Source organism: Citrobacter sp. wls619, assembly GCF_005281345.1.
Taxonomy (GTDB): Bacteria; Pseudomonadota; Gammaproteobacteria; order Enterobacterales; family Enterobacteriaceae; genus Citrobacter.
Window position 1 is genome coordinate 1 of the sequence record NZ_SZXJ01000027.1, and the last position, 54,954, is coordinate 54,954.

64 protein-coding genes and 4 tRNA genes (1 of these 68 only partly in view) are annotated in these 54,954 nt (G+C 50.8%); 34 read left to right on the forward strand and 34 right to left on the reverse strand.

Annotation, left to right across the window (positions count from 1 at the left end; genetic code table 11):
* Window positions 1-74: 74 nt before the first annotated feature.
* Together FDX19_RS02665 and mtfA are read right to left on the reverse strand one after the other, a co-directional pair.
* Window positions 75-150: transfer RNA gene (locus FDX19_RS02665), tRNA-Asn, on the reverse strand.
* A gap of 99 nt (window positions 151-249) precedes the next feature.
* Entirely contained in the window at window positions 250-1,047 is a 798-nt protein-coding gene (mtfA, locus tag FDX19_RS02670; protein ID WP_137381513.1) for a DgsA anti-repressor MtfA, read from the reverse strand.
* Between the two features lie 93 nt (window positions 1,048-1,140).
* Between mtfA and FDX19_RS02675 the strand changes: the two genes are divergently transcribed.
* Window positions 1,141-1,230: transfer RNA gene (locus FDX19_RS02675), tRNA-Ser, on the forward strand.
* Between the two features lie 170 nt (window positions 1,231-1,400).
* Here FDX19_RS02675 and ompC read toward each other — a convergent pair.
* Window positions 1,401-2,579: a porin OmpC gene (gene ompC, locus FDX19_RS02680; RefSeq protein ID WP_137381514.1), complete on the reverse strand. Its 1,179-nt coding sequence runs from the start codon at window positions 2,577-2,579 to the stop codon at window positions 1,401-1,403.
* Window positions 2,580-3,018: 439 nt separating this feature from the next.
* Here ompC and FDX19_RS02685 point away from each other — a divergent pair, with 439 nt between their 5' ends.
* From FDX19_RS02685 to FDX19_RS02695, 3 genes are all read left to right on the forward strand, one after another.
* The gene (locus FDX19_RS02685; protein ID WP_137381515.1) at window positions 3,019-3,714 is read left to right on the forward strand and encodes a phosphohydrolase; all 696 of its coding nucleotides are present in this window, start codon (window positions 3,019-3,021) and stop codon (window positions 3,712-3,714) included.
* Window positions 3,715-3,817: 103 nt separating this feature from the next.
* Window positions 3,818-5,218, forward strand: coding sequence for a DNA cytosine methyltransferase (locus tag FDX19_RS02690; RefSeq protein ID WP_137381516.1), 1,401 nt, complete (start codon window positions 3,818-3,820; stop codon window positions 5,216-5,218).
* Complete coding sequence (locus FDX19_RS02695) at window positions 5,199-5,666, forward strand: very short patch repair endonuclease (protein ID WP_137381517.1); 468 nt, start codon at window positions 5,199-5,201, stop codon at window positions 5,664-5,666. Before FDX19_RS02690 ends, FDX19_RS02695 begins: the two co-directional genes overlap by 20 nt.
* Here the strand turns inward: FDX19_RS02695 and yedA are convergent.
* The gene (gene yedA / locus FDX19_RS02700) at window positions 5,658-6,578 is read right to left on the reverse strand and encodes a drug/metabolite exporter YedA (protein WP_137381518.1); all 921 of its coding nucleotides are present in this window, start codon (window positions 6,576-6,578) and stop codon (window positions 5,658-5,660) included. The two genes, FDX19_RS02695 and yedA, sit on opposite strands and share 9 nt — an antisense overlap.
* A gap of 175 nt (window positions 6,579-6,753) precedes the next feature.
* Between yedA and FDX19_RS02705 the strand changes: the two genes are divergently transcribed.
* Together FDX19_RS02705 and FDX19_RS02710 are read left to right on the forward strand one after the other, a co-directional pair.
* Window positions 6,754-7,668: a DUF808 domain-containing protein gene (locus FDX19_RS02705; RefSeq protein ID WP_170974345.1), complete on the forward strand. Its 915-nt coding sequence runs from the start codon at window positions 6,754-6,756 to the stop codon at window positions 7,666-7,668.
* 77 nt (window positions 7,669-7,745) lie between these two features.
* The gene (locus FDX19_RS02710) at window positions 7,746-7,928 is read left to right on the forward strand and encodes a YodC family protein (protein ID WP_137381520.1); all 183 of its coding nucleotides are present in this window, start codon (window positions 7,746-7,748) and stop codon (window positions 7,926-7,928) included.
* A 206-nt stretch (window positions 7,929-8,134) separates the two neighbouring features.
* Here the strand turns inward: FDX19_RS02710 and yodD are convergent, their stop codons facing one another.
* A complete protein-coding gene (gene yodD, locus FDX19_RS02715; protein WP_137381521.1) occupies window positions 8,135-8,362 on the reverse strand; it encodes a YodD family peroxide/acid resistance protein in 228 nt (75 codons plus the stop codon).
* Window positions 8,363-8,524: 162 nt separating this feature from the next.
* Here yodD and dsrB point away from each other — a divergent pair, with 162 nt between their 5' ends.
* Window positions 8,525-8,713 carry a protein DsrB gene (gene dsrB / locus FDX19_RS02720; RefSeq protein WP_005127768.1) on the forward strand — a complete coding sequence of 63 codons (189 nt, stop codon included), beginning with the start codon at window positions 8,525-8,527 and terminating at the stop codon, window positions 8,711-8,713.
* 48 nt (window positions 8,714-8,761) lie between these two features.
* Here the strand turns inward: dsrB and rcsA are convergent, their stop codons facing one another.
* The 14 genes from rcsA to fliF form a co-directional block, all read right to left on the reverse strand.
* Window positions 8,762-9,385, reverse strand: a complete 624-nt coding sequence (gene rcsA / locus FDX19_RS02725; RefSeq protein ID WP_048211304.1) for a transcriptional regulator RcsA — start codon at window positions 9,383-9,385, stop codon at window positions 8,762-8,764.
* Between the two features lie 287 nt (window positions 9,386-9,672).
* Window positions 9,673-10,458 carry a flagellar biosynthetic protein FliR gene (fliR, locus tag FDX19_RS02730; protein WP_137381522.1) on the reverse strand — a complete coding sequence of 262 codons (786 nt, stop codon included), beginning with the start codon at window positions 10,456-10,458 and terminating at the stop codon, window positions 9,673-9,675.
* Between the two features lie 8 nt (window positions 10,459-10,466).
* Entirely contained in the window at window positions 10,467-10,736 is a 270-nt protein-coding gene (gene fliQ / locus FDX19_RS02735; RefSeq protein WP_003030425.1) for a flagellar biosynthesis protein FliQ, read from the reverse strand.
* A gap of 9 nt (window positions 10,737-10,745) precedes the next feature.
* Entirely contained in the window at window positions 10,746-11,483 is a 738-nt protein-coding gene (gene fliP, locus FDX19_RS02740) for a flagellar type III secretion system pore protein FliP (RefSeq protein ID WP_005127763.1), read from the reverse strand.
* Complete coding sequence (fliO, locus tag FDX19_RS02745) at window positions 11,483-11,857, reverse strand: flagellar biosynthetic protein FliO (protein WP_137381523.1); 375 nt, start codon at window positions 11,855-11,857, stop codon at window positions 11,483-11,485. The genes fliP and fliO overlap by 1 nt, the downstream gene beginning before the upstream one ends.
* Window positions 11,858-11,859: 2 nt before the next feature.
* A complete protein-coding gene (fliN, locus tag FDX19_RS02750) occupies window positions 11,860-12,273 on the reverse strand; it encodes a flagellar motor switch protein FliN (RefSeq protein ID WP_005127761.1) in 414 nt (137 codons plus the stop codon).
* Window positions 12,270-13,274, reverse strand: coding sequence for a flagellar motor switch protein FliM (gene fliM, locus FDX19_RS02755; RefSeq protein WP_003030434.1), 1,005 nt, complete (start codon window positions 13,272-13,274; stop codon window positions 12,270-12,272). Before fliM ends, fliN begins: the two co-directional genes overlap by 4 nt.
* 4 nt (window positions 13,275-13,278) lie before the next feature.
* Window positions 13,279-13,746: a flagellar basal body-associated protein FliL gene (gene fliL / locus FDX19_RS02760; RefSeq protein WP_048211308.1), complete on the reverse strand. Its 468-nt coding sequence runs from the start codon at window positions 13,744-13,746 to the stop codon at window positions 13,279-13,281.
* A gap of 104 nt (window positions 13,747-13,850) precedes the next feature.
* Window positions 13,851-15,068 (reverse strand): flagellar hook length control protein FliK, encoded by a 1,218-nt coding sequence (gene fliK, locus FDX19_RS02765; protein ID WP_137381524.1) that lies wholly within the window; start codon window positions 15,066-15,068, stop codon window positions 13,851-13,853.
* The gene (fliJ, locus tag FDX19_RS02770; protein ID WP_005127756.1) at window positions 15,065-15,508 is read right to left on the reverse strand and encodes a flagellar export protein FliJ; all 444 of its coding nucleotides are present in this window, start codon (window positions 15,506-15,508) and stop codon (window positions 15,065-15,067) included. Before fliJ ends, fliK begins: the two co-directional genes overlap by 4 nt.
* A gap of 21 nt (window positions 15,509-15,529) precedes the next feature.
* Window positions 15,530-16,900: a flagellar protein export ATPase FliI gene (gene fliI / locus FDX19_RS02775; RefSeq protein ID WP_005127755.1), complete on the reverse strand. Its 1,371-nt coding sequence runs from the start codon at window positions 16,898-16,900 to the stop codon at window positions 15,530-15,532.
* Window positions 16,900-17,607, reverse strand: coding sequence for a flagellar assembly protein FliH (gene fliH, locus FDX19_RS02780; RefSeq protein ID WP_005127753.1), 708 nt, complete (start codon window positions 17,605-17,607; stop codon window positions 16,900-16,902). Before fliH ends, fliI begins: the two co-directional genes overlap by 1 nt.
* Window positions 17,600-18,595, reverse strand: a complete 996-nt coding sequence (gene fliG, locus FDX19_RS02785; RefSeq protein WP_048211311.1) for a flagellar motor switch protein FliG — start codon at window positions 18,593-18,595, stop codon at window positions 17,600-17,602. Before fliG ends, fliH begins: the two co-directional genes overlap by 8 nt.
* A complete protein-coding gene (gene fliF / locus FDX19_RS02790; protein WP_137381525.1) occupies window positions 18,588-20,267 on the reverse strand; it encodes a flagellar basal-body MS-ring/collar protein FliF in 1,680 nt (559 codons plus the stop codon). The genes fliG and fliF overlap by 8 nt, the downstream gene beginning before the upstream one ends.
* A 216-nt stretch (window positions 20,268-20,483) precedes the next feature.
* On the opposite strand from fliF, the gene fliE reads away from it, so the two are divergent.
* On the forward strand, window positions 20,484-20,798 hold the full coding sequence (fliE, locus tag FDX19_RS02795) for a flagellar hook-basal body complex protein FliE (RefSeq protein ID WP_005127749.1): 315 nt from the start codon (window positions 20,484-20,486) through the stop codon (window positions 20,796-20,798).
* Window positions 20,799-20,887: 89 nt separating this feature from the next.
* On the opposite strand, the gene FDX19_RS02800 is transcribed toward fliE, so the two are convergent.
* From FDX19_RS02800 to yedE, 3 genes are all read right to left on the reverse strand, one after another.
* A complete protein-coding gene (locus FDX19_RS02800) occupies window positions 20,888-22,174 on the reverse strand; it encodes a hypothetical protein (RefSeq protein ID WP_137381526.1) in 1,287 nt (428 codons plus the stop codon).
* A 289-nt stretch (window positions 22,175-22,463) separates the two neighbouring features.
* Window positions 22,464-22,697, reverse strand: coding sequence for a sulfurtransferase-like selenium metabolism protein YedF (yedF, locus tag FDX19_RS02805; protein ID WP_000790504.1), 234 nt, complete (start codon window positions 22,695-22,697; stop codon window positions 22,464-22,466).
* Window positions 22,694-23,947, reverse strand: coding sequence for a selenium metabolism membrane protein YedE/FdhT (yedE, locus tag FDX19_RS02810; RefSeq protein ID WP_323604746.1), 1,254 nt, complete (start codon window positions 23,945-23,947; stop codon window positions 22,694-22,696). The genes yedF and yedE overlap by 4 nt, the downstream gene beginning before the upstream one ends.
* Before the next feature lie 137 nt (window positions 23,948-24,084).
* Here yedE and yedD point away from each other — a divergent pair, with 137 nt between their 5' ends.
* Entirely contained in the window at window positions 24,085-24,498 is a 414-nt protein-coding gene (yedD, locus tag FDX19_RS02815; RefSeq protein ID WP_137381860.1) for a lipoprotein YedD, read from the forward strand.
* A gap of 40 nt (window positions 24,499-24,538) precedes the next feature.
* Here yedD and amyA read toward each other — a convergent pair whose 3' ends face one another.
* From amyA to fliD, 4 genes are all read right to left on the reverse strand, one after another.
* Window positions 24,539-26,026, reverse strand: a complete 1,488-nt coding sequence (gene amyA, locus FDX19_RS02820; protein ID WP_137381527.1) for an alpha-amylase — start codon at window positions 26,024-26,026, stop codon at window positions 24,539-24,541.
* A gap of 68 nt (window positions 26,027-26,094) precedes the next feature.
* A complete protein-coding gene (gene fliT / locus FDX19_RS02825) occupies window positions 26,095-26,466 on the reverse strand; it encodes a flagella biosynthesis regulatory protein FliT (RefSeq protein WP_005127745.1) in 372 nt (123 codons plus the stop codon).
* Window positions 26,466-26,873 carry a flagellar export chaperone FliS gene (gene fliS, locus FDX19_RS02830; RefSeq protein WP_005127744.1) on the reverse strand — a complete coding sequence of 136 codons (408 nt, stop codon included), beginning with the start codon at window positions 26,871-26,873 and terminating at the stop codon, window positions 26,466-26,468. Before fliS ends, fliT begins: the two co-directional genes overlap by 1 nt.
* A 15-nt stretch (window positions 26,874-26,888) precedes the next feature.
* Window positions 26,889-28,292, reverse strand: coding sequence for a flagellar filament capping protein FliD (gene fliD, locus FDX19_RS02835; protein WP_137381528.1), 1,404 nt, complete (start codon window positions 28,290-28,292; stop codon window positions 26,889-26,891).
* Window positions 28,293-28,546: 254 nt separating this feature from the next.
* On the opposite strand from fliD, the gene FDX19_RS02840 reads away from it, so the two are divergent.
* The 8 genes from FDX19_RS02840 to sdiA all read left to right on the forward strand — a co-directional run bounded on the left by FDX19_RS02840 (window position 28,547) and on the right by sdiA (window position 36,078).
* Window positions 28,547-30,037 carry a FliC/FljB family flagellin gene (locus FDX19_RS02840; protein WP_137381529.1) on the forward strand — a complete coding sequence of 497 codons (1,491 nt, stop codon included), beginning with the start codon at window positions 28,547-28,549 and terminating at the stop codon, window positions 30,035-30,037.
* A gap of 162 nt (window positions 30,038-30,199) precedes the next feature.
* Window positions 30,200-30,919: an RNA polymerase sigma factor FliA gene (gene fliA / locus FDX19_RS02845; protein WP_005127740.1), complete on the forward strand. Its 720-nt coding sequence runs from the start codon at window positions 30,200-30,202 to the stop codon at window positions 30,917-30,919.
* A gap of 57 nt (window positions 30,920-30,976) precedes the next feature.
* Window positions 30,977-31,528: a flagella biosynthesis regulatory protein FliZ gene (fliZ, locus tag FDX19_RS02850; protein ID WP_040232441.1), complete on the forward strand. Its 552-nt coding sequence runs from the start codon at window positions 30,977-30,979 to the stop codon at window positions 31,526-31,528.
* Between the two features lie 214 nt (window positions 31,529-31,742).
* Window positions 31,743-32,543, forward strand: coding sequence for a cystine ABC transporter substrate-binding protein (gene tcyJ, locus FDX19_RS02855; protein ID WP_119174357.1), 801 nt, complete (start codon window positions 31,743-31,745; stop codon window positions 32,541-32,543).
* Between the two features lie 155 nt (window positions 32,544-32,698).
* Window positions 32,699-33,685: a D-cysteine desulfhydrase gene (gene dcyD, locus FDX19_RS02860; protein WP_137381530.1), complete on the forward strand. Its 987-nt coding sequence runs from the start codon at window positions 32,699-32,701 to the stop codon at window positions 33,683-33,685.
* Window positions 33,686-33,706: 21 nt separating this feature from the next.
* A complete protein-coding gene (gene tcyL, locus FDX19_RS02865; protein WP_048211320.1) occupies window positions 33,707-34,375 on the forward strand; it encodes a cystine ABC transporter permease in 669 nt (222 codons plus the stop codon).
* Entirely contained in the window at window positions 34,372-35,124 is a 753-nt protein-coding gene (tcyN, locus tag FDX19_RS02870; RefSeq protein WP_137381531.1) for an L-cystine ABC transporter ATP-binding protein TcyN, read from the forward strand. The genes tcyL and tcyN overlap by 4 nt, the downstream gene beginning before the upstream one ends.
* A 231-nt stretch (window positions 35,125-35,355) precedes the next feature.
* Entirely contained in the window at window positions 35,356-36,078 is a 723-nt protein-coding gene (gene sdiA / locus FDX19_RS02875; protein ID WP_137381532.1) for a transcriptional regulator SdiA, read from the forward strand.
* A gap of 66 nt (window positions 36,079-36,144) precedes the next feature.
* Here sdiA and FDX19_RS02880 read toward each other — a convergent pair whose 3' ends face one another.
* Together FDX19_RS02880 and FDX19_RS02885 are read right to left on the reverse strand one after the other, a co-directional pair.
* A complete protein-coding gene (locus tag FDX19_RS02880; protein WP_005127733.1) occupies window positions 36,145-36,369 on the reverse strand; it encodes a DUF2594 family protein in 225 nt (74 codons plus the stop codon).
* Window positions 36,366-36,479 carry a hypothetical protein gene (locus tag FDX19_RS02885; RefSeq protein ID WP_137378369.1) on the reverse strand — a complete coding sequence of 38 codons (114 nt, stop codon included), beginning with the start codon at window positions 36,477-36,479 and terminating at the stop codon, window positions 36,366-36,368. The genes FDX19_RS02880 and FDX19_RS02885 overlap by 4 nt, the downstream gene beginning before the upstream one ends.
* Before the next feature lie 350 nt (window positions 36,480-36,829).
* On the opposite strand from FDX19_RS02885, the gene uvrY reads away from it, so the two are divergent.
* The 5 genes from uvrY to FDX19_RS02910 all read left to right on the forward strand — a co-directional run bounded on the left by uvrY (window position 36,830) and on the right by FDX19_RS02910 (window position 40,319).
* Window positions 36,830-37,486, forward strand: coding sequence for a UvrY/SirA/GacA family response regulator transcription factor (uvrY, locus tag FDX19_RS02890; protein ID WP_137381533.1), 657 nt, complete (start codon window positions 36,830-36,832; stop codon window positions 37,484-37,486).
* Window positions 37,483-39,315, forward strand: coding sequence for an excinuclease ABC subunit UvrC (uvrC, locus tag FDX19_RS02895; RefSeq protein WP_137381534.1), 1,833 nt, complete (start codon window positions 37,483-37,485; stop codon window positions 39,313-39,315). Before uvrY ends, uvrC begins: the two co-directional genes overlap by 4 nt.
* Window positions 39,316-39,370: 55 nt before the next feature.
* Entirely contained in the window at window positions 39,371-39,919 is a 549-nt protein-coding gene (pgsA, locus tag FDX19_RS02900) for a CDP-diacylglycerol--glycerol-3-phosphate 3-phosphatidyltransferase (RefSeq protein WP_003030490.1), read from the forward strand.
* Window positions 39,920-40,146: 227 nt separating this feature from the next.
* Window positions 40,147-40,220: transfer RNA gene (locus FDX19_RS02905), tRNA-Cys, on the forward strand.
* A 12-nt stretch (window positions 40,221-40,232) separates the two neighbouring features.
* A tRNA-Leu gene (locus FDX19_RS02910) sits at window positions 40,233-40,319 on the forward strand.
* A gap of 168 nt (window positions 40,320-40,487) precedes the next feature.
* On the opposite strand, the gene FDX19_RS02915 is transcribed toward FDX19_RS02910, so the two are convergent.
* A complete protein-coding gene (locus FDX19_RS02915) occupies window positions 40,488-40,832 on the reverse strand; it encodes a hypothetical protein (RefSeq protein WP_137381535.1) in 345 nt (114 codons plus the stop codon).
* Between the two features lie 217 nt (window positions 40,833-41,049).
* Here FDX19_RS02915 and FDX19_RS02920 point away from each other — a divergent pair, with 217 nt between their 5' ends.
* From FDX19_RS02920 to FDX19_RS02945, 5 genes are all read left to right on the forward strand, one after another.
* On the forward strand, window positions 41,050-41,520 hold the full coding sequence (locus FDX19_RS02920; protein WP_137381536.1) for an SRPBCC family protein: 471 nt from the start codon (window positions 41,050-41,052) through the stop codon (window positions 41,518-41,520).
* Between the two features lie 558 nt (window positions 41,521-42,078).
* Window positions 42,079-43,221: a transglutaminase-like domain-containing protein gene (locus FDX19_RS02930; RefSeq protein ID WP_137381537.1), complete on the forward strand. Its 1,143-nt coding sequence runs from the start codon at window positions 42,079-42,081 to the stop codon at window positions 43,219-43,221.
* Window positions 43,199-43,555, forward strand: coding sequence for a mercuric transporter MerT family protein (locus FDX19_RS02935; protein WP_137381538.1), 357 nt, complete (start codon window positions 43,199-43,201; stop codon window positions 43,553-43,555). Before FDX19_RS02930 ends, FDX19_RS02935 begins: the two co-directional genes overlap by 23 nt.
* Window positions 43,552-43,833, forward strand: coding sequence for a heavy-metal-associated domain-containing protein (locus FDX19_RS02940; RefSeq protein WP_048211334.1), 282 nt, complete (start codon window positions 43,552-43,554; stop codon window positions 43,831-43,833). Before FDX19_RS02935 ends, FDX19_RS02940 begins: the two co-directional genes overlap by 4 nt.
* A 207-nt stretch (window positions 43,834-44,040) precedes the next feature.
* A complete protein-coding gene (locus FDX19_RS02945; RefSeq protein ID WP_137381539.1) occupies window positions 44,041-44,706 on the forward strand; it encodes a YecA family protein in 666 nt (221 codons plus the stop codon).
* An 81-nt stretch (window positions 44,707-44,787) separates the two neighbouring features.
* Here the strand turns inward: FDX19_RS02945 and tyrP are convergent, their stop codons facing one another.
* Complete coding sequence (gene tyrP / locus FDX19_RS02950; protein ID WP_005127721.1) at window positions 44,788-45,999, reverse strand: tyrosine transporter TyrP; 1,212 nt, start codon at window positions 45,997-45,999, stop codon at window positions 44,788-44,790.
* Window positions 46,000-46,232: 233 nt separating this feature from the next.
* On the opposite strand from tyrP, the gene FDX19_RS02955 reads away from it, so the two are divergent.
* A complete protein-coding gene (locus FDX19_RS02955) occupies window positions 46,233-46,472 on the forward strand; it encodes a YecH family metal-binding protein (RefSeq protein ID WP_005127720.1) in 240 nt (79 codons plus the stop codon).
* A gap of 45 nt (window positions 46,473-46,517) precedes the next feature.
* Here FDX19_RS02955 and ftnA read toward each other — a convergent pair whose 3' ends face one another.
* Both ftnA and yecR read right to left on the reverse strand, forming a co-directional pair.
* Window positions 46,518-47,015, reverse strand: a complete 498-nt coding sequence (gene ftnA / locus FDX19_RS02960; protein ID WP_005127719.1) for a non-heme ferritin — start codon at window positions 47,013-47,015, stop codon at window positions 46,518-46,520.
* A 192-nt stretch (window positions 47,016-47,207) separates the two neighbouring features.
* The gene (yecR, locus tag FDX19_RS02965) at window positions 47,208-47,543 is read right to left on the reverse strand and encodes a YecR family lipoprotein (RefSeq protein ID WP_137381540.1); all 336 of its coding nucleotides are present in this window, start codon (window positions 47,541-47,543) and stop codon (window positions 47,208-47,210) included.
* Window positions 47,544-47,812: 269 nt separating this feature from the next.
* On the opposite strand from yecR, the gene FDX19_RS02970 reads away from it, so the two are divergent.
* Complete coding sequence (locus tag FDX19_RS02970) at window positions 47,813-48,451, forward strand: RpiB/LacA/LacB family sugar-phosphate isomerase (RefSeq protein ID WP_137381541.1); 639 nt, start codon at window positions 47,813-47,815, stop codon at window positions 48,449-48,451.
* A gap of 33 nt (window positions 48,452-48,484) precedes the next feature.
* Here the strand turns inward: FDX19_RS02970 and FDX19_RS02975 are convergent, their stop codons facing one another.
* The gene (locus FDX19_RS02975) at window positions 48,485-49,906 is read right to left on the reverse strand and encodes an MFS transporter (protein ID WP_137381542.1); all 1,422 of its coding nucleotides are present in this window, start codon (window positions 49,904-49,906) and stop codon (window positions 48,485-48,487) included.
* A gap of 130 nt (window positions 49,907-50,036) precedes the next feature.
* Between FDX19_RS02975 and FDX19_RS02980 the strand changes: the two genes are divergently transcribed.
* A complete protein-coding gene (locus FDX19_RS02980; protein ID WP_137381543.1) occupies window positions 50,037-50,288 on the forward strand; it encodes a DUF2766 family protein in 252 nt (83 codons plus the stop codon).
* Between the two features lie 81 nt (window positions 50,289-50,369).
* Here the strand turns inward: FDX19_RS02980 and FDX19_RS02985 are convergent, their stop codons facing one another.
* On the reverse strand, window positions 50,370-50,873 hold the full coding sequence (locus FDX19_RS02985) for a non-heme ferritin-like protein (RefSeq protein ID WP_137381544.1): 504 nt from the start codon (window positions 50,871-50,873) through the stop codon (window positions 50,370-50,372).
* Between the two features lie 546 nt (window positions 50,874-51,419).
* On the opposite strand from FDX19_RS02985, the gene FDX19_RS02990 reads away from it, so the two are divergent.
* The 4 genes from FDX19_RS02990 to araH all read left to right on the forward strand — a co-directional run.
* The gene (locus FDX19_RS02990) at window positions 51,420-51,977 is read left to right on the forward strand and encodes a DJ-1/PfpI family protein (protein WP_137381545.1); all 558 of its coding nucleotides are present in this window, start codon (window positions 51,420-51,422) and stop codon (window positions 51,975-51,977) included.
* A gap of 318 nt (window positions 51,978-52,295) precedes the next feature.
* Window positions 52,296-53,285, forward strand: a complete 990-nt coding sequence (locus tag FDX19_RS02995) for an arabinose ABC transporter substrate-binding protein (RefSeq protein ID WP_137381546.1) — start codon at window positions 52,296-52,298, stop codon at window positions 53,283-53,285.
* 105 nt (window positions 53,286-53,390) lie between these two features.
* Window positions 53,391-54,905, forward strand: coding sequence for an L-arabinose ABC transporter ATP-binding protein AraG (araG, locus tag FDX19_RS03000; RefSeq protein WP_115643238.1), 1,515 nt, complete (start codon window positions 53,391-53,393; stop codon window positions 54,903-54,905).
* Between the two features lie 14 nt (window positions 54,906-54,919).
* On the forward strand, window positions 54,920-54,954 hold the 5' portion of the coding sequence (gene araH, locus FDX19_RS03005) for an arabinose ABC transporter permease AraH (protein WP_137381861.1). The gene runs 952 nt beyond the window's last position; only the first 35 of its 987 coding nucleotides appear in the window; it begins with the start codon at window positions 54,920-54,922; the stop codon falls past the right edge of the window.

The following is a 54,954-nucleotide window of genomic DNA, read 5'->3' on the forward strand; positions in this document are numbered from 1 at the left end:
GGGAAAGATTTTCACGCTAACTTATTGAAACCTAATCACATAGGTACTTTTAAGCACGCCTGAAAACAAGAATTTGGCTCCTCTGACTGGACTCGAACCAGTCACATACGGATTAACAGTCCGCCGTTCTACCGACTGAACTACAGAGGAATCGTGTGAACGAGGCGCATATTACTGACCTCACCATGACGTGTCAACAGTAAAATTAATACGTCATATCAATTGGTTAATTAATCTTCAAATTCAGTATTAATGCACATTTGATGAGCGAAAATGGTCTTCTTCCTGGCTATCGCGCAACCGAAGCATTGGGTTCTGGCGATAGAACTGGAAAAAACGTTGCCACAATGCCGGAAAACGCGGTGCAAACAACTCAGGGGCGCTGAAGAAATACTCGGATAATACCGCAAAGCATTCTGCAGGATCGGTTGCTGCATAGGCGTCTATACTGCAGGCCGTTTCACCCACCAGATCGATTTCATCCTGGATGTTGTTCATCGCGGCATGGAGATCGTGCTCCCAGTTCGCAATTTCCCTTAGCGGGATAGCCGGAACGCCGCTGGCGCGATCGCCATTACGCATATCAAGTTTATGCGCCACTTCATGAATAATCAGATTAAAACCGGAAGCATCGAAGGAATCCTGGATATCAAGCCAGTTCAGGATCACTGGACCCTGTTGCCAGCTTTGGCCTGACTGAACAATCCGTTGATTGTGCACCAGCCCAATATCATCTTCCCATTCGTCATCTACGACAAACGGGGCAGGGTAAATGAGGACTTCATGAAAACCATCGAGCCACTCGATGCCTAATTCCAGAACAGGCAAACAGAAAAGCAGAGCAATTCGTGCACTTTTCAGTGCGTCCAGTTCAAATCCTTGTAGTGCAACCAATCTTTTTTGCTGTAAAAAACGCTCGGCCAGGGCAATAAGCCTGGCTTGTTCTTGTTCAGTAAGATTCACCAGAAGAGGAATTGCCAGGGCATCATCCCAGGGCCAGTCATCATTCCGGGCTGTTTCTTGCTCTTTCCAGGGCCACTTAATCATCGTTTTGCTCGCAAACTCGTCACTTGAACGAAATTGACGGAACTGGGTCTGTTAAAATGCCAAATTACCTGGCATCATGGCAACCACCAGAACGGAGAGATGCCAGAGCGGCTGAATGGACCGGTCTCGAAAACCGGAGTAGGGGCAACTCTACCGGGGGTTCAAATCCCCCTCTCTCCGCCACTATTCAAACACTTGCACGCCTTGCTTTCAACGACAGCAGTCACGGATGTTTTTTTCTTTGAGTATCCTCACAAGTTTGTCGTTCTATTGCCTTCGCGATATAAAAATCCGCTTCAAATAAACAAAAAGCCCGCTTCATATGAAGCAGGCCTGATACGTTTTGTGCAAAATTAGAACTGGTAGACTAAACCAACGGCAACAATATCGTCGGTTGCGATGCCATTGCTTTCATAGAAGCTGTCATCTTCATCCAGCAGGTTGATTTTGTAGTCAACGTAGGTGGACATGTTTTTGTTGAAGTAATAAGTCACACCGACATCAACATATTTTACCAGGTCTTTGTCGACGTAACGCCAATTACCATGACTGACTCTCTGACCGCCTAAATCACTGCCTTTGGACTGCAGGTAAGATACGGACGGACGCAGACCGTAATCGAACTGGTACTGAGCCACAACTTCAAAGTTTTGCGTTTTGTTTGCGATACCGCCATTGCCTTCGCCATTACCGCCGCCGTAGTAGGTCATGTTGCGGGTTTCTGCATACATCGCTGCCAGATAAATATCATTGGCATCATATTTCGCACCAATGGTCCAGGCTTCAGCTTTATCACCGCCAGCATAGTTGTTACGGCTATTAATGCCATCGTTGTAACCGCGAGCGACCTGATTATCGGTACGGTCAGATGAAGAATACGCCGCGCCGAGGCTTAAACCAAAGTCGAAGTCATAGGAGGTAGACATACCAAACCCGTCGCCATTTTCGCGAGCCAGTTTACGGTCACCACCGTTGCCAGTACCTTCGCCTGAACCTGGGTTTTCATTATTACCCTGATACTGCAGAGCGAAGTTCAGACCGTCAACCAGACCAAAGAAGCCGTGGTTACGATAAGTGGCAACACCGTTGGTACGGCCTGTCATATAAACGTCGGTCTGGGTGTAGGTATCGCCACCGAATTCTGGCAGCATATCGGTCCACGCTTCTACGTCGTATACCACGCCATAGTTACGACCGTAATCGAAGGTGCCATATTCGCCAAAGCCTAAACCGGCGAAGCCCAGACGGGTCCACGCGTTTGAGCCTTCACCTTCGGTGCTGTTGGCCTGAACGTTATATTCCCACTGACCGTAACCCGTCAGCGTGTTATTGATCTGCGTTTCGCCTTTGAAGCCAACACGAACGTAAGTCTGGTCGCCATCACTGCTCGCATCATCAGAGAAATAATGCAAGCCGTCTACCTTACCGTACAGATCTAATTTATTGCCGTCCTTATTATAGATTTCAGCTGCATTTGCCGCGCTGGCCGCTAATAACGCGGGGACAATAATCGCCAATACTTTTCTTTTCATTATGTATTCCCTTTTGATAATAATTTAAATGAATATGTAGTACATCCAAAAACTACATTTTGATACTATCTGTGAAGTTCGTTTAATTTAAAATATAACATGTAACAATTATATATAAAGAATTTCAAAATATTTCAAAAGTGGTTTTGTATAATATATAAAGCATGATTGATGAAATTATATTTGAAAAATAAATGTATGTTTATCATAATCTTATTGGTTATATTTATATATTTATTGGGTGTATTAAATTAGTGTGGTTTATGTGTTTTGGTGGAGTGTTTAATTAATGGATGGTTTGATTTCCCGCACTAAAAATTGAAGGGTTATTATATGGAAAGAGATTCAAAAATTTTTAATAATGATGAATCTGAGACTGGCAGTGGCCTGTGATGAAAATTGTTGCTAAGGTGGTTTTCTTTCTGCACAGAGAGTTAGCGTGGAACTACAACACTGGCAGTCACAATTTGAATCATGGCTGCGTGAGAATCTTGCAGGGCAAGATGCCGCCCATGACATCTTTCATTTTCGCCGCGTGTGGATGACATCGCAAAAGCTGAGTACTGATGCTGATATTGACTGGCTGGTCGTACTGACCGCGTGCTATTTCCACGATCTTGTCAGCTTACCGAAAAATCATCCGGAACGTCATCGTTCATCGGTACTGGCTGCACAGGAAACCTGTCGTGTACTGTCACAGGACTTTCCTGAATTTCCTCAGGATCGGCTGCATGCGGTGAGTCACGCTATTGCCGCGCACAGTTTCAGCGCAAAAATTACGCCCACTACCCTTGAAGCCAAAATCGTTCAGGATGCCGATCGACTTGAGGCGCTCGGTGCTATCGGTCTGGCGCGCGTGTTCGCCGTTTCTGGCTCGCTGGGTGTGGCATTGTTTGATGCGGAAGATCCGTTTGCCCGCCAGCGCAACCTGGATGATAAACAGTACGCGCTTGATCATTTCCAGACCAAACTGCTGACGTTGCCGCTGACAATGCAAACTGAACAAGGGCGGCATCTGGCGCAGCATAATGCTGACTTCTTATTGACGTATATGGCGAAACTCAGCGCAGAATTAAAAGGAGAATATGAAATGTTGGATCTTGCGGCGATTCAACCCCTTAAAGCATATCAGTAGTCGTCATTGCTGAAACGTCAATTGCACCAATTTATGTTAACCTGTCGACTATCCATTTCGGCCGGTTAAACGTATGCAGGATAATTTTTCAGTAGCAGGCTCCATGAAACCGATGACAGATGATACCGGAGTTACCGTTCAGGTGATTTTGGCTAAGTTGCTTGAAATATACGATGTGAAAACGCTGGTTGCTCATCTAAATGGCGTCGGCGAAAACCACTGGAGTCCGGCCATCTTTAAGCGTGTGGTCGCCAATCAAACATGGCATCGCCTTAGCGATCGTGAGTTTGCTCACCTGTATTCTTTACTCCCGACGCCCCCTGCACATCATCCGCATTATGCCTTTCGGTTTATCGACCTTTTTGCCGGGATAGGCGGGATTCGCCGCGGTTTTGACGCGATAGGCGGGCAATGTGTGTTTACCAGTGAATGGAATAAACATGCTGTTCGCACCTATAAAGCGAACAACTATTGCTCTCCTGAGCAGCACCATTTTAATGAAGATATTCGCGATATCACCCTTAGCCATCATGAGGGGGTGAGTGACGAGCAGGCTGCGGAGCATATTCGTCATCACGTTCCCGAGCATGATGTCCTGCTGGCCGGCTTCCCTTGCCAGCCATTTTCGCTGGCGGGCGTATCAAAGAAAAACGCGTTAGGGCGCGCCCACGGTTTTGCCTGTGATACGCAAGGCACGCTTTTTTTTGACGTGGTGCGAATTATCGACGCACGGCGGCCGGCTATATTTGTGCTCGAAAACGTCAAAAATCTGAAGAGCCATGACCAGGGAAAAACCTTTCGCATCATCATGCAAACGCTGGATGAACTGGGCTATGACGTGGCGGATGCAGCAGATAATGGCCCGGATGATCCGAAGATTATCGATGGGCAACATTTTTTACCCCAGCATCGCGAACGTATCGTGCTCGTCGGTTTTCGGCGGGATCTGAACCTGAAGTCAGACTTTACGTTGCGCGATATTGTCAGCCGCTATCCTCAGCGCCGAACAACGCTCGCAGAGCTGCTTGAACCGACCGTTGATGCGAAATATGTGCTGACACCGGTCCTGTGGAAATACCTGTATCGTTATGCAAAAAAGCATCAGGCGCGGGGCAATGGGTTTGGCTACGGTATGGTCTATCCCGGCAACCCCGATAGCGTAACGCGCACATTATCCGCACGCTACTATAAGGATGGAGCAGAAATTTTGATTGACCGTGGCTGGGATATGGCGCTGGGGGAACAGGATTTCGATGATCCCGCCAATCAGCGACACCGTCCTCGTCGATTAACGCCAAGAGAGTGCGCTCGCCTCATGGGGTTTGAGTCTCCTCAGGGTTACCAGTTTCGTATTCCGGTATCCGATACCCAGGCTTACCGCCAGTTCGGTAATTCGGTGGTCGTCCCGGCATTTGCGGCGGTAGCCAAACTGCTGGAGCCGAAGATCAAACAGGCTGTTGCGCTCCGTGAGAAAGAACAGCAGCATGGCAGACGTTCACGATAAGGCGACACGCAGTAAAAATATGCGGGCGATAGGGACCCGTGATACGGCGATCGAAAAACGTCTGGCCGACATCCTGACGGAGCAGGGGGTAACGTTTCGCGCGCAGGGTGCCACGTTGCCCGGTCGCCCCGATTTTGTTGTGGATGACTATCGCTGCGTTCTCTTTACCCACGGCTGTTTCTGGCATCAGCACAACTGCTATCTCTTTAACGTCCCGGCAACCCGCACGGCGTTCTGGCTGGAGAAGATAGGAAAAAACGTGCTACGTGATAAGCGGGACTGCGAAAAATTACAGGCGTTGGGATGGCGGGTCTTGATTGTCTGGGAATGCGCCCTGCGTGGGCGTGAGAAACTGGGTAACGAGGCGCTGTCTGAACGGGTTATCGAGTGGATCTGCGGCGGCGGTGCCTCCGCGCAGATCGACACTCAGGGTATTCATTTACTGTAACGACTTTTCCGATGGGGCTGCGACCGCGTCCGCTTTGACAGGGAATAAGTATTTCCCCAGCGTCACCAATACTACGGCAAAAACAATGACCCCGAGCGCCAGCCACTCGATCAACGCCAGGCTTTCACCTCCCAGGCCCGTACCTAGCAGAACCGCCACTACCGGGTTGACGTAGGCATAGCTGGTGGCTAACGCCGGGCTTACATTACGGATAAGGAACATATAAGCGTTAATCGCAATAATTGAGCCGAACAGGGCGAGGTATGCCACCGCCATAAAACCGGAAAAGGTTGGCATCGCGGTCAGCTTTTCTCCACTGAGCAGCGATGCGCACATCAGTACAATACCCGCGGCTAACATTTCAATAGCACCGGCCATCATGCCAACGGGCAAGGTGATGCGTGAACCGTACACGGAGCCAAACGCCCAGCTCATTGAACCAATCAGGATTAGTACCGCCCCCCAGGGATTACCACTCAAGTTACCCCCGCTGTTAAGCATGATGATCCCGGCAAGTCCAATTGCGATCCCCATCCATTCCAGTTTGCGTGTTTTGATGCCAAAAAAGTGGCTAAAGCACAGGGTAAACAGCGGGACGGTAGCAACCACCACAGCGGCAATGCCGGAAGGGACGTTTTGATGTTCTGCGACGGTAACGAGGCCATTGCCTACCGCCAATAGCAGGATACCAATCAGTGCAGCATTCAGGAGCGGGCGCAGTGGTGGCAGCTTATGTCCGCGAATAAGTAAAAATGCGGTTAATAAAATGCCCGCAGAGAGAAAGCGCACACCAGCCATCATCAATGGCGGCCAACTTTCAACACCAATGCGAATAACGAAGTACGTGGAACCCCAAATGATGTACAGCGCGAAGAGCGCACTGAAAAGTGGTAACAATTGCCTGAAACGCATAATCCCTCACGGTGGAAATAAAAAGGTGCAACATAGTAAACGTCAAAACTATCATGCTGGCGAGATTTATAATTGCCTGCCGTTGTTAAATATTTGTTGACCAGAAAGGTCTGTTTCAGCATGGCGTGTTTTACTTCATACTTATGACGGCAAAAAAATAATATTGAGGGTTAAAATTTTGGCAGGAAGTAGCTTACTCACCTTACTCGATGATATCGCCACGCTGCTGGATGATATCTCAGTGATGGGAAAACTGGCCGCGAAAAAAACCGCGGGCGTGCTGGGAGACGATTTGTCGCTTAACGCGCAACAGGTATCGGGCGTGCGGGCGAACCGCGAGCTTCCGGTGGTCTGGAGTGTGGCCAAAGGATCTTTCGTCAACAAAGTTATCCTGGTGCCGCTGGCATTATTGATCAGCGCTTTTATTCCATGGGCGATCACGCCCTTATTGATGATTGGTGGGGCGTTCCTCTGTTTTGAGGGGGTGGAAAAAGTGCTTCACACCCTGGAAGCGCGAAAACACCAGGAAACGGCGGAAGAACGACAGCAACGTCTGACCTCTCTTGCTGCACAGGACCCACTGACGTTTGAGAAAGATAAAATCAAAGGGGCGGTACGTACCGACTTTATTTTGTCTGCGGAGATTGTGGCCATTACGTTGGGTATTGTGGCGGATGCGCCGTTGTTGAATCAGGTACTGGTTTTGTCGGGTATTGCTTTGGTGGTGACCGTTGGCGTGTATGGTCTGGTCGGCATTATTGTGAAGCTCGATGATATTGGCTATTGGCTGGCAGAAAAGCGTAGCGCACTTGCTCAGGCGCTGGGTAAGGGATTACTGGTGGTGGCTCCCTGGCTCATGAAATCACTTTCCGTGGTTGGCACGCTGGCGATGTTTTTAGTCGGCGGCGGCATTGTGGTGCACGGCATTGCACCGCTGCATCATGCAATTGAGCACTTTGCCCAACAGCAGAGTTCATTCATTGCTCTGATGCTTCCGACTCTGCTTAACCTGGTGCTCGGTTTTATTATTGGTGGGATCGTGGTGATGCTGGTAAACCTGGTTGCCAGGTTACGCGGAGTTTCGCACTAATTGTCGCGTGCTGGATTACGCAAAACGTCTCTTTGTCGTCTAAGGTGAAAAGGTTTCTCTTGATACAGGAGGCGGGTATGGTCTTTTCTGTCAGTGAGGAAGTCACCGCGAAAGAGGGTGGCCCACGCATGATCGTTACCGGGTATGCCAGCGGAATGGTGGAGTGCCGCTGGTATGACGGTTTTGGCGTCAAACGGGAGGCATTTCGTGAAGATGAACTGGTTCCTGGTGAACGCAGTTCGCTACGCCAGGATGCCTGAATACTGCAGGCTGGCGTAACCTGGTGATCTCTCAACCATTAGTTATATTTATCATTTTGGTGAGAATTATTTACTTGTCAGGCAAAAAAATTGCAGATAAGGTTGGTTTCGCATCAGATTTCCTGGTGTAACGAATTTTCAAGTGCTTCTTGCATAAGCAAGCTTGATCCCGACCCGATAAGGGCCGGGATTTTTTTCGCCCAAAGTCAGCGATTGATCTCCGTCACGCTAAAATCATGAATATCAAGCTCGAACGCGTCGGCCAGCTCATGCCATGTATGATAATCCCGGCCATCAACGCTGACGCGATCGGGGTCATCATGGCTGCGGTGAATTTCGCTCTCGCAGATTTCGTTGATAGCTTTCAATAACGCGTCCACATCGACGCTGACTTCACGTTTGGCCGTATCGCTGTACTCTTTCGCGGTTTTCATCCTCATACCTCTCAACCGTTAAGGATACCGGGGCACGTATCAGAATCTCTGATGCGTACAAGTTAAGTATAGACCGTCGAGAAAACCCGCAATCACGCGAGCAGGGCGCTGCCAGGAAAAGGAATTTGTTCTACACTGGCACAAAGCCACAGGAGGAAAACGATGAAGGTGAATGATCGGGTTACAGTCAAAACGGACGGTGGGCCGCGTCGGCCAGGCCGGGTACTGGCGATTGAAGAGTTTAGTGAAGGCACCATGTACCTGGTTTCTCTGGAAGACTACCCGCTCGGTATCTGGTTCTTTAATGAGTCAGGCCATCAGGATGGGATCTTTGTGGAAAAAGTGGAGTAATCCAGGCGCTGATTCTGACTGGTGGCGAACCCCACCAGTCAGAACGTCCTAACGCATATTCACAAAGATACCATTGGTGACGTTATCCGTGAGTCGTACAACGTGATAGATAACTTGCTTATTATGTGTCTTGATCTTTCGTTTTATATTCCCCTTATGGGATGAGACTGTCTTCGCCTTGATATTCATTTGATCGGATATCTGTATTGTTCCCTGACCGGCCATCCACATACGTAGCATGCTGGATTCGGTGCGACTTAATGATAGCGTTGGCAGGTTCACATCAATGACAATATCCACTTCCTTTTTCAGAATATCGCCAAGAAGTTCATCCAGTGAATCTGGTTTAATCGACTTAGAACTGATTAATAAATTTTTTCTGACTAAGAGATACTCATCAAAATGGACATTGGCAATCGCCATAAATACAATAAATAAAGTGCTGGGATGTTGATTAATGATTTGCTTAATTCGCTGGCTGTTATCCGGATCGTGAATAAAGCAGTCTTCATTAATAAACACCACAGACGGCTGCAGTGAGACACAGGCGACGCTGAGTTCATCAACGCTTGAAATATCGTTGATTTCCCTTTTCTTCACCCCCCGACTTACCAGATATCCGGTCAACCCTAGCCGGGTGTAACTGCATAAATCCATAATAATCGTTGACATGGCATACCCTCACTCAATGCGTAACGATAATTCCCCTTACCTGATTATTTCATCACAACTAAACGGAATAATAACCACCCAATATGACGCTTTCGCTGTTTTCAGGCGAATTTACTATCCCGTAAAGTTGCGTATAATTTGCCAGGAAACATCTTAAAGTAAAGTAAATGTTGCGTTATGTGAGTGAGACAAAAACAAATAAACCGCGACAGCGTTATCCTGGTGGATGTTGCCCGTATTTGAATTTAGGACAATCCTTAGTAAAACAGGATAAAAAATAAGGGTTATTATTTTGAAGGCATTTCACTGATGATGTCAGCCAGCAAATTAAAAATCTCACTGAATAAGCGCTCACAGAAGGGGGCAATTAATGGCATTAGCGCGGCCATTAATGAAATACCCACGGTCAGGGTGAGTGGGAAACCAATGACAAATATCGATAGCTGTGGCGCCATACGGTTTAACAAACCGAGTGCGAGGTTGAGTGTGAGCAGCAGCGTCATCACCGGCAGAGCCAGCATCAGGCCATTGAGGAAGATGAGTCCCCCCGCCCGCGCCAGTGCGAGAAAGGCATTGCTATTCACCGGATGGCCACCGATAGGCAGAGTATGGAAGGTATCTACCAACAGCGAGATAAGCCACAAGTGACCATTAAAGGTGAGGAACAGCAGCATCGCCAGCAAATCTATCAGACGTGCCAGAACGGGCATATTCAGGCGGCTGCCCGGGTCGAAGAAAGTTGCGAAGGAGAGACCCATTTGTAGCCCGATGATTTCCCCGGCGGTACGCACTGCGGCAAACGCAAATTGCATGGTGAACCCTAACGCGATGCCGATCAGGATTTGCTGCATCGCCTGCCATATCGCGCCGACAGAAAAGATAGGTACGTTTACCGGGGGAAGCAGCGGCGCGATAACCATGGTAATCATCAACCCCAGCCCCAGTTTTACTCGCTTGGGGATGGCGCGTTCGCTGAGTATCGGAGCCGTTGAAATGAGCGCCAGTATGCGCAGCAGGGGCCAGAAGTAAAGATTCAGCCAGTGGAGCCACTCAACGCTGGTCACCTGCAACATAGCGTCGTTTACCCGATGATGTAGGGAATATTGCTGAACAGCGTACGCACGTAGTCGAGCAGCAAGTTAAGCATCCACGGACCGGCAACGATGATGGCAATAAAGACCGCGACAATTTTCGGAATGAAGGACAGCGTCATTTCGTTAATCTGGGTTGCCGCCTGCAGGATACTGATGATAAGACCCGTGACGAGGGCAACCAGCAACAAAGGTGCGGCAAGGGCAAGGGCAACTTTCATCGCCTCAGTGCCCATCATCATGACCGATTCAGGAGTCATTTCGCGCCTCTAACTGTAAAAGCTTTGTGCCAGCGAGCCGACAAGCAACTGCCAGCCGTCAACCAGCACAAACAGCATGAGCTTGAATGGGAGTGCAATGGTAGCAGGTGGCACCATCATCATCCCGAGCGCCATCAGGACGCTGGCGATGACCAGATCGATTATCAGAAATGGAATGAAAATGGTAAAACCTATCTGGAATGCCGTTTTCAACTCACTGGTGACATAAGCCGGCAGCAAAATGCGCATCGGCACTGCTTCAGGTCCCTGTAACGGGCCGCTGTTTGCCAGGCGGGCGAACAGGGCCAGATCGGCTTCGCGGGTCTGACGCAGCATAAACTCACGCAACGGCTGTGCGCCTTTCTCCATGGCTTCCTGCATGGAGATCTTCTCTTCGCTGAAGGGTTGATACGCATCAACGTAGATTTTGTCGATCACCGGCGACATGATGAAGAAAGTCAAAAACAGCGCCAGTCCAAGTAAAACCTGGTTCGGCGGTGCTGACGGTGTTCCCAGCGCATTACGTAACAGACCAAAAACGATGATGATACGGGTGAAGCTGGTCATCATCAGCAAAATAGCCGGCAGGAACGTCAGCGAGGTGATAAACACCAGCGTTTGGACGGGCAACGTCCAGCTTTGTCCGCCACCGGGCAGCGGTTGGCTAACCAGACCCGGTAGTTGGGCCAGGGCTGCGGGGCTGAAAAGCCACAAACCCGTCAGCGTGAGGGATAACAAACGGCGCATCAGGATCTCCCAGGACGCTTCAGCAAACTCTTCATCATGGCCTGGAAATCCGCAGGGGAGGCCGCTTTTTCTTCTGCACTGGCAGGTGCCGGGGGGAGGGTATGCAGAACGTTGATCTGCGACGCTGTAACGCCCAGCACCAGACGCGCGTCTTCGACCTCAACAATCACCACCCGCTCACGTGGTCCTAATGAGGTACTGGCTGAAACTTTCAGTCCACGTGTACTGACGCTTTTCGGGGCGAATCCCAGGCGCTTAATCAGCCAGGCGGCTCCCAGGATCAACACAATGATCCCCAGCAGCGCGCCGCTGACCTGCACTAATGGTGAACCGGGTACAGCAGCGGGCTGAGCGACGGTGGCCTGGGTATTCATGGTTAACGGCTCAGACGACGCATACGTTCTGATGGGGTAATAATGTCAGTAATACGGACACCGTATTTATCTGCAACTACCACAACTTCACCCTGAGCAATCAAATAACCGTTGATCAGAATATCCAGCGGCTCGCCCGCCAGACCGTCCAGCGCGACGACCGAGCCCTGCGTCAGGCGCAGCAGTTCTTTGATGGTCATGCGGGTGCGGCCCAATTCAACGGTCAGCTTGACCGGAATATCCATGATCAGGTCGATATCCTGCAGCGCGCCGCTGACGTCGCCGCCACCTAACTGCTGGAATACCGCATCGGCCGCACTTTTGGTGGTCGTTGTTTTTTGCTCGTTTAACGCGTCAGCCCACAGATCGTCCAATGCACCAGTGTTCTCATCGGACGGATTATTCATGTCACTCATTTGGGCTGTTCCTCATTCAGCGAATTCAAAATCGGGTTTATCAAATGTTCTACGCGTAACGCGTACTGACCATTTACGGTGCCATATTGGCTGGTCAGCACAGGTACGCCGTCCACATGAGCAATAATGCGGTCGGGTTTTTCAATCGGCAGTACATCGCCGGGTTTCAGCTTCAAAATCTGGGACAGCCGCAGCGGAATGTCAGCAAAGTTTGCAACCAGTTCCAGCTCAGAATGCTGAACCTGACGCACCAGATTATTGCGCCAGTTCTGATCTTCATTACGCGAGTTTTCCAGCGGCGGGTTTACCAGCAGTTCACGTAAAGGCTCAATCATGCTGAATGGCAGACAGATGTTAAATTCACCGGTCAGGTTGCCGATTTCAACGTGGAACGGGGTGTTCACCACGATGTCGTTCGGGGAGGTGGTGATATTGGTAAACTTCACCTGCATCTCGGAACGGACATATTCCACTTCCAGCGGGTTGATAGCCTTCCACGCGTCGCTGTAGCTTTCCAGCGCCAGTTTCAGCATGCGGTTGATTACGCGTTGTTCAGTGTGCGTAAATTCACGGCCTTCGACTTTCGTCGGGAAACGACCATCACCGCCGAACAGGTTATCTACGGCGATAAACACCAGACTCGGTGAGAACACCACCAGACCTGTCCCGCGTAGCGGTTTCAGGTGGATTAAGTTCAGGTTGGTCGGAACCGGTAAGTTACGCGCAAACTCGTGGTATGGCTGGATACGGATCGCACCCACGGTAATATCCGGGCTGCGGCGTAGCAGGTTAAATAACCCCATACGGAACTGGCGCGCAAAGCGTTCGTTAATGATCTCCAGCGCCTGCAAACGCTCACGAACGACGCGGCGCTGAGTGTTGGGATCATAAGGACGAATATCGCTTTCTTTTGCGATACCGGAAATAGGTTCGTCTTTAGTTTCGCTATCGCCGTTAAGCAATGCGTCGATTTCAGCCTGAGAAAGAATACTGTCGCCCATGTCTTTACCGCAGAATAAAAGCTGTATAAAGAACGTCGGTGACAACCTGTTTCGGCTGCCCGACAACGAGCGGAGTCGCGAGCGTCTCTTTGATAGCGGCAATCAGCTGCTGTTTGCCTTCTTCTGTTGCGAGCGTGGCTGCGTTCTGGCGAGAGAACAATAACAGCAGACGGCTGCGCACTTCTGGCAGATATTCGTTAAGACGCGAGCGTGTCGCCTCGTCTTTCATGCGCAGTGTGATACCGATATACAGCACGCGATCCGCATCACCTAAATTGACGGTAAACGTATCCAGTGCAAAGAACACTGGGGCAGGCGGTGGAGCCGGTTCCGCTTTTACGCTGGCGGACGGCTGCTGCTGCATGCGCCAGTAGCTATAGCCCGCAGTAGCGAGGGCGGCGAGCGTAATTAACACCAGCAGAGGGATCCAAATAGCGCGTTTACTCTTTTTGTTAATCGCGGAGTCAGTCATCAGATACGGGCTTCCTGTTTCGGTACAGCTTATAGGCTGATTATCCCGTGTCCTGACCACGACAAAGCGTGGAAAAGACGCGGATAATCATGCTACCTCTGGCGTTAGGCGAAGATGTCTACTGCACCATCACCGCGAGCCGCGGCTTGCAGTGCAGCAGGTGTGGCCAGAACGGCATCATCTTCGGGAGCAAAAATATCTTGTCCATGCGCACGCCCAGCCTGTTGTTGCTGTGAAGACGACTGTTGCTGACCGGCGAAACTTTCGCTGCTGATACTGCTTTGCCCCAGTTGGATCCCGCTTTCAGCCAACTGTGTGCGTAGCATGGGTAATGCCGCTTCCAGCGCCGCGCGAACGTGGCTATGGGGCGAGACCATTTGCAGTTGCGCCATGTTGTCATCGAGCTTGAGGGAAATCTGCACTTGCCCCAGATCCTGCGGATGCAAGCGCAGTTCCGCACTTTGCTGGCCCTGGCGGGTGAACAGCGTGACGTGTTGACTCAGTGATTGCTGCCATTCATGGCTTCCCAGCGGGGCACTCAATACCGGTGCCGCGGCAGTCGGTAACGGCTGCGCATGTGTCTGTGTGCCAGCCAGCGGAGCTATTGTTGCGCCAACGCTGGTTGGTGACGGTGAACTTTCAATCTCCGCGCGCGTGGCTGCCGCTGCCGTTAATGGGGTTAAACCCGCATTGTTGGTCTGATCCGCGCCACTGGCATGCATCGCTGTCTCTGATTTACCTTTTTTCCCTTCGCCGGTCAGTAATTCACTGGCGCTATCGGCAGTCGTGCTGGGGGTATTACCACGTAACAGTACCGACAGCGTCGCATCCGCCGGTGCTGGAGAAGTATCAACAGCCGGAGTGGTTACCTGTTGCCCCGGTAGCATAGCGAACAGCGCACTCAGGTTGGCGAGATCGTCATCGCTCAGACGGGCTGTTTTTTCATCCTGCTGTGCGGTTTTGCCCAGTGTTGTCAGGGCATTAACCTTCAGTGACGGCGTGAGCGCAGACAGCAACTGTTGTGCATCAGTCAGGTCGGCCAGCGACGTCCCGGTTTGGACCTCTTTTTGTGCCAGCAGATCGGCTAATTTTACCGTCTGCGCGGTATCACCATTCTTTTGCAATAACCCTTTTTGCAGTTTGCTACCAGCCGCCTGTAAATCAGCCAGCGACAGCGGGGCGTCTTTACCCTGTGCATCGCCTGCACCTAATGCACCTGCCAGCAACGCTAAAAAATCCTCAGGGGAATCTACCGCTTTGCCTGACTGAAGACCTGCGGCTACGTCGGTGTCGGTGGTAATCAGTTGGGGTAACGTAATCATTCGGGTTTCCTCATAGCTGCACGCTGAGCAAATTCATCCATTTTTTTCTGATCCAGACGGTTTTCAGCCAGTAACGCGGCGGTGGTTTGCCGGTCCTGCAGAGTCTGCCATGCCTGCAGTCGCTGCTTTTTATCGCGCCAACTGCTCAACGCCTGGTCTACTTTCTGCGTCCATTGGTTGAGTTGTTGGCGATGTTGCTCAATCGCTTTTTCCAGCGTCTGAATAAATTGTTGATAGTTAATCCAGCGATTACTGGTAATACCCTGACCCATATCGCTATTCAGGTTGTTGCGATATTCATGCTGATAATCGATCAGCATCTTCAACTGCTCTTCCGCCTGCTGACATCCGCGGCGCATCTCGCCTAATAAGATAGCTGCGTCATCGACTTCTTTTTCAGCCAGGTCTTTAAGTGTTGCCAACGCACCATGTTGTGCCATGACCTATGCTCTCCTGCTTAATCACACACCAGGGAAAATCAGATCCAAAGCCTGCAGGGAGTCCTCCCAGTCGGCTCGTTCAAAGATGCCTTGCTGTAAAAATGCTTCCAGCTGTGGCCATAAGGCAATGGCTTTATCCAGCATGGGATCGCTGCCTTTGGCGTAGGCGCCTACGCTGACCAGATCGCGGTTACGCTGGAAACTGGACAATAGCTGTTTAAAGTTGCGTACCCGCGCATAATGTTTCTCGCTGATCAAAGCGGTCATTGCGCGGCTGATTGAGGCTTCAATATCAATGGCCGGATAGTGACCCGCTTCTGCCAGATGACGGGACAACACAATGTGGCCGTCGAGAATCGCGCGGGCGGAATCAGCAATGGGGTCCTGTTGGTCATCGCCTTCGGTCAGTACGGTATAAAATGCGGTCACGGAACCGCCGCCATGAATACCGTTTCCGGCCCGTTCAACCAGTGCGGGCAATTTAGCAAACACCGACGGCGGATAGCCTTTCGTTGCCGGAGGTTCGCCAATCGCCAGGGCAATTTCACGCTGCGCCATCGCATAACGGGTGAGGGAATCCATAATCAGCAGCACGTGCTGACCGCGGTCGCGAAAATCTTCGGCGATGCGCGTGGCGTAGGCTGCACCCTGCATACGCAATAGTGGTGAAACGTCCGCCGGAGCGGCAATCACCACCGAGCGCGCACGTCCCTCGGCGCCAAGAATATTTTCAATAAAATCTTTAACTTCGCGTCCACGTTCGCCAATCAGACCGACAACAATGACGTCAGCCTGGGTATAGCGTGCCATCATGCCGAGCAGGACGCTTTTACCCACACCGGAACCAGCGAAAAGCCCCATTCGCTGACCGCGACCGACGGTTAACAGCGCATTGATAGGCCGTACGCCAGTATCCAGCACGTGTTCAATCGGGGTACGTTGCAGGGGGTTAAACGGCGGGGTGATTAGCGCCCCTGTTTCCGTGGTGTCGGGTGCAGGCAGCCCATCAAGCGGCTTTCCGCTGCCATCGAGCACACGCCCCAGCAGGGCAGGACCCAGCGGTAATTGTTTCCCGCTTTGCAGCCCTTCGCCGGCGATGTTTTTCGCGTATACGCGCGCGCCCGGCAGAACGCCTTCGACCTCTTCGAGCGGCATCAGAAACAGGCGTTGACCATTAAAACCGACCACTTCGCTTTCAACTTCCTGGGTTTCGTTGCCATCCTGACGCTCAATAACACAGGTGGCACCCAGCGGTAACTGCAGTCCCGTGGCTTCCAGTACCAGCCCGGTGGCGCGGGTCAGACGCCCGTAACGACGCACCGCAGGCAGCAGCGACATTTTCTCTTCGAAGTTGTCCAGCGTGTTGAGCCAGCGAGTCAGGCGAGTGGTCATTACACGACTCCCGGCGCTGCCAGACGGCAGAGCTCTTGCCAGCGGGTGGCAACACTGGCGTCCAGATCGCCTTCGTCAGCAGAGACTTTACAGCCACCGTGATGCAGCGTTGGATCGCCACGCAGTCGCCAGCCGTGCAGGCTGAGGGTCGCCCCCAGCATCTCTTCCACTCGTTGCAGATCGTCCGGATGGACGCGCAACTGCGGTTTACCACTAAACAGCGGCTCCTGTTGCAACAGCTGTTGGATTTGCTTAATCAGCGCGGCGTTATCGACGATGGGCGTCTGACCGATAACCTGGCGCGCCGCTTCCAGTGCCATCTGCATCAGGCGCGAGGCAATGACGCTGTCCAGTGCGTCCAGCGTATTCTGAAACTCGCTCACCAGTTGCTGCATGCGGGCATGGATCGGCGCATGCTGCGCGCGAGCCTGGTTCTGACCTTGTTCCAGCCCCTGGGCCAGTCCGTCCTGATAACCTTGTTCGTGTCCTTTTTGCCGACCTTCAGCCAGGCCGGCGTTATATCCTTGCTCATGGGCCTGGAGCTGCATTTGCGCCAACTGCTGCTCAAGCTGTTGTTCAGCAGATAGCTGTGGCTCTTCTGTCTCGTCGGACGGCTGATCGTCGGTATGATCGGCCAGTACAAACTCCGCCATTGGCGGGGCGAGGTCGTCAGGCGTCCAGACTTTCCATGGCAGATCGTTAGACATAGGTATCCTCGCCGCTGCCGATCACCATCTCGCCGGTCTCGGCCAGACGACGTACGATAAGCAGAATCGCTTTCTGTTCGTTTTCTACCTGCGACAAACGTACCGGACCGCGGTTGGCAAGATCGTCGCGCAGGATATCGGCGGCACGCTGCGACATGTTGCGCAGGAACTTCTCGCGCAATGGTTGCTCGGCACCTTTCAGGGCTATCAGCAGCGATTCGGAATCCACTTCCTGCAACAGACGCTGGATGCTGCGATCGTCGACATCCACCAGATTTTCGAACAGGAACATCTCGTCGATAATTTTCTGCGCCAGCTCGCCGTCGAATTCGCGCACCGCGGTAATAACCGCTTCTTCCTGTTGCGTCTTCATCAGGTTGATAATTTCTGCTGCTGTCCTCACGCCGCCCATTTTGCTGCGCTTGAGGTTCTGGCCGTCGAGCAATCCGTTCAGCACTTCGGTCAGTTCTGCCAGCGCGGCAGGCTGTACGCCGCCGAAGGTGGCGATACGCAGCATCACGTCGTGACGTAAACGCTCGTCGAACAGCGCCAGAATATCGGCAGCCTGGCCCCGTTTCAGGTGCACCAGAATGGTGGCGATAATCTGCGGATGCTCGTCGCGGATAAGGTCGGCGGCGCTTTGCGGCTCCATAAAGTTGAGCGTTTCAATACCGCTGGTGGTATCGCGGGTTTCCAGAATATCTTCCAGCAGGCTGGAGGCGCGTTCCTCACCCAGCGCTTTCACCAGCACGGAGCGCAGGTATTCGTTGGCGTTGATATTCAGCGCGGCAAACTGTTCTGCTTCTTGCTCAAACTCGGCCAGAACCTCCGTCAACTGCTTGTTGGAGATCTGACGCACGTTGGCCATTGCCGTACTGAGGGCCTGCACTTCGCGCGTGGAAAGGTGCTTAAAGACCTCCGCCGCGCGATCTTCGCCAATGGTCATCAATAAGATGACGCTTTTATCGGTGCCGCTAAGATTACTCATGTTCGTTATTTATCCACTGGCGAATGACCAGCGCCACGACGCGCGGATCGTTATCAGACATTTCACGGATACGCTGGCTCATGACTTCAGCACCCAGACGCTGGTTGTTACGGCGCTGCTGGGTCTGCTCGTCTTTGCTGAGGCGAACTTCAACTGCTTCTTCCGTTTCCTGGCGAATACGTGTTTGTTCTTGTGCGGCTTTGACCTCTTCGCTACGACGCATCAACTGCGGACGCACCGCTTTACGCCACAGGACCCAGGCCACCAGCAGAACCAGTAACCAACGACCGGCTACCATCAGCTGTTCAATAAAGGACTGCTGCTGCCAGAACGGAAGCTCTCCGCCCGTGTCATCACTCGCGGTGAAGGGGGAATTCACGACATTCAGGGTATCGCCGCGTTTTTCAGAGAAGCCCATGGCCTCGCGGGTCAGGTCCTCAATTTGTTTCATTTGGTCAGCGGTTAAGGGCAGCGGTTTGCCATCCGGCAACGTTTTATAGTTGACCACTACAGCTACCGACAGGCGCTGCACATCACCCACATTCATCTTGGTGTGGCGAATGGTACGATCAACTTCATAGTTGCTGGTTTCGTTACGCTGCGTGCTGCGCGGGCCGGCATTGGCGTTATTCGCCGTTTGCGTGGTTTGCGCATTCTGCGCATTTTGCTGATTTGCCGGTGGCGTATTAATCGGGGCCGTATTCGCCGGGGCGGGTTGGTTAGACAGTGCGCCCGGTACGCCGCCAGGCGCTCCGCTTCCTATCTGCTCGCTGACGTTAAGCTGGCGTGAACGCAGAACAGCCTGTGAGTCGTCGCCATTTGGGCTGTACTTTTCTTCGGTTTGCTCTTTGTTGGCGAAATCCAGCTGTGCCGTAACCTGCGCGTGTACGTTGCCGTTACCGACAATTGGCGACAGGATTGATTCAATACGACGCTGTACGCGACCTTCAACATCGCTGGCATATTTCAGCTGCGCATCGTTCAGGTCGCGGCTGCTGGTGTTCGACTGGGTTAACAGATGTCCTGCCTGATCGACCAGCGTCACGTTGCCCGGCGGCAAGCCTGCGACAGCGCTGGAGACCAGATGCGTTACCGCGCTAATCTGACCTTCGTCCAGTGCCCGACCCGGTTCCAGGTTTACCGTGACGGAGGCAGAAGGGGCCTTTTGTTCACGTACGAACAGTGATGGTTTGGGCATCGCAAGATGGACACGGGCGCGTTTTACCGGTCCCAGGGTTTCAATGGTACGGGCTAATTCGCCTTCCAGCGCTCGCTGGTAATTGACCTGCTCGCTAAACTGGCTGATACCAAACTTTTCCTGGTCCAGTAACTCAAAGCCCACCGCGCCGCCTTTCGGCAGCCCTTGCTGTGCCAGACGTAAACGCAGTTCGTGAACTTTATCCGCAGGGACTTCAATGGCGCCGCTTCCCTCAGTGAAACGATAAGGAACGTTCATCTGCGTCAACTGCGTGACAATCGCGCCACCGTCCTGATCGGATAAGTTACTGAACAGTGTGCGGTAGTCAGGTGTTTTGGCCCACAGGACCATCGCAACGATGATAGCGACGGCAGCGGCACCCGCCACAATCAGAGGGATTTTGGGATTCGCGCGCAGGCGATTTAACCACTCGAGAGGTTTCAGTTGGGTTGCAGTCGATGCTGTCGCACTCATCTCGCACCTCGTGGCTTATCGTGGACGGCGTTTTTTGCAAAGTGGAACAAGACTCACTCCCGGGTCAGCAAACTCGAAAAATTGACGGTCTCATTATTTGCGGTTTCGAATTTTTCTATGCGTTAAAAACCGAGGTTTTTTATCGTTATTTAGCGCCTTTATCTTATTGACGAGCTGGTAATCTCTGCTACGTGAAAAATCATCCAGGGGATCAGAATGTCGGCAATACAGGGGATTGAAGGGGTTATCAGCCAGCTACAGGCCACGGCGATGTCAGCGAAGATGCAGGATGTGCAGCCACAATCGACCGTGAGTTTTGCCGGACAACTGCACGCGGCATTGGACAGAATCAGCGATGTGCAAACCGCCTCTCGCGTTCAGGCTGAAAAATTTACCCTGGGTGAACCAGGCATTGCGCTAAATGACGTGATGACCGATATGCAGAAAGCGTCGGTTTCGATGCAGATGGGCATTCAGGTGCGTAACAAACTGGTATCAGCCTACCAGGAAGTCATGTCGATGCAGGTGTAGGTTTTGTTGGTTTTTTCACTATTCCAGTTTGTGCCAGAATAGTGAATGCTCATGTTATGATAGTGCGGCCTTATTATCGGCCGCATTTTTTATCTCCAGTATCTGGGATAAAAATCAATATATTGACTGATACTGTACACGGATGTAATGACACAAATGATAGCAATAAGAAGAAATGCGATTTTTCCGATTTTTTCTATTCTCATTGCGGACAAGGCAATAAGAAAAGTAATAAGAAATCCAATTTTAATCCTGTCAAATGTGTATGTCGCCGCGTGTTCAAACATAGCAATATTTTCTATCAACATAAAGCAAATGATTGCGATTAAAACGGAAATTTTAATGTATTGATCTTTGCTAAAACTATTGCTTTTCTTGATAAATAATGAGGCGAATGCCAAAAGAATCGAGGAAATTAACCATGGACCATATGCCTGATATACAGATAGCCACCATTCACTCCAGCCAATATATGTTTTCTCCATTCCCCGGATGCTTGCCCGACTGGATAATTCGTTAAAGTATGGCCCAAGTCCAACCATGAACGAATAATACCAAAGCAGTGTCAAACCACCTGAAATTGCTATCAGAGTGTAAATGATTGTATTTTTATATCCGGATTTTAGCTTGAAGTCATGAATAAGAACAACGACGAATAATGCGATACACATCAGGTATGCGGTCCACTCAATCCAGCATGCAAGGGCTGATATGATGCCTAGTGCAATCACCGTCCTGCGGTTTATGCCCATAGCCACTATCAGAAATGCGGCGGCTGCAAAAATCTGGAATGTTTGATGTGCCCACATTGATAGTTGATGAGAGTGCATCGGTTCAACGGCAAATAACATCGGAATGACGGACAGGAAGGAAATTATCTCACTATGTTTTGATGTTCTGGTTATTGTTGAGATGGCAAAGTAAATAAGAATAATCGAAATAATCCAAAATAGCATATTGACCCATTGCAACATCTCCCAGGATATCGGTATCCCCGATACCAGTGAGGCCATTTTTATTACACCATAGGCAACTACCATTGAACCGGGTGGGAAGGATATATATATGGCTTCGTTATTTATTCTCGGAGAGGGCAGAACTGCTGAGCCTGGTATTGATGGGTTATCTGTAACTGTGCATGGGTTAACTAAATCAACACATGGGCGGGATATAGCAAAATAATGTTGGTTGAATGGAAGGGTATCATAGCGTTTTAATGTGTTGAAAAAATGAGCTGATGCCTCGGCGTTTTCCCATCTTTGATTCCAGTGACTTTTGTCAGACGGTGAACCATGATTATAACTATACAGGCTTATCGCTGTGACCAACCACAGAGCAGTAATGATTACGGCCCCTATGAGGGTAGACTTACGCATCAGACTTCCTTATTTTAGTGAACCTTTGTGATTTAACAAAAATTTATAAATTAATGCAGGTCAATGTTGTGTCCATATGTCTACAGGATGATTCATGAATGGTGTGGGCTGGAGTAAACAAAGGTGCACATTGGGTAGAGGCTGGCATTATACAGATTATGGTAACTATAGTGTCATTGATTTTAGGCTGCCAGTGCATTGTTGTTGTATAAAAGGCGAGAGAAAAAGCGTTGCGGCAACAACGACTCATATTGACGCTCCCGCAGCGTATCGCTGTGGGAGCGCTGGGTTATTTTTGAATCAGATAGCGAATAGTTGGCCCATCCTGCTGAATATCCAGCACCGTATACCCATGGTTACGCGCATCCAGCGGAATATTGTTGATTGACTGCGGGCAATCGCTGACCACTTCCAGAATTTCACCTTTCTTCAACTGCGGCATGGCTTCCAGCGTGGCAACAGCCGGGTAAGGACACGGTTCACCGACCATGTCGAGGCGATAATCAGGGACGATATTTTTCATGCGGATTCCTTAGCTGGCGTCAGCCCGGCACGGCGGAAGAAACGCTTTTCCCAACCGATGATGAGCATCAACGCGATAAACAACAGCAGATAAGTCACCAGTAGCCCGCCGAGCGGCCCAAAGGTGTCGAGCAGATTCACTTTATCCCAACGAGTGGCGAGGGCAGGGGCAAAGTCATCCCAGTAGTAAGCCAGAATGGTCGAACCGATAACGTTACCCAGTCCCACCCACCAGTAATGCACCTGACCCTCAACCGCACGGTACATCCAGCCAGTTTCACACCCGCCCGCCAGTACGATCCCGAAACCAAACAGTAAGCCGCCGATCACCGCATTTGGACCGGCCCACATAATCTTCGGCTCAACGCCCAGTTGCACATAGCTAAAGATACCAATGGCGCTCACCGCCATGCCGAAGATGATGGCTTTTGCCATATGGGTGCGCCCGGAAATCCACAAATCGCGGAAGGCCGAGGTAAAGCAGATTTGCGCCCGTTCAATCAGCAGGCCGAACCCAACGCCAAACAACATGGCCAGACCCAGCTTCGGCTTGTCCATTGCGGTCAGTAGCGCCCAACCGATCATGCCGATAAATACCAGCATACCGAGGCGGAAACGACGACGCGCTTGTTCCGGCTTTTGCGTCAGCGGGGAGGCGGCGGACACTTTCTGCATTTTGACCGGAATACGAAACATCGGCAGCAGGGTAAAGCGGGCGCCAAACCATGAGCCCATTGCCGTCGCCAGCGCGAAGAACCAGGCATGCAGCGAGAACTGTGGAATGCCGGTAAAAAACGCGGCCAGGTTACAGCCCATTGCCAGGCGGGCGCCGAAACCGGCGATCATCCCGCCGACCACCGCCTGCAGAATGCGGATCCGACTGCGCGGCATGCGTAATTTGACGTTGTTGGCCCACAGCGCGGCAGCGAAACAGCCGCCGAACATACCGAGGATCATCATCCCGTCGATACGGGTCAGGGGCGAGCCTTCGAGGTGGATCAGTTTATAGTATCCCCACTCTTCGGCGTGCACGCCAAACAGTTGCAGGATTTGCCCACCCCAGCGGGTAAATTCGCCGGTAACAGCCCAGAAGGTTCCCGTAATGCCGAAATAGTAGGTGGAGAGAATACCCGCTGCGATAACCGCAGGGGCAGGGGCCCAAAATTTAATTAACCAGGCCTGTTTGAAGTGTTGCCATGACATGCGTTGTGCCTCTGAACTCAGAAGGTATGTAACAAGAAGCGTGGATATTACACCTGTCAGAATTTTTGACTATGAGTAATAAGAGGTAACACCGTCTGGATCAATCTTTCTCCGGGCTGCCGAAAGGCTGGCGACATCAGGGCTTTAATGCCACAATCCCCTTTTCTTCGCATGCAGGATGAATGATGAAAAAATTAGCAATCGTTGGTGCATTGTTGGTGCTTGCCGGCTGCGCCGAGGTACAAAATTATAATGATGTGGTGAAAACACCAGCCCCTGCCGGTCTGGCAGGTTACTGGCAGTCGAAAGGTCCGCAGCGCGCGCTGGTGAGTCCGGAAGCGATCGCCAGTCTGATTGTCACCAAAGAGGGGGATACGCTGGATTGCCGTCAGTGGCAGCGAGTGATTGCCGTCCCCGGTAAATTGACCATGCTCTCCGGTGACCTCACCAACGTGACGGTGAAACGCGAGCTGTATGAAATCGATCGCGATGGCAATACGCTGGATTATGACGGTATGACGCTGCAACGGGTAGAACGCCCGACGCAGGAGTGTGCCGAGGTGTTAAAGAAAACGCCGTTAGCCACACCACTGCCATAAGCGTTGCACCCCGGTAGCCTGTCGCCACCGGGGTTAAGTGCTACAACACGTCTTCAATCACCCACACGCTGACGCTGCCGCCATCACAGAAAAACGTCGCCACGCCGTTTTCATCGGTCACTACGCTTTCTTGGCGATTCCCCAGATAATCACGCCAGGTTTTATTGCCGTAATTTGCGCCAAGCGCGATGCTCTTTTCACCGTCATCGCCATTGGACAGCACGACGACGCACCCGGGATCATCATCCGTACCGCTGCGACTGAAGGCGATACAGTTTGGATGATCAAAATAGAGCGTTTGTACGCCGTGGGCGAAGCGTTGGCGGGCCAGGATCAAGTCATCAAGTTGTTCAATAATCGGCATATCGATGGTGTAGGTTTCGCCATCACCGCCAGTATCTTCATAATGTGCGCCGTAGAGATCGGGGTAGAACACTGACGGCACACCGTTTTCGCGCAGCAGGATCAGTGCGTAGGCCAGCGGCTTAAACCATGCCTCGACCGGGGCTTCCAGCGCCTGTAACGGCTGGGTATCATGGTTCGCAACCAGCGTCACCGCATGAAAGGGATCGGCCTCCACCAGCGTATCGGTGAAAATCTGGCTCATGTCATAATCGCGCCCCTGGCGGGACGCTTCGTGAAACTTCATTTGCAAAGGGGCATCAAACAGCATGGTTTTCCCCTCGACCTGGTTAATATAGGTTTGCAGTTTATCGACCTCATGGGACCAGTATTCCGCCACGATAAACAGCGGCTTCGGGGCGACTTCCTGGACGTGCTCGATCCACTCTTTATAGAACCACGCCGGGATATGTTTGACGGCATCCAGACGAAAACCATCGCAATGGGTTTGATCCATCACCCAACGTGCCCAGTATTTGAGCTCTTCGGTCACGGCATGATTGCGAAAATCGATATTTTCGCCCATCAGGTAGTCAAAGTTGCCCAGTTCGTCATCGACCTGATCGTTCCAGCCTTCGCCGGTATAATCATTAACGATTTTAAAAATGCCGTCCTCGGCGGGATTTTCAATATGATCGATGCCGCTGAAGCATTTGTAGTCCCAAATGAATTGAGAGTACTGACCCGCACGGGCGGGGAAGGTATAGCGGGTCCAGGCCTCGCATTCGACGATCTCATCGTCAATCTGCGTGCGGTCATCGGCGTTGACGCGCTGAACCTGAATGTGTTCTTTCTCATCGGCGCCCATTTTATGGTTGACCACCACATCCAGCAGTACCGCAATATCGTTGTGCTTTAACGCGTCGATTGCCGCCAGTAACTGATTTTTATCGCCGTATTTGGTGGCAATAGTGCCTTTCTGGTCGAATTCGCCTAAATCAAACAGATCGTAGGAGTCATAGCCAACGGAGTACCCGCCGGACGCACCTTTATAGGCGGGAGGCAGCCATACCATATTGATGCCGATATCGTTTAGTCCGTCCGCGCGTGCGGCGAGCTCCGGCCAGAGCTGGCCGCCATCAGGGTAATACCAGTGGAAGTACTGCAATAAGGTGGGATTTTTCATCTTCCGTGCTCCAGAAGCCGTTTGGCCGACCTCTGGAGTATGGAAGATTATTCAGACGTAACGGGAAATTATTGTGGGGCAGTTGGGGCGTCGGGAACCAGCAACATACCGGAAAGCCGGCCGTAGGCGTTATTTAGCGTCTTCTGGCGGGTTGACTGACCGATCAGCGTGCTGAGTTCATCCAGACGCTGTTGCAGTAATGCTTTGAGCAACTGTTCGTTATCCAGCGTCTGTTTAATATACCCGGCAATCAAATCCTGAACGCTTCGCGTAATGCCAGATGGAGTTTGTTCTTCCATGACCACTTCAATACTTTGCAGATAGGTAACTTCCTGTTCCAGTAAAAGGTCCCATTCACCTCGCTGCGCCAGTTCCAGCAGCGAGTGACTGAGCAGCGCAATGCGCTGCCAACGGTTGATAAACTCCACGGCTGAGGTCATTAACGGGACTCCTGGGACGACGCGTTTGGTGAGATCTGTTTCCAGGCATCCGCGATGTTTCCGAGCAACCCTTCGACTTCTTCAATCGCCTGACAATCATTATTCAGATTTGCGTGCAATAAACGGCGAACCATATAGTCGTACAACGAAGAAAGATGGGTAGCGATCTCTCCTCCTTTTTCGTGGTCCAGGCCCGCCTTCAGACCATTATCGATGATATTGATTGCCTTGCTTAATGCTTCACCTTTGGCAACGATATCGCCTTGCTGCATAAACAGACGAGCGCGCACCAGGGCGCTATGTGCGCCATCAAACAACATTTCGATCAACTGATGCGGGTTGGCGCTCATCACGGCGCTTTCCACGCTGACCTGTGCATAGGCTTTGGTACCGCTCGCGGTATACATGCTTACCTCGTGTTATCAGGAATTATTCATCGCTGAAAATTGTTGGCCCAGATAGGTACTGGTGCTGTTCAGCTTACTCATCATGGAATCGAGTTGGGTAAACTGTGCTTTATAGCGAGCCACGACTTCATCAATGCTATTACTCACGGTCAGATACTGCTTAGTCAGCAGTTTCAGGTTGGCGTTAATATTGTCTTGCGCATTGTCGATAATACCGTCATCGGCCAGATAGCTTTTTACTTCGGTGGCAATCTTGGTGGTAATACCGGTTTCTTTGCCGTCACCCACCAACAGTTCACGGGTCGCTGCCGTGTTATCTTTCAGTGCCTTAGCCAGTTTTTCTTCATCAATTTTTAACTTGCCAGTGCCGCCATCCTGAGTAATGCCAATCTCAGACATGGTTTTAAACGGGGACTCGCTGCCGCTGTTAGCAAATGGCGCACGAATACCGTTTTGAATGGTACGGAGAACACTGTCGCCCAGTAACGCGCCGTTATCGGCACTGGCTGCTTCACCTGGTTCAACTTCTTTATATTTAGTCAGCGTACCAAAGGTATCGACCAGTGAGTTATAGGCTTCCACCCAGGCTTTAATTGCCGTTGTGGCCTTTTCATCACTTTTGGTTACCGTGATAGAGGCATCTTTTACTTCTTTGGTCAGTTGCAGCGTGATGCCCTGCGGTGCGTCAGTTACGGTATTGCTTTGACGTTCAATATCAATGCCGTTGACGGTCAGCTGCGCATTTTGCGCACCGACCAGTTGCTTCATTTTCCCGCTGCCCGCTTTGCTGTCATAGGACAGTAAATCGCTCAGTTTCGAATCATTCGAGACGGAGATGGTCATTTCGCTTTCAGTGCCGCTTTCCGCGGTTAACACCAACTGATAATCGTCTTCCTTAACCTTCACCAGACTTGCCGAAATACCGCTGTCCGCATCGTTAATGGCGTCACGAATATCCTCCAGAGAGGTTTCGCCTTTGCCTAACTTGATTTCCAGCGGTTCTTTACGACCCGGTTGTGAAATCGTTATGGTGCGTTCATCAACACTGGTATCGCCCAACTGTTCTTTGGTAGAGGTAATTTTGGACGTGGTTGATAGCGACTGTGCTTGTGCCAGTTTGGACACGCTGACGGTATATTTACCGGGAGCAGCACCGGCGGTCGTACTGACCTTTAAGTCTTCTGTGCTGCTACTTGCCGTGGTGCTTTTAAACAGATCGGCATTGTTCAGTGCGGTATTCGCCGTTTGAAATTTTTCTAATGCACTTTTCAGCGTACCGTACGCGGTCAGACGCGAGGTGTTAGCACTTTGCTGCTGGGTAATCGGCGTTAAACGCTTTTTCTCAGCAGTGGTTAAGTTTGTCAGCAATGTGTCCAGTGGTAAGTTCGAGCCAACGCCCAGTGATGTAAATGAAGGCATGCCTAATTCCTTGTGATTGCAAACAGTAGTTAACCGCTATATCGGCAATCTGCGCGCAAAGTTTAATAATAGTTTTGCAAAAATAATGCGCGGAATAGTGGTAATTAAAGCGGGTATTTCCGGGGCTAAAAAAAAATGGGCGGAAAGTGAAAATTTTCTAAAGTTCGAATTTAAGGTGCCGATACATGGGTTACGGTCAGAAACCGTGGGCAACAGCCCAATAACATCAAGTTGTAATTGATAAGGAAAAGATCATGGCACAAGTCATCAATACAAACAGCCTGTCGCTGTTGACCCAGAATAACCTGAACAAATCTCAGTCTTCTCTGAGCTCCGCTATCGAGCGTCTGTCTTCCGGTCTGCGTATCAACAGCGCGAAAGACGATGCTGCTGGTCAGGCGATTGCAAACCGTTTCACCTCTAACATCAAAGGTCTGACTCAGGCGTCCCGTAACGCCAACGATGGTATCTCCATCGCGCAGACCACTGAAGGTTCTCTGTCTGAAATCAACAACAACCTGCAGCGTGTTCGTGAGCTGGCGGTTCAGTCTTCTACCGGTACCAACTCCCAGTCTGACCTCGACTCCATCCAGGCTGAAATCACTCAGCGTCTGAACGAAATCGACCGCGTATCCGGCCAGACCCAGTTCAACGGCGTGAAAGTACTGGCGAAAGACAACACCCTGACCATCCAGGTCGGTGCTAACGATGGCGAAACCATCGATATCAACCTGAAAGAAATCAACTCCAAAACCCTGGGGCTGGATAGCCTGAGCGTGCAGGATGCTTATACAACTAAAGCAACTGCTGTAACTAAGGGTTACCAAGACGCAACGCCAACTCAGGCTATTACAGCACCGAGTGCTTCACAGTTAGAAGCAGCAACAGGTGCAGCCGCAACTAAAGGTGGTACCGGCACAATTCAGTTTAAAGATGGAAATTACTATGTAGATATCACTGGTTCCACAGGTGGTACTAGTGGTGATGGTCTTTATAAAGCGACAGTTACAAGCGCTGGTGCAATCACTATTGGTGAAAAAGAAACGACTCTTACTAAAGCAGATACGACTGTTGTAGCCAACGTACAGGTTGCAAAACCAGTTGATACCGCTGCGGCTGCAGGGCAACTGGTTACAGGTGGTGTCGCTACTGCAACAGGCGCTAACACTACACTGGTAAAAATGTCTTTTGAAGACAAAAATGGGAAAGCAATCGACGGTGGTTATGCCCTGAAAGTGGGAGAAAACTACTATGCAGCAGATTACGACGATAAAACAGGTAAAGTCACAGCTAAAACAGTTGATTACACTGATGACAAAGGCGTGGGCCAGAAAGCAGCTGTCCAATTCGGCGGTGTAAACGGCAAAACTGAAGTGGCAACTGTTGCTGGCAAACAGTACCTGGCGTCCAGCGTTAAAGGGCACGACTTCAAATCTGGTGCAGCGCTGAACGAAGTGGCAGCCAAGAAAACCGAAAGCCCGCTGGCGAAAATCGACGCGGCGCTGGCTCAGGTTGCTGACCTGCGTTCCGACCTGGGTGCGGTACAGAACCGTTTCAACTCTACCATCACCAACCTGGGTAACACCGTCAACAACCTGTCTGAAGCCCGTAGCCGTATCGAAGATGCTGACTACGCGACCGAAGTGTCCAACATGTCTCGCGCAAACATTCTGCAACAGGCGGGTACTTCTGTTCTGGCGCAGGCAAACCAGACCACGCAGAACGTCCTGTCTCTGCTGCGTTAATTTACACTTATCGCGCAAACCCCGCTTCGGCGGGGTTTTTTACATTCTGCTTTACCCGTAACCCCCAAATAACCCCCCATTTCACCCACTATTCACCCGATTAAAACCCCTGCAGAAACGGATAATCATGCCGATAACTCATTTAACGCAGGGCTGTTTATCGTGAATTCACTGTATACCGCTGAAGGTGTAATGGATAAACACTCGCTGTGGCAGCGTTATGTACCGTTGGTGCGTCACGAAGCATTGCGCCTTCAGGTGCGCTTGCCGGCGAGCGTGGAACTGGATGACCTGCTACAAGCGGGCGGCATCGGGTTATTGAATGCAGTTGACCGATATGACGCTTTGCAAGGAACGGCATTTACCACTTACGCAGTGCAGCGTATTCGTGGGGCTATGCTGGATGAACTACGCAGCCGGGACTGGGTGCCGCGTAGCGTTCGGCGTAATGCCCGCGAAGTGGCACAGGCGATGGGGCAACTGGAGCAGGAATTAGGGCGCAACGCGACGGAAACAGAAGTGGCGGAGCGTCTGGGGATCCCTGTACAAGAGTATCGTCAGATGTTGCTTGATACCAATAACAGCCAACTCTTCTCATACGACGAGTGGCGGGAAGAGCATGGCGATAGTATTGAGCTGGTGACAGAAGAGCATCAGCAAGAAAACCCGTTACAACAGCTTCTTGAGGGGAACCTCCGTCAGCGCGTGATGGATGCGATCGACGCATTGCCGGAGCGCGAGAAGCTGGTATTGACGCTGTACTATCAGGAAGAGCTGAATCTGAAAGAGATTGGTGCTGTTCTGGAAGTCGGCGAATCACGGGTCAGTCAGTTGCACAGCCAGGCTATCAAACGTCTACGCACCAAGCTGGGTAAGCTATAAGGGGTAATCTTTGCCCCTGAACAATGCCGCATAACGTATTGACTACCAGGAGTTCTCATGACGGTGCAGCAATCAAAAAGACGGCCACTAAGCCGCTACCTCAAAGATTTCAAACACAGCCAGACGCATTGCGCCCATTGCTTTAAGTTGCTCGACAGGATCACGCTGGTTCGCCGCGGACAGATTGTGAATAAGATAGCCATCTCCCGCCTGGACACGTTGCTTGATGATGCTGAATGGGCACAGGAGAAAAAAGAGTGGGTGGCGTTATGCCGTTTCTGCGGTGATTTGCATTGCAAAGAGCAAAGCGACTTCTTTGACATCATCGGCTTTAAACAATTTTTGTTTGAGCAAACCGAAATGAGTCACGGTACGGTGCGCGAATATGTTGTTCGCCTGCGTCGTCTCGGCAATCATCTGACCGAACAAAAAATTTCTCACGACCTGCTGCAGGAAGGGTTCCTCGACGAAAACCTCGCCCCGTGGCTGCCAGAAACCAGCACCAATAACTACCGCATTGCGCTACGTAAGTATGAGCAGTTTAAAGCCCATACGCATATGGGGCATATGCAGAAATCCGCCTGGACAGCCAGTTCTGATATATATTAAAAACGAATAAGGTGTAACAGAGTCGTGTTTGTGAATTACGGCGAACGTTCTACACTACGCTCATACACACGTTATCCTTCAAGCTGTCTCTGCGTTGGCGCCCCAGTCACTTACTTTAGTAAGCTCCTGGGGACTTACTCGCTTGCCGCCTTGATGCAACTCGAATGATTTTGTGGATAAATAGCAGTCACTAATGACAATATTCGGGGTAACTATGAAATTAGCACTTCTGGGACGTCAGGCGCTGATGGGTGTAATGGCTGTTGCACTTGTCGCGGGTATGAGCGCAAAAACATTTGCGGACGAAGGTCTGTTAAATAAAGTGAAAGAGCGCGGTACGCTGCTGGTGGGGCTGGAAGGGACTTATCCCCCGTTTAGTTTCCAGGGTGACGACGGCAAACTGACCGGTTTTGAAGTGGAATTTGCCGAGGAGCTGGCTAAACATCTGGGTGTGAAAGCCTCGCTCAAGCCGACCAAATGGGACGGTATGCTGGCGTCGTTAGATTCCAAACGTATCGATGTGGTGATAAACCAGGTAACCATTTCTGACGAACGTAAGAAGAAATACGATTTCTCTACCCCGTATACGGTTTCTGGTATCCAGGCGCTGGTGAAGAAAGGTAACGAAGGCGTGATTAAGACCGCCGCGGACCTGAAAGGTAAAAAAGTCGGTGTTGGTCTGGGGACCAACTACGAAGAGTGGCTGCGCCAGAACGTGCAGGGCGTAGATATCCGTACCTATGATGATGACCCGACCAAATATCAGGATCTGCGCGTAGGCCGTATCGATGCCATTCTGGTTGACCGTCTGGCCGCGTTGGATCTGGTGAAGAAAACCAAAGATACCCTGGCCGTGACCGGTGAAGCTTTCTCCCGCCAGGAATCTGGTGTGGCGCTGCGTAAAGGCAATGAAGATCTGCTGAAAGCTGTAGATGCAGCCATTGCCGAGATGCAAAAAGACGGCACGCTGAAAGCCCTGTCCGAAAAATGGTTTGGAGCGGATGTGACGAAATAATCATCATCCGGATAAAAAAGGCGCCTTTAACAGCGCCTTTTTTTATTCCATTGCGCCTGAACGTGCATAATAAAAAGAACATCACAACAACTTCTACTCTCAGGCTTTTGGGCTGCTTGCTGCCCACAAGATGATGAGTAAACACCGGAGGCTCTATGCCACTGCATAACTTAACGCGCTTTCCCCGTCTGGAATTTATTGGCGCGCCAACGCCGCTCGAATATCTCCCGCGTTTCTCTGATTATCTCGGCCGCGATATTTTTATTAAACGCGATGACGTCACGCCGATGGCGATGGGCGGCAATAAACTGCGCAAACTGGAATTTCTGGCGGCGGACGCACTGCGTGAAGGCGCAGACACACTGATCACCGCAGGGGCTATTCAGTCGAACCACGTGCGTCAGACGGCGGCGGTCGCGGCGAAGCTGGGGCTGCACTGTGTGGCGCTGTTGGAAAACCCGATAGGCACGACCGCGGAAAATTATCTCAGTAACGGTAACCGCCTGCTGCTGGATCTGTTCAATACCCAGATTGAAATGTGTGATGCGCTGACCGATCCAAATGCGCAGCTTCAGGAACTGGCGACGCGGATTGAAGCGCAGGGGTTCCGCCCGTATGTGATCCCGGTTGGCGGTTCTAACGCGTTGGGCGCATTGGGTTATGTCGAAAGCGCACTGGAAATTGCTCAGCAGTGTGAAGGTGCCGTAGAACTGTCATCCGTCGTGGTAGCGTCGGGCAGCGCAGGAACGCACGCCGGGCTGGCGGTAGGGCTGGAACAATTGATGCCGAACGTTGAGCTTATCGGTGTCACCGTTTCACGCAGCGTTGCTGACCAAAAACCAAAAGTCGTTGCGTTGCAGCAGGCGATTGCCAGTGAGCTGGAGCTGACCGCGGCGGCAGAGATTTTACTGTGGGATGATTATTTTGCGCCGGGTTACGGTACGCCAAATGAAGAAGGCATGGAGGCGGTAAAACTGTTGGCACGTCTGGAAGGCATCTTGTTGGACCCGGTGTATACCGGTAAAGCGATGGCAGGCCTGATTGACGGTATCAGCCAGAAACGCTTTAAAGATGAAGGGCCAATCCTCTTTATTCATACCGGTGGGGCACCTGCGTTGTTTGCCTACCATCCCCATGTATGACAACCAGGTAGAAAAATACGAATGCAAGAAAGTATCCAACTGGTCATTGATTCGCTGCCGTATCTGCTGAAAGGGGCGGTATTTACGCTCCAACTGAGTATCGGCGGGATGTTTTTTGGCCTGGTGCTGGGGTTCATCCTGGCGCTAATGCGTTTATCGTCACTGTTGCCTGTGCGCTGGCTGGCGCGCTTTTATATCTCGGTCTTTCGCGGTACGCCGTTAATTGCCCAGCTGTTTATGATCTACTATGGTCTGCCGCAGTTTGGGATTGAGCTGGACCCGATCCCGGCTGCAATGATCGGTCTGTCGCTGAATACCGCGGCTTACGCGGCAGAAACGCTGCGTGCGGCCATCTCCTCCATTGATAAAGGGCAGTGGGAAGCCGGGGCGAGTATCGGTATGACGCCGTGGCAGACGATGCGTAGGGCGATTCTCCCGCAGGCGGCACGCGTGGCATTGCCGCCGCTGAGCAACAGTTTTATCAGTCTGGTGAAAGACACCTCACTGGCCGCGACCATCCAGGTACCGGAACTGTTCCGCCAGGCGCAGCTGATTACTTCACGCACGCTGGAGGTGTTTACCATGTATCTGGCGGCCTCGCTGATTTACTGGGTCATGGCGACGGTGCTTTCTGCGCTGCAGAACTATTTTGAAGAACAGCTCAACCGCCAGGAGAGAGATCCGAAATGAGTGCTATTGAAGTCAGAAACCTGGTGAAAAAATTTCACGGGCAAACGGTACTGCACGGCATTGATCTGGACGTTAAGCCTGGAGAAGTCGTGGCGATTATCGGGCCGAGCGGTTCAGGCAAAACCACGCTGCTACGCAGTATTAATTTGCTGGAACAACCAGAGGCGGGCACCATCAAGGTCGGAGACATTACCATTGATACCGCACGCTCCTTAAGCCAGCAGAAAGGACTGATTCGCCAGTTGCGCCAGCATGTGGGGTTTGTGTTCCAGAACTTTAATTTATTTCCACATCGCACCGTACTGGAAAACATTATTGAAGGTCCGGTCATTGTGAAGGGAGAAGCGAAGGCGGAGGCGACAGCGCGTGCGCGTGAACTTCTGGCAAAGGTTGGGCTTGCGGGTAAAGAGAGTAGCTATCCACGGCGGTTATCCGGCGGTCAGCAGCAGCGTGTCGCCATTGCCCGGGCGCTGGCTATGCGTCCGGAAGTGATTCTTTTTGATGAACCGACCTCCGCGCTGGACCCGGAACTGGTTGGCGAAGTGCTTAATACTATTCGTCAGCTGGCGCAGGAAAAACGCACCATGGTCATTGTGACACATGAAATGAGTTTTGCGCGTGACGTTGCTGACCGGGCGATATTTATGGATCAGGGCAAGATAGTGGAGCAGGGGCCGGCAAAATCCTTATTTACGCATCCACAGCAACCGCGAACCCGTCAGTTTCTTGAAAAGTTCCTGATGCAATAAAAGGTCAGAGAGCACTCATCGAAATAGTTTTTTTGGTGAGTGTTTATTGCATAACTATTTATAATTACTGCTTTATTATTATTGCTTCATCCTGCCAGCATTGTGGGCTGTTACGTTACACTCAAGTAATTTGTTATTTGTCCGATAATTTGCATATATAAAATACATTTATGTGTTAGCTTGTTTCATACATTTGGATGATTATCAATCTCAGGGGCATTACCACTTAGTATGCAGGATCATGATTTCTTCACCTGGCGACGGAGCATGCTGTTACGCTTTCAGGAAATGGCGGCGGCAGAGGATGTCTATAACGAATTACAACATCAGACGCAGCACTTAGAGTTCGATTTTTATGCGCTCTGTGTCCGGCATCCCGTACCCTTTACCCGACCTAAAACGGTACTTCATACGACGTATCCCAAAGCCTGGGTCGCACATTATCAATCAGAAAATTATTTCGCTATCGATCCGGTACTGAAACCCGAAAACTTCAGTCAGGGCCACTTACCGTGGGATGATACCCTGTTCCGTGACGCACAACCGCTGTGGGACGCCGCGCGTAATCACGGTCTGCGCAAGGGGATGACGCAATGCTTAATGTTGCCAAACCGGGCACTAGGCTTTTTGTCCGTGTCACGCGCGAGTTTGCGTAATGGCCGCTTTGCACAGGATGAAGTCGAGCTCAGGATGCAACTGCTGGTACGAGAAAGTCTGTCAGTACTTATGCGGCTGGAAGATGACATGGTCATGGCGCCGGAGATGCGCTTTAGCAAGCGCGAAAAAGAGATTCTGAAATGGACAGCTGAGGGGAAAACCTCTTCCGAGATAGCAATGATTCTGTCGATCTCTGAAAATACCGTTAACTTTCATCAGAAGAATATGCAGAAGAAGTTTAACGCGCCAAACAAAACACAGATTGCTTGTTATGCTGCCGCAACGGGGCTTATCTGAATAAAATGTCGTTCTGAGTGTCAGACGCAAAACCGGCTGAGAGCATCGCTGTCAGCCGGTTTCTTATCACTGACGATAGGCCTGTTTAATTTGTTTAACAGTGCTGGTAAATACCGCGGCCTGTGTTTCGTCCTCAATTAGCGCGATCTGTTTTTCCATTTTAAGAATCACGCGTCCTGCATCGGCTTGTCCCATAGCCTGCAGCATCAGCGTTAACATGGCCTTCAGGCAGGTGACTTCATTAGCCAGTTCTTGATTATTCTCAGCAGTGGAAAAATCAGGCGTACTCATTTATTTTCCTCGTTATGTTTCAATGAAAAAGTGCGATGGCAAACGTCAAGGCGGCGGAGTATACCATAAGCTCGGCTAAAAATATCTGAGGTTGTTTTTTGCGCAAACAAAACCCAATGAGATTAAAATAAACAAGATGTTGCAGTGCATATATTTTCTCCACTCTTTGTTTATTCCGAGTATTTTACTCGTTAATTATTGTTACAAGCTTACCTTCCTATTTAGCATTCGACGTAAGAATATGAATTTTTTGTCACTATTCTGAAACAGCTATGCAGATATACGTGCGGGCAAACGCCCTTCACCCGTGAAAGTTTCCACAGTTCGTACAATCTAATTTCCAAAAACGAGAGCAAAATCGAAAGTCGGGTGTTTTTTAGATTTCAAAGTTGAGATAAAACCCGTTAACATAGGACCGATTAACTATCGGTAGCGTTATCCCTATTCTGGAGATATTCCTTTGATCAACGTTTTTCTTGTTGATGACCACGAACTGGTGCGCGCAGGGATACGACGCATTCTGGAAGATATAAAAGGCATTAAAGTTGTCGGCGAGGCGTGCTGCGGCGAAGATGCGGTCAAATGGTGCCGCGCTAACGCTGTCGACGTTGTGCTGATGGACATGAATATGCCCGGTATTGGCGGTCTGGAGGCAACCCGCAAAATTGCGCGTTCCTCGGCTGACATTAAAGTGATCATGTTGACTGTTCATACCGAAAACCCGTTGCCGGCAAAAGTTATGCAGGCGGGAGCCGCGGGCTATCTCAGTAAGGGAGCCGCCCCTCAGGAAGTCGTGAGCGCGATTCGTTCGGTTTTTTCCGGACAGCGCTACATTGCTTCCGATATTGCTCAACAAATGGCGCTTAGCCAGATTGAGCCAGAGAAAACGGAAACCCCGTTTGCCAGTTTGTCTGAACGTGAATTGCAGATTATGCTGATGATCACCAAAGGCCAGAAGGTCAATGAGATCTCAGAACAACTGAATCTTAGTCCCAAAACAGTGAACAGCTACCGCTATCGAATGTTCAGTAAATTAAACATTCATGGCGATGTGGAGCTGACTCACCTGGCAATTCGCCATGGCCTGTGTAATGCGGAGACATTAACAAGCCTGTGACCGAACAGTTCGATGCTAAAGCGTTTCTGAAAACTGTGACCAGCCAGCCTGGCGTCTATCGTATGTACGATACCGCCGGGACGGTTATCTATGTCGGTAAAGCGAAAGACCTGAAAAAACGGCTCTCCAGCTATTTCCGCAGCAACCTCGCGTCGCGTAAAACCGAAGCGCTGGTGGCACAAATTCAGCAGATTGATGTCACGGTGACGCACACCGAAACTGAAGCATTATTGCTTGAGCACAATTACATCAAGCTGTACCAACCGCGCTATAACGTATTGCTGCGCGATGATAAATCCTATCCCTTTATTTTCCTCAGTGGCGATACCCATCCGCGTCTGGCGACGCATCGCGGTGCGAAGCATGCTAAAGGTGAATACTTTGGACCGTTTCCTAACGGTTACGCCGTCCGTGAAACACTGGCGTTATTGCAGAAAATTTTCCCAATACGTCAATGCGAAAATAGCGTTTATCGCAACCGCTCGCGCCCGTGTTTGCAATATCAGATTGGCCGCTGTCTTGGGCCATGTGTCGCCGGTCTGGTGAGTGAAGAAGAGTACGCGCAGCAGGTCGACTATGTACGGCTGTTTTTATCCGGCAAAGACGACCAGGTGCTAACGCAACTGATCGCCCGGATGGAGAAGGCCAGCCAGAACCTTGAGTTTGAAGAGGCCGCGCGCATCCGCGACCAAATTCAGGCAGTTCGCCGCGTTACTGAAAAACAGTTTGTTTCCAATACTGGCGACGATCTGGATGTTATCGGCGTGGCATTTGATGCCGGAATGGCCTGCGTACACGTCTTGTTCATTCGTCAGGGCAAAGTGTTAGGCAGTCGCAGCTATTTTCCTAAAGTACCAGGGGGAACGGAACTGGGCGAGGTGGTTGAAACCTTCGTTGGGCAGTTCTATTTACAGGGTAGCCAGGTGCGAACCTTGCCTGGTGAGATCCTGCTTGATTTCAATCTTAGCGATAAGACGCTGTTGGCTGACTCTTTGTCTGAGCTGGCCGGGCGGAAGATTAACGTCCAGACGAAACCGCGAGGCGATCGCGCCCGATATTTGAAGCTGGCGCGTACCAATGCGGCTACGGCGTTAACCACCAAACTTTCCCAGCAGTCCACGATTACCCAACGTCTGACGGCGCTGGCATCCGTGCTGAAACTGCCTGCGGTAAAACGCATGGAGTGTTTTGACATTAGCCACACGATGGGCGAGCAGACCGTTGCCTCCTGCGTAGTTTTTGACGCTAACGGGCCGCTGCGCGCAGAGTATCGCCGCTATAACATTACGGGTATTACGCCGGGTGATGATTACGCGGCGATGAACCAGGTACTGCGCCGGCGTTACGGTAAGGCAATAGAAGAAAGCAAGATCCCGGATGTTATTTTGATCGACGGCGGTAAAGGCCAGCTAGGGCAGGCGAAAGCGGTTTTTGCTGAACTGGACGTGCCCTGGGATAAACAGCACCCTCTGTTACTGGGTGTGGCAAAAGGGGCAGATCGCAAAGCCGGCCTGGAAACCCTGTTTTTTGAACCGGAAGGCGAGGGGTTTAGCCTGCCGCCGGACTCCCCTGCGTTGCACGTGATTCAGCATATCCGCGATGAGTCTCACGATCACGCCATCAGCGGACACCGTAAAAAACGGGCGAAGGTGAAAAGCACCAGCACGCTGGAAACCATCGAAGGCGTTGGCCCTAAGCGCCGACAAATGTTGCTGAAATATATGGGGGGTTTGCAAGGGCTTCGTAACGCCAGTGTCGAAGAAATTGCAAAAGTGCCGGGTATTTCGCAAGCTCTGGCAGAAAAGATCTTCTACTCGTTGAAACATTAGGCCCTCTGTAGCAACATAGGGGTAATTTCACTGACAACAGATAGTTATCCGTCATATGCAATTTAATATCCCTACATTGCTCACGCTGTTTCGCGTCATTCTGATCCCATTCTTTGTATTGGCGTTTTATCTGCCATTCACTTGGGCTCCCTTCGTTTGTGCGCTGATTTTCTGTATCGCAGCCGTTACCGACTGGTTTGACGGTTTTCTGGCGCGCCGTTGGAACCAAAGCACGCGTTTCGGGGCGTTCCTCGATCCGGTGGCTGATAAGGTCCTGGTGGCTATCGCGATGGTGCTGGTGACGGAGCACTACCACAGCTGGTGGGTGACATTGCCTGCCGCCACGATGATCGCGCGTGAAATTATCATTTCAGCGCTGCGTGAATGGATGGCAGAACTTGGCAAGCGTAGCAGCGTGGCGGTGTCGTGGATCGGTAAAGTCAAAACAACATCGCAAATGGCGGCACTGGCATGGCTGCTGTGGCGTCCAAATATCTGGGTAGAGTATGCCGGGATTGCACTTTTCTTTGTCGCCGCGATTCTGACTTTATGGTCAATGTTCCAGTATTTGAGCGCTGCACGGGGAGATTTGCTTGATCAGTGATCGTTTCGACGCAAATTTCAGCAAACGATCGTCAGTGGTGAAAAATATCGTTGACTCATTGCGTCAGGTAAGTAGAATGCAACGCATCGAACGGCAGCACTGATTGCCAGACGATAACAAAATCAAGTGATTAACAAAGTTACTTGGTGATGCGGGAATAGCTCAGTTGGTAGAGCACGTAAAACATCGGCATTTGCGGATGTTTGGCTGTAAAGCCAGAAGATTTCGGCGCGTTAGCAAAGCGGTTATGTAGCGGATTGCAAATCCGTCTAGTCCGGTTCGACTCCGGAACGCGCCTCCAATTTCTTCCCGAGCCCGGATGGTGGAATCGGTAGACACAAGGGATTTAAAATCCCTCGGCGTTCGCGCTGTGTGGGTTCAAGTCCCACTCCGGGTACCATGGGAAAGAACAGAATAATCAAAGCAATAAGCAGTGTCGTGAAACCACCTACGGGTGGTTTTTTTGTGCCTGAAACGGACTGACAGCTTATAGCTTGCGTCGCAATACCCACCTGTAAAGCAAAACCGCCAAAACGCCCAATTCACCAACATGATTTAGCCCATTCGTTTATCGGCGAATAGGCGTGCTCAGCCTAAACCCGCCCCGGGCCGGATTGTTCATGAACCCATCACGGGCGGGGTTATCGTTGTTGTTCTGAAAACCGCTCATTATGAGGGGATCGTTAATGCCATCCTGAATCACAAAGGGTCTGTGGATCCGGTTACGGGCTCTGAGCGTAAACGCAAAATCATCCGCTCCGCCAATCACGATAACGCCATTACCGGCAGCTAACGCAGCACTCAACTCTTGCTCTCTTTGAGCCTGACTTTGCAATGTGCCGGCTGCAACAGATGAAGACGCCAACAGCAGTAGCGCAAGGACGGCGCATGAAAATACCCGTGGCAGTTTCATGATAAATACTCATAAATAATATGGCTATTAAAGTATAGCGTTTGATGTCGCTCTTATCCGGGCGGCAAACCACCATTTTCTGGCTGCTGAGGCGGTGATTCTGGGAGGCCTGGCCGTGTAATTAAGCACTATAATAAAAACAGCTCACAGGTGATTATGCCTGTTCGTAGCACAGGCAGGTGCCGCAGATTTTTCACCCCATAGGGGAGAGAAGGCGATGGCTGACTATCAGTTTTCCACAGTCTGGCGGGTTGAGGCTTCACTGCAGGATGTCTGGGATGTTTTCTCCCACCCGGATCAGTGGCCAGAATGGTGGAGAAGCCTTGAGCGTGTTGTTGAGATTAAAAAAGGCGATATACAGGGAGTCGGAGCGTTGCATCGTTACACCTGGAAGGGTGTGCTTCCGTATCGTCTAACCTTTGATATCAATGTATTAAATATTTTGCAGTACTCTCTTCTTGAAGGTGCTGCCAGCGGCGAGGTTGAAGGGCGCGGGGTATGGTCTTTTATTGATATCGGTAAGGAGACTATTGTCAGGTACGACTGGAATGTACGAACCACGATTCGCTGGATGAATATACTTGCCCCACTGGCAGCGCCGGTATTTCGCTGGAATCACGATACGGTAATGCGCGAGGGGGCGAAAGGATTAGCCCGTAAACTTGGCACCCATGTGTATATATTCTGATTCAGAGCCTATCCCATTAGGGCTATTTTGCTTGCCATTTCGCCGCTGGCAGTGCTCAAACTGTTTGCGCCAATAACGCTTGCTGGGATAGGTTCTTCGTCCCCTGTTCTCAGGGGCCGTTTTATCCCTGAAAGTTAAAAATCCCGCCGTTGCTAACCTTAATCGCCTTGGAATAGGCACACAGTGCTGGATCGTTCGCCACGATACCACCATCGACCAGGACATTCTTTTACGGCAATGGGGGAAGTGAGTAAATACGCGCTGCTTCGAAATACGTCGGTGCTGCGGAGGTACCTGCATTTAAATATAGACAGGTTTTTGGCGGTGTTTCCTTAATAAGGATGAGGGATCTTCATGCCACCATTACTGTACTTTCGCGCCGGTAAGTGGCTTAATGGCGGCCACGTAGTTTCTTATTTCATTCACAGTTAACAGGTCTGTTATTGATGAATAACCTCCATCGACTCGCCTTTTTATGTCAGCGTCTGTCTGCTGTGATGATCGCCTGCGGTTTTTTATTCAGCCGTCGCTCAACTCTCATAACATGGACAGACAGCAATGCAACGTCGACAATTTCTCAAAAATAGCGTTCTCCTTTCCGCCGCCGGTATAGTCGGCCCTTCGATTGTTAGCCGCACGGTCCAGGCTGCTGAGACTGCAACCGTGCCGGTGGCACGTCGGCGCTTTGTGCTATCGCAAACGTATAAGCTCAACCCACCAAAGGGGTCGAGTGGCGTCGTGAAGTTGTGGATACCTTTGCCGGTCGATACCGCATTCCAGCAAATGACAAATCTTGCTTTTAGCGGCAATTACAAACAAGCGTACGTCACAACCAACAATGTCTATGGCGCGAAAACGTTGTTTGCCAGTTGGCCCGACTCGCAGGGAGAACTGCTGATCAAGGTTGATCTCGACATTGAGACAGCCGATTGGGAACCGCTGCAGCATGACGCGTTAAAAAACTGGCAAGCGCCGGAACAGATTATTTATCCGCTGGATGCAAAACCGTATCTGCTGCCAACAACGCACACCCCGATTGATGGGCAGGTCCTGGAAACTGCGCGTAAAATTACCGGTAATGAACAAGACCCGCTGAAAAAAGCTCGCCTGATTTACGAGTGGGTGAGCAGTCATATGGAGCGTGATAATGACGTTATCGGCTGCGGAACCGGGGATGTAGCGGAGATTTTGAAAAGCGGGAAGCTCAAGGGAAAATGCACCGACATGAGCTCTGTTTTTGTCGCCCTGGCCCGAGCCAGCGGTATTCCTGCACGTGAGTTGTTCGGGATTCGTCTGGGGAAAGCAAACAAGCTGGAGCGCTACTCAAAAAGCGCATTTGGTAAAGCCGACAGTGCAGGTGTTGCTGATGTTAGCGGGGGGCAGCACTGCCGTGCGGAGTTCTACCTGGCGGGTTACGGCTGGTTACCGTGCGATCCGGCCGATGTGACCAAAATGCGCCTGGCGGAGAAAAAAACGCATCAGGATGCGGACGTCCAGGCGGTGAATACCTATCTGTTTGGCAACTGGGAAATGAACTGGGTTGGCTTCAACTATGGTCGTGACTTTGAACTGTACCCGGCTACAGAGCAGGGCGCGATGAACAACTTTGGTTATCCTTATGCTGAAGTGGACGGTGACCCCATCAATTTCTATGACCCGAAAGCGTTCTCTTACCGCTATGTCGCAACAGAACAACGCTAAAGGGGCGGGATTGACCCTGCTGACGGCCGCCGCGGCTGCCGTCACGGCTGGCTTATGTTGCATCGGACCACTGCTGTATCTGCTGTTTGGTATTTCGGCGGCGAGCTTCGCTGTGTTCACTCAGTTTGAGTTTCTGCGCATTCCCCTGATGTTGCTGTCCTTAGGGCTATTGTTGCGCGTTTTCTGGCGGCTCTACTTTTCTAAAAAACTATGGTGTTCCGGATGGCTGTCCCTGAAGCAAGCTCGCGTTCTCTACTGGTGTGCGTTGGCGCTGATTCTGCCGGTGTTGTTTTACCCCACGATCGTGGCCTGGTTTTATGAGGTGTTTGAGTGAAGATTATTACGTTAATCGCATGTTTGCTGCTGCCATTGTGGACTCAGGCCGCCAATCAGAAAGTGGTGCTGGATATCCAAAATATGACCTGCTCGCTCTGTGTCATTTCTGTCAATCAGGCGCTACGAGAAACGGATGGGGTGATTAAAGCCAAATCTTCGCTTAAAACCCGACAGGCAGAGGCTATCGTCCCGGAGGGATTTTCTACCGATACGCTCCTTAACGCGGTGGCGAAAACGGGGTATACCGCAACGTTGAACCGTATTGAGCCACAATAAACCACCTTAGGGTGGTTTTGTTCTGTTTTCCGCGTATGATGCCCGGCGGCTGATGCTCCCTTTTGTGCGTTAACTACCGGAATTCCCCTCGTTTCCTGTTAACCTGAATTGGCGGTACCTGTAAGCTGCTCATGCCCATTTGGATCTGTTATCCCACCAGCCATGTAAGATAATCACAGGCAAGAATTTTTACTAAGGAAAAGCGTTATGAAAACGGGACCACTAAACGAGAGCGAACTGGAATGGCTGGATGATGTACTGACTAAGTACAATACGGACAAGTCTATTCTGGATGTGTCAGAGCTGGATGGCTTACTGACGGCGGTGCTCAGCTCACCGTATGAGATCGAGCCAGAGCAGTGGCTGGTCGCTATCTGGGGCGGTGCACAGTATGTTCCGCGCTGGTCCTCCGAAAAAGAAATGGCGCGTTTCATGAATCTTGCGTTCCAGCATATGGCGGATACGGCCGATCGTCTGGATGAGTTCCCGGAGCAGTTTGAACCGCTGTTCGGCCTGCGTGAAATTGAAGAGCATGAGCTGACTATCGTAGAAGAGTGGTGCTTTGGCTATATGCGAGGCGTCGCGTTGTCGGATTGGTCAACGCTACCTGATTCACTGAAACCCGCTCTCGATGCGATTGCGCTACACGGGACAGAAGAAAACTTCGAGGTGGTAGAGAAGCTGACGCCAGAAGCATTTGAAGAGAGCGTGGATGCCATTCGTCTGGCGGCTCTGGATCTGCACGCTTACTGGATGGCGCATCCACAGGAAGCACCGGTTAACGTTCCGGTAAAAGTTGATGCCAAAGTGGGGCGCAACGACCCATGTCCATGCGGCAGTGGTAAAAAATATAAACAGTGCTGCCTGCATTAAGAGAGAGGGGCGTAAGCCCCTTTTACTTTACTGAGTCAAAAGTAGGCCTGATAAGCGAAGCACCATCAGGCAAAATCTCCGTTAACCCACTTCAGGCAGCAGCCCTGCGGCAATAGAAAACTGCACGGCTATCACCACGATGCCGCAAATAAAGACCAGCGCCAGCGCTGGCGTGCCACCTACTACACGGTAGTTTGCCTGCGGGTTGTGCTTTCTGCTCCGCCAGGCCAGCATGGAGGGGATCAACAGAGCCAAAACGGCCAGGGCAACGCCTGCATATCCCAGCGCCATGACAAAACCTCGCGGATAGAAAAGAGCAAATGCCAGCGGTGGCAGGAACGTCACGACGCCCGTTTGCATCCTGCCGGCCACAGTATTACGCCGCTGAAAGAGATCGGCCAGGTAATCAAATAACCCCAGTGCGACACCGAGGAAAGAGGTTGCCAGTGCGAGGTCGGCAAACAGATGCACGGCCAGTTCGACGTGCGGCGAAGCCACGACTTCACGTAATGCCTGTAACAAACCGTTTAAGCCAGCGTGATTGGCTAAGAGCCCCATAAACGTTGACGAGTTAATGCTACCGAGCGTGGCCAGTTGCCAGAAAATATAGGCCACTAACGGGATGGCGCTACCGCTGATAAACACCCAGCGCAGTTTACGGATGTTGCCGTTCATGTAGCTGACGATGCTGGGTACGCTACCGTGAAAACCAAATGAGGTAAAAATAACCGGGATCGCGGAGAGCGCCAGGCCTTGTTGAAGCGGCAGGGTAAGCAGGTTCACCTTATGAATATGCGGCATCAACAGCGCGAGCATTGCCACCAGGAAGATGATTTTGGCGCTGAACAACAGACGATTGAACAAATCAACCAGTGAGGTCCCGACGCACACCACGCCACCGGCAACAAAGGTGAACAGCAATACGCCTGTGGTGGGCGAGATGCTGGTTCCGGTCCAGTCGCTGATGCTGGAGGCCAATAGCTCGCCTGCACCACTGATGTAGGCGGCGGTCAGGGCATACATCAAGAACATCATGCTAAAGCCCGTTACCCACTGCCCGTATCGGCCAAGATAGCGTTTTGCCAGCGTGCCAAGCCCGGTGTCTGCCGGTACATGCTGGTACACTTCAAGCAGCAACAGCGCGGTGTAGCACATCAGGGCCCATAATCCAACCAACAACACCAGCGTGACGCTAAACCCCACGCCTGCCGCCGCCAGCGGCATTGCCAACATACCGGCACCAATCGTGGTTCCCGCCACGATAAAAATACTACCCAGGGTTCTGTTTTTCACGCTTTCCTCTGTCCCAGAGATAATCAACGGTTATATCTGCGGCGCAGGTTAAGGCATAACGCTATTTTCGTCAAATCACCGTTACAAGTGCTGTATATTAATATTTACAGATATTGGGGCTTAAGATGTATTAAAAATGACATTTATCTGCGCTCTGCCCGCATAAACCTGCGTTAGCGCAAAGCAGCGTTGTACGGTTCACATTAGGCTACGGACTTTATTGAGGAGGTAGTATGGAATCTATTCACGGTCACGAAGTGCTCAACATGATGATTGAATCTGGTGAGCAGTATTCACATGCCAGCCTTGAGGCGGCGATTACCGCGCGGTTTGGTGAGCAGGCACGTTTTCACACCTGTTCAGCAGAAGGCATGACGGCGGGCGAGCTGGTCGCGTTTTTAGCGGCGAAGGGGAAGTTTATTGCCAAAGAAGACGGCTTCTCTACGCATGAAAGCAAGATCTGCCGCCACTAAGATTCTCGAATAACGGTGGCAAACTGCCACCGTTACCCAACAACATTAATTCTGTGTATCAAGGGTTGCCAGTTCTTTATCGATGAAATAAAGACCTTCGCCACTTTTACCGGCCAGCGATAACTTATCGATGACAGATTTAAATAATTTCTCTTCTTCATGCTGCTCAGCAACATACCACTGCAGGAAATTAAAGGTCGGATAATCCTGGTGAGTCATTGCCGCATGCGCCAGTTCATTAATTTTCTGGGTGATCAATTGTTCGTGCTCATAGGTTACACGGAACAGTTCATCCAGGGACGCATATTCTGCAAACGGTGAAGAAACGGTATTAATACGCGGCAGGCTGCCGGTATCCGTCAGGTAATCGAACAGACGCTGCATATGCGTCATTTCTTCCTGGGCGTGGCGACGCAGAAACGCGGCCGCACCTTCGAAGCTGTGATAGCTGCACCACGCACTCATCTGTTGGTAGAGCAGGGACGAATATAATTCAAGATTCATTTGCTCATTCAGTTTGTCGATCATTTCTGTTTTCAGCATGGTTCTGCTCCACGAACGTTATTATATATTGACGTGGCGCCACTATAATTTGTTATTTAATTATTTGCAAAAGGTAAAATAATAAATTTATTTATTAAAAATGCGAATGGGAATAAAACGCATTAACGCTATTAAATTGATGATATAAATAAAAATAGAATAGATGACCAGCAGATGTGCTGGTCGGAATGATTAATAATGGAAAGTGGAATTTTGTGGTACGGCAACACCGTGACACTGCCAGGACTGCGTGATTTTTGTATTCAAACACAAAGACCCGGCATAAACGCTGCAGGTCGCAACCGGCTGGCCAAATCCGACAGCACTGGCATAACCCATGCGCTGACATGCTTTTGTCGCCGTACCCTGGGCGACATAGTCGTCGGTACGTGCTGTTTGTAGCATGGCCTGGTTGTAAGTCAGACGAACCACGCCGGTAATGTTGCTGGCTTCGCTGACCTGAGCCTGCTTAGTGATAGTGCATCCCGTCAGCATGAGCGGTAAGAGGGCAAGAATAAAGGTCTTCATGAAATCGCTCTGAAAAATCGGTGATACGCTATCCTGACATACATCACGGCTAATCAATGGCCTGAATAGCCAGAAGATCACCTGCGATTAATCACAACGACACCCTGTGTATGAGTCAATTCTGAAGGCTGGCGTAAAAACCGTGAGCATCTCGATATTTTATGAAACTTAATTTCATAAAATTTGAAAGCTGATTTGCTAAATAGTAATGTGACTGAAATGTCATGACTTACGGCGGGCCACCCGCGGCGCATTCAGGAGAGTACACAATGAAAATTGCATTGATGATGGAAAACAGCCAGGCAAGCAAAAACGCGATCATTCACCATGAACTTAAGTCTGTCGCGGATGAAAAAGGTTTTCCTGTGTTCAACGTCGGGATGAGCGACGAAAATGATCACCATCTGACTTACATCCATCTGGGCATCATGGCCAGCATTCTGCTCAATTCAAAAGCGGTTGATTTCGTTGTCACGGGCTGCGGTACGGGTCAGGGGGCCATGATGTCACTGAATATTCACCCCGGCGTGGTGTGCGGCTACTGCCTTGATCCCGCGGATGCGTTCCTGTTTGCGCAGATCAACAACGGTAATGCGCTCTCGCTGGCCTTTGCGAAAGGGTTTGGCTGGGGGGCTGAACTGAACGTCCGGTATATGTTTGAAAAAGCGTTTACCGGTCGTAATGGTGAAGGTTATCCGCCGGAGCGCAAAGACCCGCAGGTGCGTAATGCGGGGATTTTGAACCAGGTAAAAGCGGCAGTAGTAAAAGAAAATTATCTTGATACCCTGCGCGCTATCGATCCTGAGCTGGTGAAAACCGCCGTTTCAGGTCCACGTTTCCAGCAGTGTTTCTTTGAAAACTGCCAGGACAAAGCGATTGAAGCCTTTGTCCGTGAAGTGTTTGGCTAAACCCGGTTGGCCCGATGGCGTGAACTATCGGGCTTATCGACGCTTATTTGACACTGCGCTTCCCGCATCGCGGGTAAGCCGCAGGGTATCAACCATTCCTATCAGGCAAATTATGGCGATAGCGACGAATGCCAGCCGGAAACTGATGCCGGGTATCGCTCCCAGAGACAACCATTCACTCACTTGATCCCCGATACGGATCCCGATAGCCGCCAACGAAATCCCCAATCCAACAGCCAGTTGCGTCGCGGTACTAAACAGCGTATTGGCATAGCTCATCTGCGATGCAGGAACATCCGCAAATGCCAACGTGCTGACACCGGTAAACTGAATTGAGCGAAAAACGCCGCCCAGATACAGCACCAGTAAAATTACCCATACGGGGGTTTGCGGCGTGATCAGCGCACAGGCCAATAGCGCCAGCACATTAAGCGCGCCGTTTATCAGCAGCAGCTTTTTAAAGCCTAACCAGCGTATTAACGGCGTAGTCGCGGGTTTAATCGTCAGGTTGCCAACAAACACGGCCAATACCAGTGAACCGGCATGAAAAGCATTCATGCCAAATCCAACCTGAAACATCAGTGGCAACAGAAAGGGTACCGCGCTGATAGAGGCACGAAACAGCGAGCCTCCGTACATCGTGACACGAAATGTAGGCACGCGCATGGCATCCAGACGAATCATCGGCCACGCGGATTGGCGAAAATGGCACAAGGCATACAGGAAGGTGGCTATTCCAAGTGCCAGAAGTCCCACGGTTAACCAGCCCTGCGGCTGTTGGGTTCCCAGCAGTTCCATCGCATATACCAGACTGACCATCGCGACCGATGTGGCAATAAAGCCGGGAAAATCGAATGGGCGACGTTCGTCATCATGAATATCCGGGATAAAACGCAGCGCCAGCGCTATCGCCAGCAACCCCAGCGGCACATTAATAAAGAAGATCCAGCGCCAGTTGGCATAACTGGTAATAAATCCGCCCAAGGGGGGGCCAATAATCGGGGCCACTAAGGCAGGCCAGGTCAGGGTGGCGATCGCGGTGATCAACTGATGTTTAGGCGTGGTACGCAGAACGGCGAGGCGGCCGACCGGTACCATCAGTGCCCCCCCGACACCCTGTAAAATGCGCATTGCCACAAAGCCTTCAATGCTGGTGGCGAGTCCGCATAAGACTGAGGCGAAGGTAAAGATCGCCAGTGCCAGGGTAAACACTTTTCGGGCACCAAAACGATCGGCAATCCAGCCACTGGCAGGGATGAGAACCGCCAGCGTAATCAGATAAGCACTGATGCCGATGTTCAGATCAACGGCCTGCACGCCGAAACTTTTTGCCATATCGGGCAGGGCCGTCGCAATCACCGTGCCATCGATGAACTCCATAAAGAAGGCCCCGGCGACCAGTAGTGCAGCCGGAGAAAGACCCCGTTTATTCTCAACCGCTAAATGTTCACTCATGTTGTGCTTGCCATCTCAAACGAAATTAACTGGGTCTGTTTTTTATTTTCAGCGCGGTTGTACTGCTTGCACCGCTACCGTTTCGAGCGCTGAATGGGTACTATGACGACCTTTCTATAAGGAGCTCACTATGTCCCAAACACTGAATGCCGATCAGGAACTGCTCTCGGACGTTGTTGCCTGCCAGTTGGTTATCAAGCAAATCCTGGATGTTATTGATGTTATTGCCCCGGTAGAGGTTCGGGAAAAAATGTCCAGTCAACTGAAAAACATCGACTTTTCCAGCCATCCCGCGGGCGCTGATCCCGTTACGATGCGCGCAATTCAAAAAGCGGTTGCGTTGATCGAACTGAAATTCACCCCGCAGAATGAGTCTCACTAAAATAAACCGTTGTTTCAGGTTTTAGAAAGGTTTTTTTTGCGCCTCTCAGAACGGGAGGCGCAGATGTGTTGCGATCGGATATCAGTGATGTTGGTAGTTTACGACGTTTAGCAGATGCTTATCCGTTTGCGCCATACACAGTCCAGCACGTTTAGCGCTACGAACTTCATCAAGAATCGTTTGTAACAGCACGCCATCCTGCTGCTGTTCTTTTTCCAGATCATGAAGAAAATCAGCGGTTGACGCGTCGTTCAACGCTTCTGCTTCATCCGTCAGACGCGACAGCGTACGGGAACGCTGCTGATAATCTTCCAGCGTTTTCTGAAACAGTTCTTCAAGGGATGTTAGGTCATCACCGGGAATATCGATGGCCTTGACGATGGGGTTAGCCCCTGCGCTTTTCATAAAATTAAACATACGCATCATTTGCGTCACGTTACCCTGCGCCTGAGTGCGCAGAAACGTCGCGGTGCCTGTCAGGCTGTGTTCATAGCACCATTCACTAAGGTGGAGGTAGAGATTCGATGCGTAAAACTCAAGGTTCATTTGCGTGTTGAGTTTGTGAACAATTCCAACTGCAGCCATATCAATATCCTTATTTCCAGAAAGGAGAAGTACGTCACCAACGCCAGTGCAACGGGCTGCCGTTGCACTTCACATCTACGTACGAGTAATACTGTTAGCAGAATAAATCCGTTCCGCCGGTCCTTTAGGTGATCACGAATTATATTCGCTTCCGATCGTGAATCAGCATAGCGCGTGCCAGGCATCAAGAAAATCCTTAAAACCATCTATTTATGTTTTTTTACATATTGGTATAGCAATATTCTTGACCATGTCATTTGTGTATATAAATGATGTGAATGTAATTAGATGATTTATAATGAATTTATGTAAAATAAAGATAATGAAATGCTGTTTCAAGTCTCAAAATTAAATTTCATGCCGCGGTATTCTATGACGTCTGGTGATTATCACTGTTGGTTTTGATGGGAATTATCCGGTGAAGTGATGTGCCTGAAAATTATCTTCAACCTAATTTCTTGCGCCAGATCAGTTTTAATAAATTTAACGGAATGAATTATTCGGCATTTGTTGTTGGATATCGGTGGATTAATCGAGGAGTTGTATATGAAAAAAGTGGCGGTGTTGCTGGCACCCGGTTTTGAAGAGGCTGAAGCCATTGTGACTATTGATATTCTACGTCGCCTGCAAATTGAGGTTGAGACGCTGGCCTGCGCAGAGTCCCGTGCGGTGGTGAGCTATCATGACGTGCCAATGGTGACCGACAGTACGCTGGAGGCCCGTCGGGATGCCTTCTATGATGCGATCGTGTTGCCAGGGGGCCCACAGGGTAGCGTAAATCTTGCCGCCAGTGCTGCAGTTGTCCAGTTTGTCTCTCGCCATGATGATGCAGGAAAACTGATTTGCCCGGTTTGTTCGGCAGCCGCACGAGTGCTGGCGGGTAATGGGTTGCTGAAAGGACGGCGCTACGTGTGTTCAGGTGAGCTGTGGCAAACCATCACCGACGGCGAGTATGTCGACGCGCCTGTTGTTGAAGATGGCAATCTTATCAGTGGCAAAGGACTGGGCCATATTTTTGATTTTGCGTTTACGCTTTCTGCACGTCTGTTAGAAGACGATATTCCTGTTCGCGATCACGCTGACCATATTTATTACCCCTGGTAATCACTGGACTCCCGGATGTTTCGATATTCGGGAACAAGGATTCACTGGCTGAGGTTATGGATTAATCTGCTATTTCTTATTTTTCCTATTCTGAAAATTGTGTTTTTTTATGTCATTTCCCGCTGAATTTATGTACGCAACTACTGTAATTCTAGGGTGTGATGCCGCTCTCTTATGGAGAATCAATTTCCCGCTAAAAATACTCTCAGCACTGGCATTGATCTTATCAATAAAAGGTAATGCCTTGTTTTACGTCCGAATTACAAAAAATCGTTTGATTTTACCCTACATAAAAGAACGTTAAAGCTGGAGTTAACCATGCACAAATTCACTAAAGCGCTGGCGGCCATCGGTCTGGCTGCCATTATGTCACAATCCGCTATCGCTGAATCCATGAAGCTCGGTTTCCTGGTTAAACAACCGGAAGAGCCCTGGTTCCAGACAGAGTGGAAGTTTGCTGATAAAGCCGGTAAAGACCTTGGGTTTGAGGTGATTAAAATTGCCGTTCCAGACGGCGAGAAAACCCTTAATGCTATCGACAGCCTGGCGGCAAGCGGTGCAAAAGGATTTGTAATTTGTACGCCGGACCCAAAACTCGGGCCTGCCATTATGGCAAAGGCGCGTGGCTATGACATGAAAGTCATCGCGGTTGACGATCAGTTCGCCAATGCGAAAGGTAAGCCAATGGATACCGTGCCATTGGTGATGATGGCCGCAACCAAAATTGGTGAACGCCAGGGCCAGGAACTGTACAAAGAGATGCAGAAACGTGGCTGGGATGTGAAATCTTCTGCTGTAATGGCGATTACCGCCAACGAACTGGATACCGCGCGCCGCCGTACCTCGGGTTCGATGGAAGCGCTTAAAGCTGCAGGCTTCCCGGAAAAACAGATCTACCAGGTCCCAACCAAATCTAATGATATCCCTGGCGCATTCGACGCCGCAAACTCCATGCTGGTTCAACATCCTGAAGTTAAACACTGGCTGATTGTCGGGATGAACGACAACACCGTGCTGGGTGGCGTGCGCGCTACCGAAGGACAGGGGTTTAAAGCAGCAAACGTGATTGGTATCGGTATTAACGGTGTTGATGCCATTAGCGAACTCTCCAAAGGGGAAGCCACCGGATTCTACGGTTCACTGCTGCCTAGCCCGGACGTTCACGGTTATAAATCCAGCGAAATGCTCTACAACTGGGTCACCAAAGGCGCAGAACCGCCGGTGTTTACTGAAGTTACCGATGTGGTGTTGATTACTCGCGACAACTTCAAAGAAGAACTGGCGAAAAAAGGCTTAGGCGGCAAATAACGCAACTGCCGTAAAACGATCTTATCCGGCCTACAAATAATGCCCTGAGTAGGCCGGATAAGGCTACGCCGCCATCCGGCAACCGTTTAGATCCACGGAGACGTTATGCAACAGTCTACCCCGTATCTCTCATTTCACGGCATTGGCAAAACCTTCCCTGGCGTAAAAGCGCTAACGGATATTAGTTTCGACTGCTATGCCGGTCAGGTGCATGCACTGATGGGTGAAAATGGCGCCGGGAAATCAACATTATTAAAAATTCTCAGCGGTAACTACGCGCCAACCACGGGATCTATAGCGATCCGCGGACAGGAGGTTTCGTTTGCGGACACAACCACTGCGCTGAATGCCGGTGTCGCCATTATTTACCAGGAATTGCATTTGGTGCCGGAAATGACCGTCGCCGAGAACATCTATTTAGGTCAGCTTCCGCATAAGGGTGGGATTGTGAACCGCTCATTGTTGAACTACGAGGCGGGGCTGCAGTTAAAGCATCTGGGAATGGATATCGATCCTGATATTCCGTTGAAATATCTCTCTATCGGCCAGTGGCAAATGGTGGAGATTGCTAAGGCGCTGGCGCGGAATGCCAAGATTATCGCTTTTGATGAACCCACCAGCTCTCTTTCCGCCAGGGAGATTGACAACCTGTTTCGCGTAATTCGTGAGCTACGCAATGAGGGCCGCATCATTCTGTACGTTTCGCACCGCATGGAGGAGATTTTCGCCCTCAGCGATGCCATAACGGTGTTTAAGGATGGCCAGTACGTCAAAACGTTTACGGATATGCAGCAGGTTGATCACGACGCACTGGTACAGGCGATGGTGGGGCGTGATCTTGGGGACATCTATGGCTGGAAAGCCAGACCTTATGGCGCGGAGCGTTTGCGTCTGCATGAGGTAAAAGCGCCAGGCGTGCGCACCCCGATCAGCTTATCGGTGCGTAGCGGCGAAATCGTCGGGCTGTTCGGCCTGGTTGGTGCGGGACGTAGCGAATTAATGAAAGGTTTGTTTGGCGGGACGCGAATCACACAAGGCCAGGTGTTTATTGACGAACAGGCGATAGATATCCGCAAACCCAGTCACGCCATTGAAGCAGGCATGATGCTGTGTCCGGAGGATCGCAAAGCCGAAGGGATCATCCCGGTCCATTCGGTACGCAACAACATCAATATTAGTGCGCGCCGTAAACATGTCACGGGGGGATGTTTGATCAACAACGGCTGGGAAGAGACCAATGCTGACCATCATATCCGTTCACTCAACATTAAAACGCCGGGTGCAGAGCAACTGATCATGAATCTCTCTGGCGGTAATCAGCAAAAGGCCATTCTGGGGCGTTGGTTATCGGAAGAGATGAAAGTGATTTTGCTGGATGAGCCTACCCGTGGCATTGATGTTGGTGCGAAGCATGAAATTTATAACGTGATTTATGCCCTGGCTGCGCGCGGTGTTGCCGTGCTGTTTGCCTCCAGTGACCTGCCGGAAGTTCTTGGTGTCGCCGACCGCATTGTGGTGATGAGAGAAGGTGAGATCGCAGGTGAATTACTTCATGAACAGGCGGATGAACGCCAGGCGTTGAGCCTTGCTATGCCTAAAGTCAGCCAGGCAGTCGCCTGAATAAGGAGAGTATGATGTCTTCCGTTTCTACATCGGGTTCGGGCGCTGC

Excerpts from the sequence above, each read along its gene's own strand:
- mtfA (WP_137381513.1), bottom strand. The coding sequence starts at position 1,047 with ATGATTAAGTGGCCCTGGAAAGAGCAAGAAACAGCCCGGAATGATGAC.
- ompC (WP_137381514.1), bottom strand. The coding sequence starts at position 2,579 with ATGAAAAGAAAAGTATTGGCGATTATTGTCCCCGCGTTATTAGCGGCC.
- FDX19_RS02690 (WP_137381516.1), top strand. The coding sequence starts at position 3,818 with ATGAAACCGATGACAGATGATACCGGAGTTACCGTTCAGGTGATTTTG.
- FDX19_RS02695 (WP_137381517.1), top strand. The coding sequence starts at position 5,199 with ATGGCAGACGTTCACGATAAGGCGACACGCAGTAAAAATATGCGGGCG.
- yedA (WP_137381518.1), bottom strand. The coding sequence starts at position 6,578 with ATGCGTTTCAGGCAATTGTTACCACTTTTCAGTGCGCTCTTCGCGCTG.
- FDX19_RS02710 (WP_137381520.1), top strand. The coding sequence starts at position 7,746 with ATGGTCTTTTCTGTCAGTGAGGAAGTCACCGCGAAAGAGGGTGGCCCA.
- yodD (WP_137381521.1), bottom strand. The coding sequence starts at position 8,362 with ATGAAAACCGCGAAAGAGTACAGCGATACGGCCAAACGTGAAGTCAGC.
- dsrB (WP_005127768.1), top strand. The coding sequence starts at position 8,525 with ATGAAGGTGAATGATCGGGTTACAGTCAAAACGGACGGTGGGCCGCGT.
- rcsA (WP_048211304.1), bottom strand. The coding sequence starts at position 9,385 with ATGTCAACGATTATTATGGATTTATGCAGTTACACCCGGCTAGGGTTG.
- fliR (WP_137381522.1), bottom strand. The coding sequence starts at position 10,458 with ATGTTGCAGGTGACCAGCGTTGAGTGGCTCCACTGGCTGAATCTTTAC.
- fliQ (WP_003030425.1), bottom strand. The coding sequence starts at position 10,736 with ATGACTCCTGAATCGGTCATGATGATGGGCACTGAGGCGATGAAAGTT.
- fliP (WP_005127763.1), bottom strand. The coding sequence starts at position 11,483 with ATGCGCCGTTTGTTATCCCTCACGCTGACGGGTTTGTGGCTTTTCAGC.
- fliO (WP_137381523.1), bottom strand. The coding sequence starts at position 11,857 with ATGAATACCCAGGCCACCGTCGCTCAGCCCGCTGCTGTACCCGGTTCA.
- fliN (WP_005127761.1), bottom strand. The coding sequence starts at position 12,273 with ATGAGTGACATGAATAATCCGTCCGATGAGAACACTGGTGCATTGGAC.
- fliM (WP_003030434.1), bottom strand. The coding sequence starts at position 13,274 with ATGGGCGACAGTATTCTTTCTCAGGCTGAAATCGACGCATTGCTTAAC.
- fliL (WP_048211308.1), bottom strand. The coding sequence starts at position 13,746 with ATGACTGACTCCGCGATTAACAAAAAGAGTAAACGCGCTATTTGGATC.
- fliK (WP_137381524.1), bottom strand. The coding sequence starts at position 15,068 with ATGATTACGTTACCCCAACTGATTACCACCGACACCGACGTAGCCGCA.
- fliJ (WP_005127756.1), bottom strand. The coding sequence starts at position 15,508 with ATGGCACAACATGGTGCGTTGGCAACACTTAAAGACCTGGCTGAAAAA.
- fliI (WP_005127755.1), bottom strand. The coding sequence starts at position 16,900 with ATGACCACTCGCCTGACTCGCTGGCTCAACACGCTGGACAACTTCGAA.
- fliH (WP_005127753.1), bottom strand. The coding sequence starts at position 17,607 with ATGTCTAACGATCTGCCATGGAAAGTCTGGACGCCTGACGACCTCGCC.
- fliG (WP_048211311.1), bottom strand. The coding sequence starts at position 18,595 with ATGAGTAATCTTAGCGGCACCGATAAAAGCGTCATCTTATTGATGACC.
- fliF (WP_137381525.1), bottom strand. The coding sequence starts at position 20,267 with ATGAGTGCGACAGCATCGACTGCAACCCAACTGAAACCTCTCGAGTGG.
- fliE (WP_005127749.1), top strand. The coding sequence starts at position 20,484 with ATGTCGGCAATACAGGGGATTGAAGGGGTTATCAGCCAGCTACAGGCC.
- FDX19_RS02800 (WP_137381526.1), bottom strand. The coding sequence starts at position 22,174 with ATGCGTAAGTCTACCCTCATAGGGGCCGTAATCATTACTGCTCTGTGG.
- yedF (WP_000790504.1), bottom strand. The coding sequence starts at position 22,697 with ATGAAAAATATCGTCCCTGATTATCGCCTCGACATGGTCGGTGAACCG.
- yedD (WP_137381860.1), top strand. The coding sequence starts at position 24,085 with ATGAAAAAATTAGCAATCGTTGGTGCATTGTTGGTGCTTGCCGGCTGC.
- amyA (WP_137381527.1), bottom strand. The coding sequence starts at position 26,026 with ATGAAAAATCCCACCTTATTGCAGTACTTCCACTGGTATTACCCTGAT.
- fliT (WP_005127745.1), bottom strand. The coding sequence starts at position 26,466 with ATGACCTCAGCCGTGGAGTTTATCAACCGTTGGCAGCGCATTGCGCTG.
- fliS (WP_005127744.1), bottom strand. The coding sequence starts at position 26,873 with ATGTATACCGCGAGCGGTACCAAAGCCTATGCACAGGTCAGCGTGGAA.
- fliD (WP_137381528.1), bottom strand. The coding sequence starts at position 28,292 with ATGCCTTCATTTACATCACTGGGCGTTGGCTCGAACTTACCACTGGAC.
- FDX19_RS02840 (WP_137381529.1), top strand. The coding sequence starts at position 28,547 with ATGGCACAAGTCATCAATACAAACAGCCTGTCGCTGTTGACCCAGAAT.
- fliZ (WP_040232441.1), top strand. The coding sequence starts at position 30,977 with ATGACGGTGCAGCAATCAAAAAGACGGCCACTAAGCCGCTACCTCAAA.
- tcyJ (WP_119174357.1), top strand. The coding sequence starts at position 31,743 with ATGAAATTAGCACTTCTGGGACGTCAGGCGCTGATGGGTGTAATGGCT.
- dcyD (WP_137381530.1), top strand. The coding sequence starts at position 32,699 with ATGCCACTGCATAACTTAACGCGCTTTCCCCGTCTGGAATTTATTGGC.
- tcyL (WP_048211320.1), top strand. The coding sequence starts at position 33,707 with ATGCAAGAAAGTATCCAACTGGTCATTGATTCGCTGCCGTATCTGCTG.
- tcyN (WP_137381531.1), top strand. The coding sequence starts at position 34,372 with ATGAGTGCTATTGAAGTCAGAAACCTGGTGAAAAAATTTCACGGGCAA.
- sdiA (WP_137381532.1), top strand. The coding sequence starts at position 35,356 with ATGCAGGATCATGATTTCTTCACCTGGCGACGGAGCATGCTGTTACGC.
- FDX19_RS02880 (WP_005127733.1), bottom strand. The coding sequence starts at position 36,369 with ATGAGTACGCCTGATTTTTCCACTGCTGAGAATAATCAAGAACTGGCT.
- pgsA (WP_003030490.1), top strand. The coding sequence starts at position 39,371 with ATGCAATTTAATATCCCTACATTGCTCACGCTGTTTCGCGTCATTCTG.
- FDX19_RS02915 (WP_137381535.1), bottom strand. The coding sequence starts at position 40,832 with ATGAAACTGCCACGGGTATTTTCATGCGCCGTCCTTGCGCTACTGCTG.
- FDX19_RS02920 (WP_137381536.1), top strand. The coding sequence starts at position 41,050 with ATGGCTGACTATCAGTTTTCCACAGTCTGGCGGGTTGAGGCTTCACTG.
- FDX19_RS02930 (WP_137381537.1), top strand. The coding sequence starts at position 42,079 with ATGCAACGTCGACAATTTCTCAAAAATAGCGTTCTCCTTTCCGCCGCC.
- FDX19_RS02935 (WP_137381538.1), top strand. The coding sequence starts at position 43,199 with ATGTCGCAACAGAACAACGCTAAAGGGGCGGGATTGACCCTGCTGACG.
- FDX19_RS02945 (WP_137381539.1), top strand. The coding sequence starts at position 44,041 with ATGAAAACGGGACCACTAAACGAGAGCGAACTGGAATGGCTGGATGAT.
- FDX19_RS02955 (WP_005127720.1), top strand. The coding sequence starts at position 46,233 with ATGGAATCTATTCACGGTCACGAAGTGCTCAACATGATGATTGAATCT.
- ftnA (WP_005127719.1), bottom strand. The coding sequence starts at position 47,015 with ATGCTGAAAACAGAAATGATCGACAAACTGAATGAGCAAATGAATCTT.
- yecR (WP_137381540.1), bottom strand. The coding sequence starts at position 47,543 with ATGAAGACCTTTATTCTTGCCCTCTTACCGCTCATGCTGACGGGATGC.
- FDX19_RS02970 (WP_137381541.1), top strand. The coding sequence starts at position 47,813 with ATGAAAATTGCATTGATGATGGAAAACAGCCAGGCAAGCAAAAACGCG.
- FDX19_RS02975 (WP_137381542.1), bottom strand. The coding sequence starts at position 49,906 with ATGAGTGAACATTTAGCGGTTGAGAATAAACGGGGTCTTTCTCCGGCT.
- FDX19_RS02980 (WP_137381543.1), top strand. The coding sequence starts at position 50,037 with ATGTCCCAAACACTGAATGCCGATCAGGAACTGCTCTCGGACGTTGTT.
- FDX19_RS02985 (WP_137381544.1), bottom strand. The coding sequence starts at position 50,873 with ATGGCTGCAGTTGGAATTGTTCACAAACTCAACACGCAAATGAACCTT.
- FDX19_RS02990 (WP_137381545.1), top strand. The coding sequence starts at position 51,420 with ATGAAAAAAGTGGCGGTGTTGCTGGCACCCGGTTTTGAAGAGGCTGAA.
- FDX19_RS02995 (WP_137381546.1), top strand. The coding sequence starts at position 52,296 with ATGCACAAATTCACTAAAGCGCTGGCGGCCATCGGTCTGGCTGCCATT.
- araG (WP_115643238.1), top strand. The coding sequence starts at position 53,391 with ATGCAACAGTCTACCCCGTATCTCTCATTTCACGGCATTGGCAAAACC.